The sequence below is a fragment of the Methyloversatilis sp. genome, from assembly GCF_030698125.1.
GTDB lineage: Bacteria > Pseudomonadota > Gammaproteobacteria > Burkholderiales > Rhodocyclaceae > Methyloversatilis.
The window spans coordinates 1-54,818 of record NZ_JAUYNV010000016.1; the positions used below are offsets into that span (position 1 = coordinate 1).

Annotated in this window: 52 protein-coding genes and 1 pseudogene (1 of these 53 running past the window's edge); 27 read left to right on the forward strand and 26 right to left on the reverse strand. The window is 67.1% G+C overall.

The annotated features are described in order from the left end of the window. The 7 genes and pseudogenes from Q8Q80_RS06435 to Q8Q80_RS06465 all read right to left on the reverse strand — a co-directional run. A pseudogene (locus Q8Q80_RS06435) lies at positions 1–392 on the reverse strand (PQQ-dependent dehydrogenase, methanol/ethanol family); the annotation flags it as partial. Between the two features lie 305 nt (positions 393–697). Continuing rightward, positions 698–1,678, reverse strand: coding sequence for a VWA domain-containing protein (locus Q8Q80_RS06440; RefSeq protein WP_305632128.1), 981 nt, complete (start codon positions 1,676–1,678; stop codon positions 698–700). Continuing rightward, positions 1,678–2,217, reverse strand: a complete 540-nt coding sequence (locus Q8Q80_RS06445; RefSeq protein WP_305632129.1) for an MxaK protein — start codon at positions 2,215–2,217, stop codon at positions 1,678–1,680. Before Q8Q80_RS06445 ends, Q8Q80_RS06440 begins: the two co-directional genes overlap by 1 nt. After that, entirely contained in the window at positions 2,214–3,251 is a 1,038-nt protein-coding gene (locus Q8Q80_RS06450) for a vWA domain-containing protein (RefSeq protein WP_305632130.1), read from the reverse strand. Before Q8Q80_RS06450 ends, Q8Q80_RS06445 begins: the two co-directional genes overlap by 4 nt. Beyond that, positions 3,248–4,210 carry a nonribosomal peptide synthetase MxaA gene (locus Q8Q80_RS06455; protein WP_305632131.1) on the reverse strand — a complete coding sequence of 321 codons (963 nt, stop codon included), beginning with the start codon at positions 4,208–4,210 and terminating at the stop codon, positions 3,248–3,250. Before Q8Q80_RS06455 ends, Q8Q80_RS06450 begins: the two co-directional genes overlap by 4 nt. A 1-nt stretch (position 4,211) precedes the next feature. Next, positions 4,212–5,063: a DUF58 domain-containing protein gene (locus tag Q8Q80_RS06460; RefSeq protein WP_305632132.1), complete on the reverse strand. Its 852-nt coding sequence runs from the start codon at positions 5,061–5,063 to the stop codon at positions 4,212–4,214. Positions 5,064–5,088: 25 nt separating this feature from the next. Further along, entirely contained in the window at positions 5,089–6,108 is a 1,020-nt protein-coding gene (locus Q8Q80_RS06465) for a MoxR family ATPase (RefSeq protein WP_305632133.1), read from the reverse strand. Between the two features lie 272 nt (positions 6,109–6,380). On the opposite strand from Q8Q80_RS06465, the gene msrA reads away from it, so the two are divergent. The 4 genes from msrA (at position 6,381) to Q8Q80_RS06485 (ending at position 13,207) form a co-directional block, all read left to right on the forward strand. Further along, positions 6,381–6,935, forward strand: a complete 555-nt coding sequence (msrA, locus tag Q8Q80_RS06470) for a peptide-methionine (S)-S-oxide reductase MsrA (protein ID WP_305632134.1) — start codon at positions 6,381–6,383, stop codon at positions 6,933–6,935. An 84-nt stretch (positions 6,936–7,019) separates the two neighbouring features. After that, complete coding sequence (locus tag Q8Q80_RS06475; RefSeq protein ID WP_305632135.1) at positions 7,020–7,364, forward strand: FKBP-type peptidyl-prolyl cis-trans isomerase; 345 nt, start codon at positions 7,020–7,022, stop codon at positions 7,362–7,364. A 33-nt stretch (positions 7,365–7,397) separates the two neighbouring features. After that, positions 7,398–9,197 carry an autotransporter assembly complex family protein gene (locus tag Q8Q80_RS06480; protein WP_305632136.1) on the forward strand — a complete coding sequence of 600 codons (1,800 nt, stop codon included), beginning with the start codon at positions 7,398–7,400 and terminating at the stop codon, positions 9,195–9,197. Next, complete coding sequence (locus Q8Q80_RS06485; protein WP_305632137.1) at positions 9,197–13,207, forward strand: translocation/assembly module TamB domain-containing protein; 4,011 nt, start codon at positions 9,197–9,199, stop codon at positions 13,205–13,207. Before Q8Q80_RS06480 ends, Q8Q80_RS06485 begins: the two co-directional genes overlap by 1 nt. Before the next feature lie 81 nt (positions 13,208–13,288). On the opposite strand, the gene Q8Q80_RS06490 is transcribed toward Q8Q80_RS06485, so the two are convergent. Further along, on the reverse strand, positions 13,289–13,720 hold the full coding sequence (locus Q8Q80_RS06490) for a hypothetical protein (RefSeq protein WP_305632138.1): 432 nt from the start codon (positions 13,718–13,720) through the stop codon (positions 13,289–13,291). 69 nt (positions 13,721–13,789) lie between these two features. Beyond that, complete coding sequence (locus Q8Q80_RS06495) at positions 13,790–14,989, reverse strand: MFS transporter (protein WP_305632139.1); 1,200 nt, start codon at positions 14,987–14,989, stop codon at positions 13,790–13,792. Between the two features lie 469 nt (positions 14,990–15,458). On the opposite strand from Q8Q80_RS06495, the gene Q8Q80_RS06500 reads away from it, so the two are divergent. The 3 genes from Q8Q80_RS06500 to Q8Q80_RS06510 all read left to right on the forward strand — a co-directional run bounded on the left by Q8Q80_RS06500 (position 15,459) and on the right by Q8Q80_RS06510 (position 17,452). Further along, complete coding sequence (locus tag Q8Q80_RS06500) at positions 15,459–15,788, forward strand: YnfA family protein (RefSeq protein WP_305632140.1); 330 nt, start codon at positions 15,459–15,461, stop codon at positions 15,786–15,788. A 26-nt stretch (positions 15,789–15,814) separates the two neighbouring features. Next, entirely contained in the window at positions 15,815–16,594 is a 780-nt protein-coding gene (locus Q8Q80_RS06505) for an SDR family NAD(P)-dependent oxidoreductase (RefSeq protein ID WP_305632141.1), read from the forward strand. 159 nt (positions 16,595–16,753) lie between these two features. After that, positions 16,754–17,452: a type VI secretion system tube protein Hcp gene (locus tag Q8Q80_RS06510; RefSeq protein ID WP_305632142.1), complete on the forward strand. Its 699-nt coding sequence runs from the start codon at positions 16,754–16,756 to the stop codon at positions 17,450–17,452. Positions 17,453–17,461: 9 nt separating this feature from the next. Here Q8Q80_RS06510 and Q8Q80_RS06515 read toward each other — a convergent pair whose 3' ends face one another. Next, positions 17,462–18,652, reverse strand: coding sequence for an OpgC family protein (locus Q8Q80_RS06515; RefSeq protein WP_305632143.1), 1,191 nt, complete (start codon positions 18,650–18,652; stop codon positions 17,462–17,464). A gap of 334 nt (positions 18,653–18,986) precedes the next feature. Here Q8Q80_RS06515 and Q8Q80_RS06520 point away from each other — a divergent pair, with 334 nt between their 5' ends. From Q8Q80_RS06520 to Q8Q80_RS06530, 3 genes are all read left to right on the forward strand, one after another. Next, on the forward strand, positions 18,987–19,256 hold the full coding sequence (locus Q8Q80_RS06520; protein WP_305632144.1) for a hypothetical protein: 270 nt from the start codon (positions 18,987–18,989) through the stop codon (positions 19,254–19,256). Further along, a complete protein-coding gene (locus tag Q8Q80_RS06525; protein ID WP_305632145.1) occupies positions 19,253–19,663 on the forward strand; it encodes a PIN domain-containing protein in 411 nt (136 codons plus the stop codon). Before Q8Q80_RS06520 ends, Q8Q80_RS06525 begins: the two co-directional genes overlap by 4 nt. A gap of 101 nt (positions 19,664–19,764) precedes the next feature. Further along, positions 19,765–20,154 (forward strand): carboxymuconolactone decarboxylase family protein, encoded by a 390-nt coding sequence (locus Q8Q80_RS06530; RefSeq protein ID WP_305632146.1) that lies wholly within the window; start codon positions 19,765–19,767, stop codon positions 20,152–20,154. A 242-nt stretch (positions 20,155–20,396) separates the two neighbouring features. Here Q8Q80_RS06530 and Q8Q80_RS06535 read toward each other — a convergent pair whose 3' ends face one another. The 6 genes from Q8Q80_RS06535 to Q8Q80_RS06560 are packed head-to-tail and all read right to left on the reverse strand — an operon-like array spanning position 20,397 to position 25,847. Continuing rightward, on the reverse strand, positions 20,397–21,323 hold the full coding sequence (locus tag Q8Q80_RS06535) for an MxaL protein (RefSeq protein WP_305632147.1): 927 nt from the start codon (positions 21,321–21,323) through the stop codon (positions 20,397–20,399). 10 nt (positions 21,324–21,333) lie between these two features. Then, positions 21,334–21,870: an MxaK protein gene (locus Q8Q80_RS06540; protein WP_305632148.1), complete on the reverse strand. Its 537-nt coding sequence runs from the start codon at positions 21,868–21,870 to the stop codon at positions 21,334–21,336. After that, positions 21,867–22,949 (reverse strand): vWA domain-containing protein, encoded by a 1,083-nt coding sequence (locus Q8Q80_RS06545; protein ID WP_305632149.1) that lies wholly within the window; start codon positions 22,947–22,949, stop codon positions 21,867–21,869. Before Q8Q80_RS06545 ends, Q8Q80_RS06540 begins: the two co-directional genes overlap by 4 nt. Next, positions 22,946–23,968 carry a hypothetical protein gene (locus Q8Q80_RS06550; RefSeq protein ID WP_305632150.1) on the reverse strand — a complete coding sequence of 341 codons (1,023 nt, stop codon included), beginning with the start codon at positions 23,966–23,968 and terminating at the stop codon, positions 22,946–22,948. Before Q8Q80_RS06550 ends, Q8Q80_RS06545 begins: the two co-directional genes overlap by 4 nt. Further along, a complete protein-coding gene (locus tag Q8Q80_RS06555; protein WP_305632151.1) occupies positions 23,965–24,828 on the reverse strand; it encodes a DUF58 domain-containing protein in 864 nt (287 codons plus the stop codon). The genes Q8Q80_RS06550 and Q8Q80_RS06555 overlap by 4 nt, the downstream gene beginning before the upstream one ends. Beyond that, on the reverse strand, positions 24,825–25,847 hold the full coding sequence (locus tag Q8Q80_RS06560) for a MoxR family ATPase (RefSeq protein WP_305632152.1): 1,023 nt from the start codon (positions 25,845–25,847) through the stop codon (positions 24,825–24,827). The genes Q8Q80_RS06555 and Q8Q80_RS06560 overlap by 4 nt, the downstream gene beginning before the upstream one ends. Positions 25,848–26,127: 280 nt before the next feature. Here Q8Q80_RS06560 and Q8Q80_RS06565 point away from each other — a divergent pair, with 280 nt between their 5' ends. Both Q8Q80_RS06565 and Q8Q80_RS06570 read left to right on the forward strand, forming a co-directional pair. Continuing rightward, complete coding sequence (locus Q8Q80_RS06565; protein WP_305632153.1) at positions 26,128–27,627, forward strand: sensor histidine kinase; 1,500 nt, start codon at positions 26,128–26,130, stop codon at positions 27,625–27,627. After that, positions 27,624–28,271, forward strand: a complete 648-nt coding sequence (locus tag Q8Q80_RS06570) for a response regulator transcription factor (RefSeq protein ID WP_305632154.1) — start codon at positions 27,624–27,626, stop codon at positions 28,269–28,271. The genes Q8Q80_RS06565 and Q8Q80_RS06570 overlap by 4 nt, the downstream gene beginning before the upstream one ends. 386 nt (positions 28,272–28,657) lie before the next feature. On the opposite strand, the gene uvrA is transcribed toward Q8Q80_RS06570, so the two are convergent. Continuing rightward, a complete protein-coding gene (uvrA, locus tag Q8Q80_RS06575; protein WP_305632267.1) occupies positions 28,658–31,507 on the reverse strand; it encodes an excinuclease ABC subunit UvrA in 2,850 nt (949 codons plus the stop codon). A gap of 369 nt (positions 31,508–31,876) precedes the next feature. Here uvrA and Q8Q80_RS06580 point away from each other — a divergent pair, with 369 nt between their 5' ends. From Q8Q80_RS06580 to ssb, 5 genes are all read left to right on the forward strand, one after another. Beyond that, complete coding sequence (locus Q8Q80_RS06580) at positions 31,877–32,137, forward strand: type II toxin-antitoxin system ParD family antitoxin (RefSeq protein WP_305632268.1); 261 nt, start codon at positions 31,877–31,879, stop codon at positions 32,135–32,137. Continuing rightward, positions 32,138–32,428 (forward strand): type II toxin-antitoxin system RelE/ParE family toxin, encoded by a 291-nt coding sequence (locus tag Q8Q80_RS06585; RefSeq protein WP_305632155.1) that lies wholly within the window; start codon positions 32,138–32,140, stop codon positions 32,426–32,428. It begins immediately after the preceding gene. Further along, positions 32,394–32,717 carry a PEP-CTERM sorting domain-containing protein gene (locus tag Q8Q80_RS19790; RefSeq protein ID WP_371132710.1) on the forward strand — a complete coding sequence of 108 codons (324 nt, stop codon included), beginning with the start codon at positions 32,394–32,396 and terminating at the stop codon, positions 32,715–32,717. The genes Q8Q80_RS06585 and Q8Q80_RS19790 overlap by 35 nt, the downstream gene beginning before the upstream one ends. Positions 32,718–32,945: 228 nt before the next feature. Then, positions 32,946–34,295, forward strand: coding sequence for an MFS transporter (locus tag Q8Q80_RS06590; protein ID WP_371132716.1), 1,350 nt, complete (start codon positions 32,946–32,948; stop codon positions 34,293–34,295). 121 nt (positions 34,296–34,416) lie between these two features. Continuing rightward, positions 34,417–34,935, forward strand: coding sequence for a single-stranded DNA-binding protein (ssb, locus tag Q8Q80_RS06595; RefSeq protein ID WP_305632157.1), 519 nt, complete (start codon positions 34,417–34,419; stop codon positions 34,933–34,935). Positions 34,936–35,125: 190 nt separating this feature from the next. Here ssb and Q8Q80_RS06600 read toward each other — a convergent pair whose 3' ends face one another. From Q8Q80_RS06600 to Q8Q80_RS06610, 3 genes are all read right to left on the reverse strand, one after another. Beyond that, positions 35,126–35,533 carry a type II toxin-antitoxin system VapC family toxin gene (locus tag Q8Q80_RS06600; protein WP_305632158.1) on the reverse strand — a complete coding sequence of 136 codons (408 nt, stop codon included), beginning with the start codon at positions 35,531–35,533 and terminating at the stop codon, positions 35,126–35,128. Positions 35,534–35,556: 23 nt separating this feature from the next. Further along, a complete protein-coding gene (locus Q8Q80_RS06605; protein WP_305632160.1) occupies positions 35,557–35,787 on the reverse strand; it encodes a CopG family transcriptional regulator in 231 nt (76 codons plus the stop codon). A gap of 117 nt (positions 35,788–35,904) precedes the next feature. Continuing rightward, the gene (locus tag Q8Q80_RS06610) at positions 35,905–36,828 is read right to left on the reverse strand and encodes a DMT family transporter (protein ID WP_305632161.1); all 924 of its coding nucleotides are present in this window, start codon (positions 36,826–36,828) and stop codon (positions 35,905–35,907) included. A 145-nt stretch (positions 36,829–36,973) separates the two neighbouring features. Here Q8Q80_RS06610 and Q8Q80_RS06615 point away from each other — a divergent pair, with 145 nt between their 5' ends. Continuing rightward, positions 36,974–37,396, forward strand: coding sequence for a cyclic nucleotide-binding/CBS domain-containing protein (locus Q8Q80_RS06615; protein ID WP_305632162.1), 423 nt, complete (start codon positions 36,974–36,976; stop codon positions 37,394–37,396). Between the two features lie 114 nt (positions 37,397–37,510). Then, complete coding sequence (locus tag Q8Q80_RS06620; RefSeq protein ID WP_305632163.1) at positions 37,511–38,140, forward strand: trimeric intracellular cation channel family protein; 630 nt, start codon at positions 37,511–37,513, stop codon at positions 38,138–38,140. Positions 38,141–38,178: 38 nt separating this feature from the next. On the opposite strand, the gene Q8Q80_RS06625 is transcribed toward Q8Q80_RS06620, so the two are convergent. Then, positions 38,179–38,718 carry a glycine zipper 2TM domain-containing protein gene (locus Q8Q80_RS06625; RefSeq protein ID WP_305632164.1) on the reverse strand — a complete coding sequence of 180 codons (540 nt, stop codon included), beginning with the start codon at positions 38,716–38,718 and terminating at the stop codon, positions 38,179–38,181. Between the two features lie 23 nt (positions 38,719–38,741). Beyond that, on the reverse strand, positions 38,742–38,891 hold the full coding sequence (locus tag Q8Q80_RS06630) for a hypothetical protein (RefSeq protein WP_305632165.1): 150 nt from the start codon (positions 38,889–38,891) through the stop codon (positions 38,742–38,744). A gap of 225 nt (positions 38,892–39,116) precedes the next feature. Here Q8Q80_RS06630 and Q8Q80_RS06635 point away from each other — a divergent pair, with 225 nt between their 5' ends. Further along, a complete protein-coding gene (locus Q8Q80_RS06635; RefSeq protein ID WP_305632166.1) occupies positions 39,117–40,046 on the forward strand; it encodes a DUF808 domain-containing protein in 930 nt (309 codons plus the stop codon). A 34-nt stretch (positions 40,047–40,080) separates the two neighbouring features. On the opposite strand, the gene Q8Q80_RS06640 is transcribed toward Q8Q80_RS06635, so the two are convergent. Continuing rightward, a complete protein-coding gene (locus tag Q8Q80_RS06640) occupies positions 40,081–40,797 on the reverse strand; it encodes a rhodanese domain-containing protein (protein WP_305632167.1) in 717 nt (238 codons plus the stop codon). Between the two features lie 70 nt (positions 40,798–40,867). Here Q8Q80_RS06640 and Q8Q80_RS06645 point away from each other — a divergent pair, with 70 nt between their 5' ends. Further along, entirely contained in the window at positions 40,868–41,566 is a 699-nt protein-coding gene (locus Q8Q80_RS06645; protein WP_305632168.1) for a VIT family protein, read from the forward strand. A gap of 96 nt (positions 41,567–41,662) precedes the next feature. On the opposite strand, the gene Q8Q80_RS06650 is transcribed toward Q8Q80_RS06645, so the two are convergent. The 3 genes from Q8Q80_RS06650 to glnE all read right to left on the reverse strand — a co-directional run bounded on the left by Q8Q80_RS06650 (position 41,663) and on the right by glnE (position 45,875). Continuing rightward, positions 41,663–42,637, reverse strand: a complete 975-nt coding sequence (locus tag Q8Q80_RS06650; protein WP_305632169.1) for a sulfite exporter TauE/SafE family protein — start codon at positions 42,635–42,637, stop codon at positions 41,663–41,665. A gap of 97 nt (positions 42,638–42,734) precedes the next feature. Further along, positions 42,735–43,103 carry a hypothetical protein gene (locus tag Q8Q80_RS06655; RefSeq protein WP_305632170.1) on the reverse strand — a complete coding sequence of 123 codons (369 nt, stop codon included), beginning with the start codon at positions 43,101–43,103 and terminating at the stop codon, positions 42,735–42,737. A gap of 36 nt (positions 43,104–43,139) precedes the next feature. After that, positions 43,140–45,875, reverse strand: coding sequence for a bifunctional [glutamate--ammonia ligase]-adenylyl-L-tyrosine phosphorylase/[glutamate--ammonia-ligase] adenylyltransferase (glnE, locus tag Q8Q80_RS06660; protein ID WP_305632171.1), 2,736 nt, complete (start codon positions 45,873–45,875; stop codon positions 43,140–43,142). A gap of 255 nt (positions 45,876–46,130) precedes the next feature. On the opposite strand from glnE, the gene Q8Q80_RS06665 reads away from it, so the two are divergent. The 6 genes from Q8Q80_RS06665 to aroG form a co-directional block, all read left to right on the forward strand. Further along, on the forward strand, positions 46,131–50,024 hold the full coding sequence (locus Q8Q80_RS06665; protein WP_305632172.1) for a YhdP family protein: 3,894 nt from the start codon (positions 46,131–46,133) through the stop codon (positions 50,022–50,024). Between the two features lie 85 nt (positions 50,025–50,109). Beyond that, on the forward strand, positions 50,110–50,928 hold the full coding sequence (locus tag Q8Q80_RS06670; RefSeq protein WP_305632173.1) for a carbon-nitrogen hydrolase family protein: 819 nt from the start codon (positions 50,110–50,112) through the stop codon (positions 50,926–50,928). A gap of 21 nt (positions 50,929–50,949) precedes the next feature. Beyond that, a complete protein-coding gene (locus Q8Q80_RS06675) occupies positions 50,950–51,720 on the forward strand; it encodes a long-chain N-acyl amino acid synthase (protein ID WP_305632174.1) in 771 nt (256 codons plus the stop codon). Positions 51,721–51,820: 100 nt separating this feature from the next. Beyond that, positions 51,821–53,251 carry a metalloprotease TldD gene (gene tldD, locus Q8Q80_RS06680; RefSeq protein ID WP_305632269.1) on the forward strand — a complete coding sequence of 477 codons (1,431 nt, stop codon included), beginning with the start codon at positions 51,821–51,823 and terminating at the stop codon, positions 53,249–53,251. An 84-nt stretch (positions 53,252–53,335) separates the two neighbouring features. Further along, positions 53,336–53,869, forward strand: coding sequence for a DUF2062 domain-containing protein (locus Q8Q80_RS06685; protein WP_305632175.1), 534 nt, complete (start codon positions 53,336–53,338; stop codon positions 53,867–53,869). A gap of 110 nt (positions 53,870–53,979) precedes the next feature. After that, on the forward strand, positions 53,980–54,818 hold the 5' portion of the coding sequence (gene aroG / locus Q8Q80_RS06690) for a 3-deoxy-7-phosphoheptulonate synthase AroG (RefSeq protein ID WP_305632176.1). It continues 232 nt past the right edge of the window; the window shows 839 of its 1,071 coding nt (coding positions 1–839); the start codon lies at positions 53,980–53,982; the stop codon falls past the right edge of the window.

Here is a 54,818-nt window from a genome sequence, read left to right on the forward strand (position 1 = left end):
CGATTGACGGTGTCGCAGCACATCACCGGGATCACTGACGGATCCTGCTTCGGCTCGTACTTCCACTTGATCTTCTGGGTTTCCAGATCGATCGCGAACACCTTGTTGGGGAACGGCGAATGCACGAACAACGTGTCGCCAATGACCAGCGGACCACCTTCGTGACCGCGCAACACGCCGGTCGAGAAGGTCCAGGCGACCTTCATGTCCTTCACATTCTTCTTGTTGATCTGGTTCAGGGTGCTGTAGCGCTGGTTTTCGAAGTTGCCGGCCTGCATGGCCCAGTTCTTCGGGTCCTTGATCAGCTTGGCGACATCGGCGTTGGCCAGGGCGGTCCCCGGAATTGCGAGTGCAGCCAGCCATAGCGGCACTTGCTTGAACTTGCTGGACATTGGCTTCTCCTTGTTGCTATTTATTTAACCGGGGCGTTTCGAGACCGAAACGCAACCGCCGGCCCGAGAGGTCATAAGTGGCTCGCCTCCATCGGGTTATGGGTTTTATAGCATGGCAAACTGCAACGGCAGGAGATTCTCCCCGGGCTGGGTGAGCCTTCTCCCGTAGATCGGGAAGCCGTCCCTGTCTTGATGGTTGGTTTTCCCTGATTGGTCCGGGCGCACGGCGCAAGCGGCTCGAAACCCGGGCTGCGCGACGCGCTGTTGCACGATGCATCACCGCGCGACAGAGCGGTAATGCATCGTCAAGCCGTGGGGCGGGGAAGGCGCAGATCGGGGCGATAGGCCCAGGCGAGGCACAGCAGACCGAGCAGTGCCGACACCCAACCCAGTTCCGTAGGCACCGATTGCTGACGCGCGAAAGCCGGATCGACCAGCGCATTTGCCAGTTCGTCAGGCGATGCGAGCGCCTCGTAGCGCATGCCGGTCTGGGTCGCCAGATCGCGCAGGTGGGCGCCCTTCAGGTTCGACAGGTGCTCGGTGCCGCTGGCCCGCGTACTCTCGATCGCCTGGCCGGACTCGTCGACCATGGTCTCCTGCGCTGCGCTGCCATTGCGTCCGCGCGAGGCCGTGTTGCTCTGCACCACCTCGTCTGCCTTCCAGTAGCCGAGCAGCCGGCCATCGAGGTCCAGTTTCGGAATCGGGCTCAGCGTGGCGCCGCCGGTGCCGACGATCAGGCCCTTCACCAGCCCCGGCTCGCCGTCGAAGGACGGTCGCATCTTCGGATTCAACGGCGGTGCTTCGTGACCGTCGGTGACGAACACCAGCGACGGCGGCTGTTCCATGTCGCGCAGTGCGCGGATCGACGAAAACAGCCCCTTCGATACCTCGCTGGCACCGGCCCACGACATCTGGCCATCTATATTGGCCAGCGTCGCCAGCAGTTCGTGGTAGTTGCCGCACACTTCGACCGGCGTCATCAGCGCCAGCAGACGGTACTCCGAGAACACGCCCCAGCCGATGCGCGAGCCGCAGGGCAGGGTGCGCAGCGACCGGCCGAGACTGTGCTTGGCATAGTCGAGCCGGCTGACCGGTTTGCCATCGAGTTCGTAATCCCGCGTATTCATGCTCTGCGTGATGTCCAGCACCACCATATGGTGAAAGCTGGGGCCGGGCAGCGGCAGCGGCGGCAGTACGGCGGCCACCGCAAACAGCAGTACCGCCAGACTGAGCGGCAACGCGTGCGCACTGCGCGCGCGGGCCAGCAGCACAGCGGGCGAAACCATCATGGCAGCCCCAGCGTGAAGGCTTTCATGGTCGTCACCGCGCGCTCGCTGTTCTGCGGCAGCGGCGGTGCTTCCGTCAGCACCTCCTCGCGCTCGGGCGCGAGGCGCAGCGTGCGTTCGAGGTTGTACTTCGCGTCCCAGTGGTGCGGATTGCGCTGCAGCAATTCGCGATAGCTGGTCTTGGCCAGTTCGGCCAGCGGCAGCGAACGGCCGATTTCCTCCGGACCGTACTTGAGCGCCTCGCGCAGGTGCAGGTTGCCGAGGTTGTACAGCACGGCTTCCAGCAGCGCACCCTCGGTCGCGCGCGACAGCGCCTTGTAGGCGCGCACGGCACCTTCGTAGTCGTTGCGCGCGGCCAGCGACAGCGCGCGGGCGAATTCGGCTTCCGGCGCGTCCTGCGTGGCCGCGGCATCGACGGCGGTGGAGAGCAGACGGTTGAAGTCGCGCGCCTGCGACAGCCGGTAAGCTTCATAGGCCGAAAACAGCAGGCTCAACACGAGCAGGATGACGAGCAGAGTGCCCGCCTGGCGAAGTTTCATGATGGAAGGTCCTGTGTCCAGGCCGGTTTCGTCAGCAGGCGACTGGCCAGCGCGAGGGCGCCGGCCAGCAGAGCCAGTGCGAAGAACCAGGCCGAGAAGTCGCGGCGCGGAATGCGTTCGGCGTAATCGAGTGGCAGGTTCTGCTGGCGGTCGACCTCGGCCACCGCCTGCTTGACCGCTTCGGGGTCTTCGGCTTCGAAAGCCTGATAGGGCACGCCGGTCGATTTCAGGAAGGCGTGCAGCGCCGCCTCCGGCATGTTGCCGTCGTTCGGGTCGCCATCCAGTCCCTGGCTGAGGGCGGAGCGGATGAAGACCCAGTACACCGCGACCCGGTTCTTGTTCAGCGCGCGGGTGATGCGTTCGCGCATGTCGGGATCGACCTGGGCGGCGCCGTCCGATACCAGCAGCAGGATGCGGCTGCCCGAGTAGGCGCGCCGCTCGAATTGTTCGGCACCTGCCAGCAGGGCGCGACCGATGTCGGTTTCCGACAGGCCGCGGCCGATGCCGCCGGCTTCGATCGCCGCCTGCACCACGTCGCCGTGCTGAGTGAAAGACACCACCGCCATCGGGGTCGAGCTGAACAGCAGCAGCGCGTAGCGGTCTTCCGGTCGCCGTTGCGCGAAATCGCTGAGCAGCCGGCGCGCCACTTTGCCCTTGGATTCGTGCGATGAGTCGATGACCGGCTGCCGGCCCTTGGGCACCAGCGGTTCGTCCATGCTGCGGCTGCGGTCGAGCACGATGGCGATTTCGGCGCCGCGGCCGGTGCGTTGCAGCTCGGTGGCCGGCTGACCGATGCCGGCCACGCCCAGGATGGCGGCCAGCATGGCCAGCGCGGCTGCAATGCGGCCGCCGCGCAGCAGCGCATCGCCCAGTCCGTCGCGTGGCAGCCAGTCGATGCAGGCGTAATCGAGCGTGTGGCGACGACGCGGCCACAGCGGCAGCAGGGCCAGCGGTAGCGCGAGCAGCCACAGCGGCGACGCGAATTCGAGTCCGCCGAACAGGCTGCCGAACAGACCATTCACCGCGTCATTCATGCCAGCGCCTGCCGTTCGAGCCTGGCCACACGTGCGCACAGCGCAGCCGGTTCCTGGCCATCGACCGGGTGGTCGGCAAAGAAGCGCTTCTGCGAGGCCTCGAAGAAGCGTTCGAGCTCGGACTGCTGCGGTGCCAGCCAGGGTGCGCGCGCCAGCAGCGACGCCAGGTTGTGGCCGCGCACCACATGACCGGCCGTTTCGTCGAGCGCGCGGTGCAGGCGTTGCCAGATCGCGGTCGACCCCGGGTCGAGGTGGCGCATGTCACGCGCTGCACGGGTGAACGGCAGGCTGTTGCGCGCGCGCAGCTGGCGCAGCACGTACAGCGCGAGCCAGGCGGCGGCCAGCGCGGCGGCCGCGTACAGCGCAAAGTGAAGCCGCCGCTCCAGAGGCGCCGTGTCGATGCGCGGCGCCTCGGCGTCCGGCCGCATTTCTTCCAGGCCGGCACGCGCCAGCACGATGGTCGGCGTGAGCGGCGCGACGGTCACCGGCAGCACGCCGGTTTCGAGGCGCACGCCGGGAGTTTTCGTTGCGAGGTCGAGCGCCGGCAGGTCGAGCGCCCGCAATTCATCCGGCACATTGATGATCTGGAAGTCGATGACCAGCCAGCGCCGGCCGGCGGCATCGCGTTCGATGCGCACGTCGCGCCGCTGGAACCAGTTGCCGACCCGTTCCAGCTCGGGCAACGCGTCGGGTTCCAGCAGGCGACCTTCGTGTTCGAGCGCGATGCGCTGGGTGATCACGTCGCCGATGACGTGGCCGAAGGGCCGCAGCGGCTGCACCTCGGGGGCGATCGACAGTGCCGCGGCCAGGGGGGCTGCAGGCGGAGCGTCCTGCGTGGTCTCCTGAGCCGGTGCCTGAGCCGGCGCAGCAGCGTCCTGCGCATGGCAGGGGCCGAGCGTGAGCAGGGCAAGCGCGGCGCCAAGGCTGAGCAGGCGCAGTCTCCAGTAGGTGGGTTGCATGTCAGACAGCCTCGAAGAAATAGCGCGACAGCGCGTCCGCATCGAACGCACCCGTCATGTAGAAGGGACGCATGCCGCGGTCGCCGAACAGTTTCTGCAGGTCGGCGCGGCGCTGCGCGAAGGCGTCCTTCCAGCGCCGGCGGATGACCGGTCGCAGCCACAGCCCGCGCCGGCGACCGGTTTCGATGTCGCGCAAGGCAAGCAGCCCTTCGCCGTCCGGCGCCTGCGGTTCCACTTCGTCCCAGATGACCATCGGCACGACGTGTGCGTGCGACAACAGGTCGAGCGCCTTGCCCAGTTCGGGCAATGGCGCGTGGAAGTCGGATGCCACGAACACCAGTGCCTGCCGGCCGGCGATGCGCATGCAGGCTTCGGCCAGCCCGGCGCTCGACGGCTGGTCGGCACGGCTGCGCAGGAGCGCCTCGGCAATCATCAGGCCGGCGCCGCGCGAGCGCATCGGCGCCAGCATCAGGTCGGTGCGTTCGGTGCGGTCGAACGCCAGCAGGCCGACGGCGTCGCCCATGCGGAAACTCGAATCACCGAGCGAGCGGGCGAACTCGGCCAGCCGTTCCAGCTTGGTGGCCGCCGAGCCGAACGCCATCGACGCCGACACGTCGGCCACCAGATAGACCGGAATGCCGGCGCGCTGGCGCGTCACCCGTACCAGCCAGCGCTGTTCAGGGTCGCGCACGCTGGCACGCAGGTCGAGCCGACGCGGGTCCGGCCGGTCGAACAGCGTCTGGTGGGCGATGAATTCCTGCCCGCTGCCCGCCGTCACGCTGCGGTGCGCACCCGGCCGCTGCCCGCCGACGCGTCGCGGCATGCGGTAGTGGAAGTCTTTCGGAGCGTTCATGGTGCCGGTCTTGCCCGCTGCCCGATCAGGGCGTGGCAACCCGTTCCAGCATTTGCGATACCAGCGCATCGGCCAGTTCGGCACGGCGCAGTTCGTAGACCGGCGTGAAGAACACGCGGTGCACCAATGTAGACGGCAGCACGGCGCGCATGTCTTCCGGCGTCAGATAGTCGCGGCCGTCCATCCAGGCCACCACGCGCGCGGCGCGCATCAGCATGCCCATGCCGCGCGGGCTGGCGCCGGCCAGGATCAGGCGCGACATGTCGACGCCGTCGATCTGCAGGCCGTATTTCACCGGGTCGCTGGTGGCGGCCCAGATGTCCATCGCGTAGCGCTGCAGCGCGTCGGTCGCGCTGACCGAACGCTGGATAGCCGCGCCGATGGTGTTCATCTGCATCCAGTCGACAACGCCCGGCGTCACCGTGTCGATCAGCGCATCGGTGTCGTGGAAGCGCGGGTCGAACACCAGCGCGCGGCGCGTGTCGTCGTCCGACGGAGTGAGCATGCGCAGTTCGAACATGAAGCGGTCACGCGCGGCCGACGCCAGCTCGAAGGTTTCTTCCTTCTCCACCCGGTTGCGGTCGGCGAACACCGTCATGTGCGGAAAGCTGTATTCGCGGTTGAACGCCGACAGCGTGCGTTCGGCCATCGCGCGCAGCAGCAGCGACTGAACCTGCGGCCGGGCGCGGTTGATTTCGTTGAAGAAGAAGGTCGTCAGGCGCTCGCCGTGGCGCAGCAGCGGGCCCGGCTCGATGCGCGGCTTGCCTTCGTTGTCGACATAGGTGTGATAGACGAGATCGTTGGGCATCAGGTCGACCGTGCCCTCGACGCGTTCGAAATCACCGCCGATGGCGCGGGCGAACGCACGCAGCACCGTGGTCTTGCCGACGCCGACGTCGCCTTCGAGCAGCACGTGCCCGCGTGCGAACAGCGCAACATTGATCAGACGCAGGGTGTCGTCCTGGCCGACGATGGCGCGACGCACCTCTTCTTCAACGCGCAGCGCAAGGCCGCGCCAGTCCTGCAAGGCTTCCTGGGAGAGCATCAACTTGGGTTCCGGCGACGTTTATGGACGGGTAATTCGCCCCGAACGATACAAGGTTTGCCGGCGCCGCGCATGTTGCAGCGCGCCGGACCCGGTGCTTCGCAAAACGCTGTGAATGGCCCGGATACATGCCGATACCGACCATGGCGCCGCCCGGATGAACCTCGGCCCCCGCCGCGGGTCGATTCATGAACGGGCAAATGCAGCCGCGGGCTGCAAACGTCTTTCCGAGCCGGAATCAAAAGGCGGCCCAATCTATGGAGGACCTGATGATGACTGCCGTACCGACTGAAACCGCCCTCTTGGGCGGCGGCTGTTTCTGGTGCCTGGAGGCGGTGTTCAACCGTGTCGAAGGCGTGATCGAGGTCGAACCGGGGTATGCCGGTGGTCCGGTGCCGAATCCGACCTATGAACAGGTGTGCGGCGGCCTTACCGGCCACGCCGAGGTGCTGCGCATTTCGTTCGACGCGTCGATCATCGGTTTCGCCGAACTGCTCGAGGTGTTTTTCGCGCTGCATGATCCGACCACCGAAAACCGGCAGGGCAATGACGTCGGCAGCCAGTACCGATCGGTGATCTTCTGCCGCGACGGCGTGCAGGCGGCGATCGCCCGCGACGTGATCGCACAGCTGACCGACGCACAGCGCTTTGCCGCGCCCATCGTCACCCGGGTCGAAGGCGACGTCACGTTCTGGCCGGCCGAGCCCTATCATTTCAACTACTATGACCACAATCCGATGCAGCCTTACTGCATGGCGGTGGTGGCGCCGAAGATAGACAAGCTGCGCCGGCTGTTCGCGACACGCGTCAAGACCCGGGTTTGCTGACACCATCGCGCGGACCTGACTGCGCTGACCGGCGCTCCGGCCGGGTAAACTGCAACCCTCCCATTCATCCAACGGAACAATGACATGTCTGCCATCACCACCGAAAGCGGTCTCATCATCGAAGACATCACCCCGGGCAGCGGCGCCGAAGCGGTTGCCGGTCAGCGGGTCAGCGTGCACTACACGGGCTGGCTCACCGACGGCAAGAAGTTCGACTCGAGCAAGGACCGCAATCAGCCCTTCGGCTTCAATCTCGGCGCAGGCCAGGTCATCGGCGGCTGGGATGAAGGCGTGGTGGGCATGAAGGAAGGCGGCGTGCGCAAGCTGACCATATCGCCGCACCTGGGCTACGGCGCGCGCGGTGCCGGCGGTGTCATCCCGCCGAACGCCACCCTGGTTTTCGAGGTCGAGCTGTTGAGCGCAGGCTGATTGCGCCGGCCTCGGCAACTGCGCGGCCAGTCCATGCGCTCGCCGCTTACCTTCCTTTTCTGTCTGTCCATCTGCGTGACGCCGGTCGGCGCTGCCGAGCCGGCGGTTGACGATGGGGCGGAGACCGACGACATGTCGGAAATTGTGCCGGACGACACCCGACCTGCTGCCGAGTTCGGTCGTCTGCCGCTGCGTCCGAACGCGCTGCCGGGCGAGGTGAATGCCATGCTCGAACGTCATGCGCGCTCGCTGGTGCTGCGTGAAGCGCTGATCGACGAACGCGCGCAGCGCCGACTGCTGCGCCGGTTGCGGCGCGAAGTAACCGAACTGCTGTCGACCGAAGGCTATTTCACGCCGACGGTCGAAATCGGCGGCGATCCGCCCGGGCTGGTCATCGAGCCCGGCCCGCGCGCCCTCATCGGTCGCGTCGACATCGAGTTCGAGGGGGCGGTTGCCGATGCCGAACCCGAACGCGCCGAGCGGCGCGACGAATTGCGCCGGGGCTGGCGGCTGGCGGTGGGGCAACCCTTTCGTCAGTCCGCCTGGTCGTCGGCCAAGCAGTACCTGCTCGACGCGCTGACATCGCATGACTATGCCGCCGGCGCGCTCATTGAAAGCCAGGCCGAAGTGGATGCCGCCGCCGCCCGGGTCGACCTGCTGCTGCGGCTCGACAGCGGTCCGGCATTCCGTTTCGGCGACATCGAGGCGACCGGGCTGGCGCTGCACGACCTCGATCTGGTGCGCCGCTACTCGACCGTGCGTGCCGGCGACCCGTATTCGACCGATGCCCTGCTGGCGTTCGAACGCGCGCTTTTGTCGTCACCCTATTTCGGCTCGGCGCAGATCAGCGTTGATCGCGATCCGTCCGCGGCGGCTGCAACACCGGTGCGCGTTGCCGTGGTCGAAGCCAGTTCGCGCCGGCTGTCGTTCGGCGCCGGCCTGAGCAGCAACACCGGCTACCGCGCCGAGGTGGGCTGGTCGGACAACAATCTGTTCAACCGCTCATGGCTGTTCAATACCGCCGTGCGTCTCGAACAGCTGCGCCAGATCGCGTTTGCCGACGTGCTGCTGCCGCCGGCTGCCGGCGGCTACCGTGACAGTTTCGGCGCGCTGGCCGAAAGCGCCGACATCCAGGATCTGGTGACCAAGCGCGTCGGCATCGGCGCGGTGCGCGCGCGCATCCGCGGCAACATCGAAATCCGCCACTCGCTGAGCCTGCAGCGCGAGCAGCGCGAAATCGACGGTCTGGTCACCAGCACGCAGAAGTCACTGGCACTGAACACGTCGTGGACCTGGCGCGAGGTCGATGACCCGTTCGATCCGCGCAGCGGCTGGGTGCTCAACGCCCAGATCGGCGGTGGTGTCGAAGGTCTGCTGTCCGACACCAATTTCCTGCGTACCTATACGAGGGCGCAGTGGTTCATACCGGTCGGCGAGCGCGACCAGATCATCCTGCGCGGCGAAGCCGGTCTGACCGGCGGCAAGGCCGACGCGCTGCCGCAGGACTTCCTGTTCCGCGCCGGCGGTTCGAATTCGGTGCGCGGTTACGACTACCTGCAGCTCGGCGTGCGCGAAGGCAACGCCATCGTCGGCGGCCGGGTGCTCGGCGTGCTCAGCGCGGAGTACGTGCATTGGTGGTCGCATCAGTGGGGCAGCGCGGTGTTTGTCGACGCCGGCGACGCCACCGACAGCCGCAAGGATTTCGACTTCGCCTACGGCGCCGGTGCCGGCGTGCGCTGGCGTTCGCCGGTCGGCCCGATCGCGTTCGACATTGCCTACGGCGAACGCGAACAGACCTGGCGGCCGCACTTTTCGCTTGCCATCGCCTTCTGATGAACGCACCCGATCAATCTCCGCAACCCGAGGTGCCGCGCCGCAGCCTGCGCGCGCGCAGTCGCGTGCGTGGCACCGGCGTCGCACTGACCGATGTTGCGCTGATCGCGCTGCCCTTCCTGCTGGTGTACTGGCTGGTGGCGACCGCCGGTGGCCTGCGCGCGATCGCCGCCGGCGCGCAGTGGGCCGTGCCGGCACTGCAGTCGGTCGAGGTCGAATCCGGCAGCCTGTGGACGGCGCCGCGGCTGGCTCAAATGATCTACGACGACGGCACGCTGCGCGCCGAAGCCTCATCGCTGGCGCTCGACTGGACGCCGGTCGCGGCGCTGCTCGATCGCCGGCTCGACATCGCACGGCTGTCGATGGGCGAACTGCGCGTGGCGACCTCATCGAGTGCGGAGCCGCCGACCACGCCGTCCAGCCTCGCGCTGCCGCTCCCGCTGAAGGCAAGGCTCGACATCGCGCGCATCGTGCTCGCCGAGTACTCGGCGCCCGATGTCGACGGCATCGTGCTCACCGACGTCAAGGCGGCCATCGACTCCGATGGCGTGACGCACCGGCTGGACGAGGTCGCCGTGACCACGCCGTGGGGGGCGCTGTCGGGTGCGCTCTCGCTGGTCGGCGCTGCGCCGTTTGCGCTGTCCGGCGAGGTGGCTTTCACGGCGCAGGATTACTCGGCGACCGCCGTGCTGGGTGGCGCGCTGGTCGACGGCGCCACCGCTGCGCTGCGCGCCCGGGGTTTCGGGCTGTCAGGTCAGGCCGAAGTCAGCGCCCGGCCGTTCCTCGAACAGCCGCTGACCGCGCTCAAATTGCTGCTCGACGAATTCGATCCGCAGCGACTGAACGCCGCAGCCCCGGCCGGTCGCTGGACGGTCGAGGCGGATCTGCAGCCGCGCGACGGTGCGGCTCTCACGCTGACCGGACCGCTGATGGCGCGCAACAGCGAACCGGGTCGCATCGACCGGGACCGGGTGCCGGTGAGTACGCTGTCGGCGCAGGTCGAGGCGAGCCTGACGCGCGTCGATCTGCGCGAACTGCTGATCGAGCTGTCCGGGGGCGGGGACATCCGCGGTGAAGCTGGCTGGCGTGCCGAAGGCGATCTGCCGGTGCACGCGGCGCTGGTGCTGCGCGATGTCGACACCGCCGCGCTGCATGGGCAGGGCGTGGCAACGAAGCTGGGCGGGCGCATCGACATCAGCGCGTCGGGCGAGCGCCAGCAGTTCGACATTGCACTGACCGACCGCGGCGCCAGCCGCATCGCGATAGAGGCGCGCGGCGACGTGGCGCAGCAGCTGCTCACGCTGGAACGCGCCCGGGTGTCGGCGCGCGGAGCCGAATCCACGCTGGCCGGTAGCTTGAAGCTGGACGACACGCTGGCGTTCCGGCTGTCCGGCGAACTGCAGAAGTTCGACCCGTCTGCGTTCGCGCGCGTGCCGGCGGCCCGTCTGTCGGCGAAATTTTCCGCCAACGGACAGATCAAGCCGCAGATCGACGCGCTGGTGGCGCTCGACTTCGCGCCCAGCACGCTGATGGGCGAGGCCCTCGCGGGTACCGTCAAAGGCCGGCTGCAGGGCCGCCGGCTGTCCGGAATCGCCATCGCACTCGACTGGGCGGGCAACCGGCTGGCTGCGCAGGGCGCCTTCGGTGGCCGCACCGGCAAGGCAGACGACGTGCTCGACTGGTCGCTGGACGCGCAGCGTCTGGCGCCGCTGCGTGCATTGACCGGGTTGGAACTGGCCGGTCGCATCTCCGGCAGCGGTCGCCTCGCCGGTACGCTGGACGCGCCTTTCGGCACGCTGACGCTGGCCGCACGCGCACTCAGGCTGGGTGAGCTGGGCAGCGTGGCCAGCGCCGATGTCAGTGCCGAACTCGCGCCCGGTGCCGACGGGCGCATGACCCTGAAGCTGGTGGCGGCCGATCTGCGCAGCCCGTCGGCACCGGCGCCCATCGAGGCGGTGCAACTGGACATCGATGGCACGCGCGCGGCGCATCGACTGTCGGCCAGCGTGAAACTCGCCGATCAGCCGGCGGAACGCGGTGATGCGCCACTGCGCCAGTCGCTCGAGCTCGCGGCACAGGGCGCCCTGTTGTCATCCGGTAACGGCCCGTCCTGGTCCGGGCGGATCAATCAGCTGAAGCTGGTGCTGTCGCCTGAACTGAGCGCCAGCCTGGTTCGCCCGGCGTCACTGTCGGCGTCGAAGCAGCGTGTGGCCCTCGAAGAAGCGACGCTGGCGCTGACCGGTGGCGGTGAGGTGGTGCTGGCGCGCACGCTGTGGACGCCGGAACGCCTCGACGCCAGCGGCCGCATGCGCGGCTTTCCGCTGCGCCTCGTGTGGCGCGACCGTGAAGCCGGCATCGCGGTGCGTGCGCCGTTGACGCTGGGCGCCGACTGGGCGGTCGGTGCCGCGCTGACCGGCAGCGAAGGGTTGAGCGGCCGGATCACGGTGTTTCGCGAAAGCGGTAGCGCCGTCATATCAGGTGAAGGCCGGGTCGAACTTGCGTTCAGCGAGGCGCGCGCGCAGATCGATTTCGCCGGCCAGTCGGCCAATGTCACGGCGCGTGTCGCCGGCCCGGATGTCGGTCTGCTTCAGGCCGCGGTGCGCGTGCCGCTGCGCCACGACGGCAGCGGCAGCCTGTGGCTGCCCGACCTCGATGCACAGACCACCGGCGAAGCGACGCTCGACGTGCCGACGCTGAACTGGATCGGTCGCGCGCTGCGGCTCGACATGACAACCGCCGGCAGCCTGAGGGCCAACGTGCAGATGGCCGGGCGGCTGCGTGCGCCGGAGCTGTCGGGTCGCATCGACGGCGACGGCCTGACCTTCCGGCTGGCCGACGAAGGCCTGCGGCTGGAGCGTGGCAGCCTGCGTGCGCAGTTCGCCGGCGACCGGCTGAATCTCGACAGCCTGAGCTTCGAAAGCGCCAATGTGCGCGCGCCGGCCGATCCACGCCTGAATGCCGCGGCGTTGACGAAGGAGCCGGGCCGGCTCTCTGCGCGCGGCACGGTTGATCTGGCCACGGCGGCGGCCGACATCGCGATCGAGGTGCGCCGTTTCGTGCCGCTGCAGGGCGGTGAGCAGTGGCTCATGCTGTCCGGTGACGGCAGCGTGCGTGGCTCGGCCAAGGCCGGCATTGCGCTGCAACTGTCGCTGACGGCCGATGCCGGGCTGTTCACCGTGCCGGAGGAGTCGCCGCCGACGCTCGGCGACGACGTCGTGATGAAAGGTCGCAACGGCGCCGCCGCAAGCGGGCCGCCGCTGGCGCTCAAGATCGACGTCGATCTGGGTGAGCGGCTCTATTTCAAGGGGCGCGGGCTCGATACGCGGCTGGCCGGCCAGCTGGCGCTGCGCGATCAGGGGCGCGGCATCAGCGCCACCGGCAACATCCGCACGGTGGGTGGCCGCTATCGCGCCTATGGCCAGAATCTCGACATCGAACGCGGCGTCGTCAGTTTCCAGGGCTCGCTGGCCAATCCGGGGCTGAACGTGCGCGCCATCCGCCCGAACCTGCCTGTGCAGGCTGGCGTGGAAGTGAGCGGCACCGTGCAGCGGCCGCGCGTGCGACTGGTATCCGACAGTGCGATGCCGGACTCCGAAAAACTGTCGTGGATCGTGCTTGGCCGCGGCCAGGAAACCGCCCGCGGCTCGGATCTGTCGATGCTGGCAACTGCCGCCAGTGCGCTGCTGGGCGGCGAGGGCGAAGGCATCACCGGATCGCTGGCCCAGGCGCTCGGTCTCGACCAGATTGCCCTGACCCAGAGTTCGATCGCCAGCGGTCCGCGCAGTCAGGTGGTGAGCAGTTCGCAGCGCAGCAGCACGACGGTCGGCGGCCAGGTGGTCAGTATGGGCAAGCGGCTGACGAACAATGCACTGCTGTCGTACGAACAGGGCGTCGCCGGCGCGACCAGCGTCGTCAAGCTGACCTGGACGCTGACCCGCCATCTTGCGCTGATCGGCAGCACCGGTACCGAACAGGCGGTGGATGTGAGGTATGTGTTTTCGTTCAAATAAGGAAAACCGGCGCGGGACTCGCGCCTCAAGTCGGCAAGGCGGGCGCGCCGTCCCTGCAGCCTGAAACGTCTGTCCGGATTCCTATTGGCGTCCGGTGAGCGACCTGTCCAACTTGTCCTCCACCTCACCGATCGCTGCAGCGAGCGAATTCACCGAGTCGAGCGTCGTCTGCTGCATCGCCGCGCGCAGTTCGGCAAATTCCTTCTGCATCGCGGTGTTCAGTTCTGTGAAGCGCGACGCTTCGGCCTGATCCGCCAGCAGCCGCTGTTCGCGCAGCTCCTTGGCATGACGACGTGCTTCAAGCATGGTCGACGTGTGCAGCGTCAGCGTGTAGGCGCCGAGCAGCACCAGCAGCAAGGTCGTGGCGCCGAGCAGGATGATGCCGGCCGGTGCATTGATGGTCGCCACCAGCAGCGACACCTCGACCGGCATGACCAGCACGCTCCAGTTCGCGATCACGAAGGCGGCGAGCAGGCCCATCACGAGTATTCCGAGTGCGCCGAGCAGTTTCATCAGTGTTCTCCCTTTATTGTGATCGCACCATTGTCATGCATGATCGGCCATACCGCCATCGGCATCCGCCTACGCCCGTGCTGCGGCCGGCGGCATGCGCGCCTCGCGGATCGGCAGATTCACCAGTGCCGCGATGGCCGCCAGCAGGGCATCGGCGTACCACATCCACAGATAGTTGCCGGTGTGCTCCAGCGCCAGCCCACCGAGCCATGCGCCGAAGAAGCCGCCGATCTGGTGCGACAGCAGCGTGAGGCCGAACAGCGTTGCAAGATAGCGGGTGCCGAACAGCTTGCCGACCACGCCGGCGGTCGGCGGTACGGTGGCCAGCCAGGTCACGCCCAGACCGATCGCAAACAGGTAGAAGGTCCATTCGGTCTGCGGTGATGCGAGGTAGATCAGGATGAGCACCGCACGCGACGCGTACATCCAGAACAGGATCATCTTGCTGCGCCAGCGGCCGACCGCCCAGCCGGCCAGCAGGCTGCCGGCGATGTTGGCCAGCCCGATCAGCGCCAGCGCACTGCTTGCCACTTCGGCCGGCAGGCCGCACAGCCCGACCTCGCCCGGCAGGTGGGTGATCAGGAAGGCGATGTGAAAACCGCAGGTGAAGAAGCCGGCATGCAGCAGCAGATAGCTGCGGTCACGCAGCGCATCGCGCACCGCATGGCGCAGGCCGCCGCTGCCATCGGGCGTGGCGTGACTGACCACCGGTTCGCGTGCCCGCAGCGCGCGCGCCAGCGGCAGTGCGGCCAGCGCGGCGATGGCCAGCGCATACATCGCACCCATCCAGCCGACGGTGGTGATCAGCTTCTGCGCCAGCGGCGCAAACACGAACTGGCCGAGCGAGCCGCCGGCGTTGATGATGCCGGCCGCCTGACCGCGTTTCGCCGAATCGAGCTTGCGCGAGGCGGCGCCGATCAGCACTGAAAAGCTGCCGGCGCCGGAGCCGGCGGCCGACAGCACGCCAAGCGCCATCATCATGCCGAAGCTGCTGTCCATGAAGGGTGTGAGCGCGCAACCGAGCGCCAGGACGATCAGCCCGGCGGCCAGTACACGACCCGGCCCGTAGCGATCGGCCACTGCGCCGGCCAGCGGCTGTATCGCGCCCCAGACGAACTGGCCGATCGCCAGCGCCAGGCTCAGGCTGACGATGCCCAGACCAGTGGTCGTATTGATCGGCGAAATGAACAGGCCGGACGACTGGCGCACGCCCATCGTGACCATCAGCAGCAGGGCGGCGCACAGCACGGCGGGGAGGGCGGAAGGCATGGCGCTGAGCAGGACTTCGGGTGGCGGGAGGCTAGCACAGGCCGTTGTGCCGTTCGTCCGTGGGAGCAGGAGAGGGACGGGGTGTTGGGCATCGCTGCGCTCACCCCAACCTACGGGGCGTTGGGCATCGCTGCGCTTACCCCGACCTGCGGGGGTGTTGGGCATCGCTGCGCTTACCCCGACCAGCGGGGGTGTTGGGCATCGCTGCGCTTATCCCGACCTGCGGGGGTGTTGGGCATCGCTGCGCTCACCCCGACCTGCGGGGTTGTTGGGCATCGCTGCGCTCACCTCGATCTGCGATGCAGCCTCCCGTAGGTTGGGGTGAGCGAAGCGATGCCCAACAAGACGGCGCATGCTTCCGCGCCACACGCGCCGCGCCGGATCGACGGCTGCCCCTGTTGCGTACGGGGAACCTCGAAGTTCGACGATGCGCCGACCATCGCGTGTCCGGCCGGGTTATCTTCGGCCGATGAACCTGCTTTCCACCACGGCGCTTTTCGTCGCCACCGCGCTGGCGGAGATTGTCGGCTGCTATCTGCCCTGGTTGTGGCTGAAGGACCGCGCGCCGGTCTGGGTGCTGCTGCCGGCGGCGCTGTCGCTGGCCGTCTTCGTCTGGCTGCTGACGCTGCATCCGACTGCCGCCGGACGTGTCTATGCGGCGTACGGCGGCGTGTATGTGTGCGTCGCCGTGCTGTGGCTGTGGCTGGTCGACGGCGAGCGCCCGCATCTGTGGGACATCACCGGCGTCACGGTGGCGCTGGCCGGGATGGCCATCATCATGTTCGCGCCGCGAACCTGACGCCCTTTCACCGAGGAGAATTCCATATGGACCTGCAACTGAAGAACCGTCTCGCGCTGGTGTCCGGCAGCACCGCCGGCATCGGCTACGCCATCGCCGAGGCGCTGCTGCGCGAAGGCGCGCGCGTCATCGTCAATGGCCGCACGCAGGTGGCGGTCGATGCCGCCGTCGCAAAGCTGGGTGTCGGCGCGATCGGCTTTGCCGGTGATCTGGCCAGCGCGGCCGGCGCCGACGCATTGGCACAGGCGCACCCGGACATCGACATCCTCGTGAACAACCTCGGCATTTTCGAGCCGAAAGCCTTCGAAGACATTCCCGATGCCGACTGGAGCCGCTTTTTCGACGTGAACGTGCTGAGCGGCGTGCGGCTGTCGCGTCACGTACTGCCCGGCATGAAGCGGCGCAACTGGGGCCGCATCATTTTCATCTCGAGCGAAAGCGGCATCCAGATTCCGGCCGAAATGATCCACTACGGCATGACCAAGTCGGCACAGATCGCCATTGCCCGCGGTCTGGCCGAGTCGGTGGCCGGCACCGGCATCACCGTCAACAGCGTGCTGCCCGGCCCGACCCGCTCGCGCGGCGTCGAGGACTTCGTGCAGACGCTGGCCGATGAAAGCGGCCAGAGCTTCGAGGACTTCGAAAAGGAATTTTTCGAAAAGGTGCGCCCGACCTCGCTGATCAAGCGCTTCGCCACGCCGGAAGAAGTCGCCGCGATGGTCGTCTATCTGGCGAGCCCGCTGGCGTCGGCGACCACCGGGGCGGCTGTGCGGGTCGATGGCGGCACGGTGAAGGGCGCCTTCTGAACTGCGTCACGACGCGCCTCGAACAGCAGGGGGAACACGGTCTTCAAGGCTGTGCGCGGACAGTTGTCCTTGATAGTGTTCGCGTGCAGCGCTTGCGCCGGCACGGTCGAGCAGGCCCGACCCGGCAGATGGATTCCAGTCATTTTTCGGGAGAAACCGATGAAACGCCGACTTGCCGCCTCATGGATTGCCGCCTCGACTTTGTGCCTGACGGGCGCGCCGGCACTTGCCGCCGATTACTACCTGAAGATTCCGGGTATCGATGGCGGTTCGGTCGCCGAAGATTTCAAGGACCAGATCGAGGTGTCTTCATTCAGCTGGAACGTATTCAATACCGTGCCGACCGGTTCCACCGGCGGTACGGCATCGAAGGCGGTATTCGGCGATCTGCACTGGACGCAGGCGGTGAATCAGAGCATCCCCACTCTGTTTGCCGGGGTGGTCGGCGGCAAGGCCTTCGACGAGGTGGTGCTCAGCTTCGTGAAAGCGGGCGAAGACAAGTCCTATCGCTACTTCACGATGACCTTCGATGACGTCACGCTGACCTCGCTGAGCCTGTCGGGGACATCGGGCGGCGACGAGCCGCAGGCATCGCTGAGCCTGAGTTACACGCGCATCGGGCTCGCCTACATTCCGCAGGACAAGGGCGGAAAGCTGGGCGACCCCATCACGGCAATCTGGGATCTGGCAGGGGTGAAGGGCGACGCACGCGTACTGATGCAGCTTGCGTCACCCGAGGCGCCCATCCTGCTCGACGTGTCGCAGCCGATACCCGAGCCCGAGCAGTCGGCCCTGCTGCTGGCCGGACTCGGCCTGATCGGCTGGGTGGCGCGCCGGCGCAGGCTGCAGTTCGGCTGAGCGCCGCGGCTACAGGATGCCCTTGCCCGGAGGTCCCTGCGGCACCAGCCCGGCCTCCGCGTTCGCCACCGCAGCGCTGTGCGGTTTCTGCGGTCGGCGCAGCATGTCGAGCCAGGCCGCCAGCGCTGTCATCAGTGCGACGCCGGTCATGCCGGCCAGCACCTGCATGCCGGGTGAGTCGCCCGACAGTGCGCCGGCCGCATCGGCCAGCGGAGCCAGCAGCACGCTCAGGCAGAACACCTCCAGCGAGTAGCGGCCCATCAGGCACAAGGCGGCGGCGACACCACGCTGCAGCCATGCACCCGGACGGACCCAGCGCGCGGCGACCCAGGCCAGCGCCAGGAAGTGCAGCACACGCAGCAGGTCGAGGTCGGTCTTGCTGATCGGGTAGATCCACTGCGCCACGGTCAGGGGCATCACCGCATCATGCAGATCAGGTGCGCGCCATGACAGCGACAGCACGAAGGAACCCAGCAGAAAGGCGCACGACAGCGGCAGCAGCAGACGGTCGAAGGCGCGCCGGTCGATCGCGTGCAGGCGGATCAGCGGCCGCGGCCGCGCGCAGCAGGCGCCGAGAAAGAACAGGAACTGCCAGGCCAGCGGATTGAAGAACCACACGCCTTCCGGCGCCGCCGGCAGATTCAGCCCGACGTGCTTTTCAAGCAGCCAGAGCAGCGCCGACGGCACGAGCACCCACCACGGGTGGCGCACCAGCAGCGGCAGCACACCGGCCAGCACCGCCATCAGGATGACGTACAGCGGGAGCGGGTCCATCAGCACCGGCTTGAACTGCAGCAACACGCCGCCCACCAGCGCGGCTTCGGGCTCGTTCAGGAAGTAGGCCAGCCCCATTTCGCTGATGAAGTCACGCGTTTCGACCCGCGCATTGGCGACGAACACGACCGCCAGCAACTGCGCCAGCAGGAAGACATGCGCCACGTAAAGTATCCATGCACGGCGCAGCGCCTTCAGCGCCGCCGGAAAATACCCGTCGCGCACGTACACGCGGCCGTAGGCAAGCATCGCGCCGTAACCGGCGAGGAAGACGAACAGCTCGGCCGCATCGCTCAGGCCGAAGTTGCGCAGCGTCAGGTAGCCCAGCGGGTTGCCGGGTATGTGGTCCCAGAACATGCAGACCAGCGCGATGCCGCGGAAGAAATCGATGCGCAGGTCGCGCGTGTTCGGAAAGTGGCCGGACATCGCGTGCAACTCCAGTCGGAAACAGTCGGGTGCCCGGGCCGACAGCCGCGCGGACGGGACGCCGAAGGATAAAGCAAGCCGCTGACCTGCGGCGTAGTGCTGATGCTGCCGTCGCGCCGGGAAAGGGCGGTGATCGGCGTATGCCGGGCGCGCCATCTGCCTCTTCCGGCCATGACCGCCTGACGACTGCGCACGTCTGGTGATGGTGGGCGAAGCAATGCCCCTCTGATGATTTGAGCTTCGCCCCACCACCACGGCCGGAACCGGAACGGGATCTTGCTATTCAGTACTGGTTTCAGTACTTTCATGCCTTTACGTAACGACAGGTGAGTTCGTGACCAATATCCTGACGGTTGCCGAAATCAAGCGACGTGGCATGGCTGCGATCGAGGAGGGGCTGCAGCGTGGCCCGGTGCAGATTTTCAAGCGCAACAAACCCGCTGCGGTCGTGTTGTCGCAGGCGGATTACCAGCGCCTCATCGGGGCGCAGCACACCGTTACGGGTGGGATGACTGCGCTGCAGTGGCTGCTGGCGCACTCTCCTGCAGCGTCGCGCAACAAGGCAGACATCGACGCCGGACTGGATCGCGAGCGCGCCTGGTGATCGTGTTCTTCGATGCCAGCGCGCTGATCTACCTGGTCGAGGGCGCCGAGCCATTCCGGGGGCGGGTATGCGATGCGATAGGCTCGATCATGCAGCAGCATCCGGATGCTGCGACGGCGCTCAGTCGCCTGAGCTGGCTCGAATGTCGCGTCGGTCCGATGAAGGCGAACGACGCCGCGCGGCTGGCCATGTTCGATGCCTTCTTTGCCCGCCCGGACATCATCTGGGTGGAACTGAGCCGCGATGTGGTTGAACTGGCCGCCGAAATCCGGGTGCGCTATGGCCTGCGCGCGGCCGATGCACTGCAGGCCGCGAGCTGCCTGCAACTCGGGCCCGGGCACGCCATGCTGACCGGTGATGCTGCATTCAGCCGGGTCGCCGGTCTGAACGCCGTCGCACTCGCTTGATGCGACGCCGGGCAAGAGGTGAGGGCGCCGTCCGTGGCACCTGATGCGCCCCGAATCCGTAGAATCCGCCGCTCGACACGAACGGAACCGGAGAACAGATCATGAGTGATGGCGCGAAGCGCGGCGAAGCGGTACGCCGCGAAGTGATGAGCGATGCCTTCGTGGATCGCGCGCTCGGCAATGCAACCGACTTCACGCAGCCGCTGCAGGCCTTCATCAACGAACATGCCTGGGGCGGCGTATGGACGCGCGACGGGCTGGACCGGCGCACGCGCAGCCTGATCACGCTGTCGGCGCTGACGGCGCTGAAATGCCCGAACGAGCTCAAGGGCCACGTGCGCGGCGCGCTGAACAATGGCTGTACGGTGGAGGAAATCCGCGAAACGCTGCTGCACTGCGCGGTGTATGCCGGCGTGCCGGCGTCGGTCGATGCCTTCAGGGCGGCACAGGAAGTGGTCGATGCCTGGCGGGCGGAGCAAACAGCGGGCTGACCGAAAATGCGATGTGGTTGGGGCCACCGTGGTAGCCGTCCGGCCGAACGTGATCCGGATGCCCGAAGAGGGACTGAGTGCGGGGCTCACCACAAGTCCGGTCGCGCCGGAGGCGGCGTCGGCTTCGATGCGATGCCGCTGGTCGCCTGTTCGCCGTCCCGGAATTGCAGGTGTTGGCCTGTCGAGGCGGCGATCTTCCGGCGTGTAAGGTTTGGCGACAGCGCGCGCGGGTCGATCTCGCGTCAGCGCTGGCTGCGTGCTTCCGGGCGGAAGCGGGCGATGAGGATGATCAGGGCGAGCGCCGCCGGCAGCCACGACAGGTCGGTCGGTATCGGGCGCGACACCGCCGCGTCGGCGTTCTTCATGGCACGGGTCAGCGTATCGGCGTCGGCCAGCGTCGCGTAGTCGAAGCCGACCTGCTGCGCGATGGCGCGCAGGTGCGTCTCGCGCAGTGCCGACAGGTGTTCGTTGCCCGGCACGCGCTTGCCGTCGGCGCTGCGCAGCTCGCGCTGGATGACCTCGCCCGCTTTCCAGTAGCCGACCGGGCGCCCGTCGTCGTCGCTCTTCGGAATCGGGCGTGCCGCTTCGCCGCCGGCGCCGATGACCCAGCCGCGGATGTCGCCCGGCTTGATGTCGTCGAAGCCCGGCTTGTCGCCGTCGCGCAGCGGCGGCGCTTCCTGCCCGTCACTGACGAACACGATGCTGGGCGTGTCGCCGATCTCCTTCGCCGCCCGCACCGACCAGAACACGCCCTTCGCCACCTCGCTCGAATTGCCCCAGCGCATGCGGCCGTCGATCTGGTCGAGCGACGCAAGCAGGTCGCCGTAGTGCGCACACACTTCGATCGGCGCCAGCAGCAGCAGCGTGCGGTACTCGGCAAAGCCGGCCCAGCCGACGCGCGAGCCGCACGGCAGCTCGCGCAGTGCGCGCCTGGCCGATTCGCGGGCGTAGGCGAGCCGGCTGACCGGCACGCCGTCCAGTTCGTAGTCCTCCACATTCATGCTCTGCGTCAGGTCGAACACGACGATGGTGTCCCAGCTGTCGCGCGGCAGATTCACCGGCGGCAGCACGGCGGCGAACACCAGCAGCGCCAGCGCCGCCAGCAGCGAGCGCGCGTCGCGCTCGCGCAGGCTGGCCAGCAGATTGCGCAGGAAGGCACGGGTTCTCATGCGCGCGCCTTCACGGCAGGTCCAGCCGCACGCCCTGCAGCGTGGTGACGACGCGCTCCTTCGGCGGTGCCGGGCCGTCGTCGGCCGCCGCAGCCGCCTGCTCGATCTCGGGAGCAAGCCACAGTGCGCGTTCGAGGTTGTAGCGCGCGTCCCAGTCGTCCGGGTGTTCGCGCAGCGCGTCGCGGTAACGCTGCTTGGCCAGTTCGACCAGCGGCAGTGCGTTGGCGACGTCGGCTTCGCCGCGCGCCAGCGCCTCGCGCAGATGCAGATTGCCGAGGTTGTAGCGTGCGCCCTGGCGCAGGTCCGGACGTTCGCCGGCGATCAGTGCCTTCCAGGCGCGGGTCGCGGCTTCGCTGTCGGCGCCGCGGCTCAGCGCCAGCGCCTGCGCGAACTGCGCTTCCGGCAGGTCGGCATCGATGTTGCCTGCGGCGGCGATGGCGGCATTCACGCGTTCGGCCTGCCACAGTTGCGTGGTCTGCCAGCCGGCTGCGACACCGGTCAGCAAGGCGGTGGTGGCGAAGATCAGATGGACGGTGCGTCGTTTCACAGCCAGCTCCGCAGAAGTAGGGATCGATAGACCAGCAGCAGCGCGCAGCACAGCGCCGCCAGCGAAAAGAGGAAACGGCTGTGGTCCTGCCGCGGCACGCGCTCGTCGAAGTCGAGCGGGAAGTTCTGTTGCCGACCCACTTCAGCCACTGCTTTGGCAAGGTCTTCCGGGCTGTCGGCCTGATACAGGCGGTAGGTCACCGGCAGCGACTGGAAGAAGCGGTGCAGCGACACCTCGGCGATCGATTCCTGCGCGTAATAGGCATTGCGGATTTCGATCGCGGCCGGGTCGTCGCCCTCGGCTTGCGGTGGCGGTGCGCTCGCTTCGGCGTCCAGTTCCGGCGCGTTGAGCGTGCGCAGGTACAGCCAGTGCAGCGCGATGCGGTTGGCCTGCAGACCTTCACGGACGCGTTTGCGCGTCGGTTCGTCCAGGTGGGTGCCACCGTCGGTCACCAGCAGGATGATGCGGCTGCCGGTGTAGGCGCGCGTATCGAAGGTACCGATGGCGGCGGTCAGTGCGCGGCCGACATCGGTGTCGGACAGCCCGCGCCCCAGTCCGCCCGCCTTGATGCCGGCCTGCACGACGGCGTCGTGCTGGGTGAAGGGCACCACGTTCATCGGTCCGGCGCTGAAGAACATCAGCGCGAAGCGGTCGTCCGGTCGCTGCTCGACGAATTTCGACAGCAGGTCACGCGCCACCGCTGACTTCGGCTCACCGCGCGATTCGACCTGGTACAGCATGGAATGCGGATCGATGGTGCGCCAGTCGGCGGGTTTCATCTTGGCGTCCATGCTGCGACTGCGGTCCATCAGGATCAGGATTTCCGCGCCGCGCCCGGTGCGTGTCACCGTGGTTTCCGGCGTACCGGGACCGGCCAGTGCGAGCACGATGCCGACCAGCGCGAGCACCGCCAGCGCGCGCCAGGCGAATCCGGCGATGCGACCGACGCGGTCGCGCGGCAGCCAGTCCAGCGTCGGAAACAGCAGCGTGTCGCGCCGCCGGCGCAGCAGAGGCAGTGCCGCAAGCGGCAACAGCAGCAGCGCCCAGGGCTGGGCGAAGTCGATGGCGCCGACGCTCATGCTTCGTGCCGCTTTTCGATGCTGCGCAGCCGGCGGGCGAAGCTGTGCAGCGGCAGGGCGTCATCCGGCTGGCCTTCGCCGAAGAACAGCGTCGCCGACTGTGCATAGAAGCGCTCGATGTCGGCACGCAGCGGTGCGTAGTGCGGTGCGCGCTCGAACAGGCGCGACAGCGAAGCCGGCTGCAGGCTGCGTCCGGCGGTACGGTCGAAGGCGCGGTGCAGCGCCTGCCAGGCGTCCGGTGCGTCGTTGCCACGGCCGCGCAGCGTGTTCAGTTCGCGCAACGCACGGGCGAACGGCTGGTTACGGCCGGCGCGCCAGCTGCGCCAGCCCAGCCAGCCGGCCCAGCCCAGCAGCGTGGCGATGCACAGTGCGCCCCACAGCGCGATCTGCCGCCGGATCGACGCGGTGTCGACGGCGGGCGCCGCGCGGTCGGGCTGCAGCGCGTCCAGCGCGCCCTGAGCGAAGGCGTTGCGCGGCGTCAGCGGTGCTGCGCTGATGGGCCATGCCGGCACGCCGAGCAGGCCGCCGGAGGTCGCGATGTCGAGCGCGGGAAGCGTCAGTGCGGTAAGCGCCTGCGGCGCATTGATCAGTTGATGTTCGATCACCAGCCAGCGTCGCCCGTCGGCATCGCGTTCGACACGGGTCGGTCGACGTTCCAGCCAGACACCGACGCGACCGGGGGCCGGCGGCTTGGCGACGTCGACCGGTGTGCCGTCGATTTCGAGCAGCACGCGCTGGGTCAGCAGATCCCCCAGCGTGTGGCCGTAGGCGCGTGGCTGCTCGACCTGTGCCGGACGCCCCTGCGGAGCAGGAGCGGGCATCGGTGCGACGTCCGGTGCGGCGGCGGGCGGCGTGCCATCCGCCGCTGCTTCGGCCGGTACCGCAACGGTTTCGGAAATGCTGTCGGGCGCTGGGTCCGGGGCGGGTGCAGGCGGTGTCTGCGCGGTCGCGACCGTTGCGTAAAACAGGGCGCAGGCGACGAAGGGCAGGGGGCGGGACGCGCGGTTCGGGAGCGTCATGCGGTGGCCTCGAAGAAGTAATCGGACATCGCCTCGGCGTCGAAGGCGCCGTGGATGAAGAACGGGCGCAGGTCGCGCGCGGAGAAGAAGGCATCCAGCTCGGCGCGCCGCGCGGCCACTGCGTCACGCCACTGCGTGCGCAGTTTCGGGCGCAGGAACAGCGTGCGGCGGATGCCGCTTTCGGCGTCGCGCATCGGTGCGATGGCGTCGTGCGACGGCGGTTCGGTTTCAGCCGGGTCCCACACGATGACCGGCACGACGAAGGCATGCGACAGCAGGTCGAGTGCGGCACCCAGACGGTCGAGCGGCCAGTGGAAATCGCTGACCAGAAATACCAGCGCCTCGCGGCCGGCCATCTGCTGCAAAGCATCCTCAAGACCTTCGATGCCGCCGGGGGCCGGTTCGCACTGACGAAGACTGTCGGCCATCACGCTGCCGAGGCCGCGGCTCAGTGTTGCCGGCACGCACAGGTCGGCGCGTTCGCGGTGGTCGAAGGCCAGCATGCCCAGCGCATCGCCGATGCGTGAGGCGCTGTGTGCCAGCGATTCGACGAAGTCGGCGGCGACGTCGAGCTTGCGCCGGCGGGCGCCGAAGCCCATCGAGGCGGACACGTCCACCAGCACCTGCACGGTGACGCCGACGCGCTGGCGATTGACGCGCACCAGCCAGTCGCCGGTGGTGCTGCGCAGGCTGGCGCGCAGGTCGAGCCGGCGCGGGTCGGGCCGGTCGTACAGGCTCATGTGCGACACGAATTCCTGACCGGCACCCAGGCTGCTGCCCGGGTGCGAACCCGGGCGCGGGCCCGCCGCGCGATGCGGCAGCCGGTAGTGGAATTCATGCATTTCGTCGGCGTCGCTCATCGCGGCGTGGCGACCTTCTCGATGATCTGCGCGACCAGCGCGTCGGCGATCTGCGCCCGGCGCATTTCGTACACGGGTGTGAAGAACACGCGATGGCCCAGCGTCGACGGCAGGATGGCCTGCACGTCGTCCGGCACCAGATGGGTGCGACCGTCCATCCAGGCCACAACGCGCGCGGCGCGCAGCAGGGCGCTCATGCCGCGCGGACTGGCGCCGGCCAGGATGAGCTTCTTCATGTCGACGCCATCGATGCGCACGTCGAAGGCGGCCGGATTCTGGCTCGCGTCCCACAGATCCATCACATAGCGTTCGAGCGCCTCGCTCGCGCTCACGCTTTGCTGGATCGCCGCCGCCATCGAGTTCAGTGACTGCCAGTCCAGAACGCCAGGCGCGACGCGATCGATCAGCGCGTCGACGTCGTGGAAGCCGGTTTCGAACACCAGGGCGCGGCGCACGGCCGGGTCACGCGGCGTTTCCATGCGCAGTTCGAACATGAATCGGTCGCGCGCGGCCGAAGCCAGCTCGAAGGTTTCTTCCTTTTCGACCTTGTTGCGGTCGGCGAACACCGTCATGTGCGGAAAGCTGTATTCGCGGTTGAACGCCGACACCGTGCGCTCGGCCATTGCGCGAAGCAGCAGCGACTGTACCTGCGGGCGGGCGCGGTTGATTTCGTTGAAGAAGAAGGTGGTGAGCCGCTCGCCGTGGCGCAGCAGCGGGCCCGGTTCGATGCGCGGCTTGCCGTCGGCGTCGACGTAGGTGTGATAGACGAGGTCGTTCGGCATCAGGTCGACCGTGCCTTCGACGCGTTCGAAGTCGCCGCCGATGGCGCGCGCAAAGGCACGCAGCACCGTGGTCTTGCCGACGCCGACATCGCCTTCGAGCAGCACGTGGCCGCGCGCGAACAGGGCCACGTTGATCAGCCGCACCACGGTGTCCTGGCCGATCACGGCCTTGCGGACTTCGGTTTCGACGCGCAGTGCGGCGTCGCGCCAGTCCTGCAGGTGTTCTTCTCTGATCATGCTGTCTCCCGGATGCGGAATCGAAAGTGGAGGCGGGGCGCTGCCCATGCACCGACAGCGGCGCAGTCTAGGCAGGAGGTGGCGGGCAAGTTGCCCAGCGTGCAGGCAAGGCGTGAGCGCGGCCACCGTGCATTCGACGGCATGGGCGTACCGATCTGCGATCCGGTGGCCGGTATCGGCACCACCTTCATCAGCGCCTGGCGGGACGAAGCCGGCGCCGACCGAGGGTCGGTGGGCGCGCGGGCAAGATGCCCGCGGTGCGTGCGGCTAAACTCCGGTGATGAAGCGTGGCACCAACCTGAAACTGACGCTGATGCTGCGCATCACGCTGCTCGCCGTGGCGATCGGTGCGCTCGCGTCGGCCGGCCTGATCTGGCGCACGACGACGCGGCTGCAGGCCGAGGCGGTGCGCAACGCCGATCTGGTATCGCGGCTGATCACCGACCAGATGTCGCGCCAGTTGAGCGGGCTCGAACTGAATATCGGCAAGCCCGACCTCGCGCGCTTCGCCGAATTTTCCGAAGTGACGCGACTGTGCGTGCAGTACTTCGACCTCGAAGGTTCGCTGTCCGCCAACAGTTGTCAGCAGCAGGCGCCGCCGGCGCAGGACACTGCGCAGGCACCCGCATGGTTCCGCGAACTGATCCGCTACATGTTGAACCGGCGCATCGATCGCGGTGCCGAAACCGTCGTCGACGGCGGCGAAGCGCCCGGCGTGAAGGTGGGGCGGCGTGTGCTGTGGTACCAGCCCTATGGCGTCGGCCTGGACGTCGGGCGCGCGCCCGGCCTGAAGATGGGCGAAGTGCTCATCCGCGTCGACGCCGATCGGGAAAGTGCCGCCGTGTGGAACGAAATCACGCGTCTGCTGATGTGGGCGGTGCTGGCATTGCTGGCGTTCAATGTGCTGATCTACTTCAGCATCGGCCGCGCGCTGCGCCCGGCGGCGGCGGTGCTGGACGGTCTGGGCAAGCTCGAGCGCGGCGATCTGGACGCGCGGCTGCCGGCCTTCGAACTGATCGAATTCGACCGCATCGGTTCGGTGTTCAACGCGATGGCCGGCAATCTGAAACAGAAGACGCAGGAACAGCAACGGCTGGCGCAGATGCTGCTCACCGTGCAGGAAGGCGAGCGCCGGCGACTGGCGCGCGAACTGCACGACGAATTCGGACAGAGCCTGGCGTCGATCAGCGCCGAGGCCGCCTGCGTCGTGGACGAAGCCGCGCGGCCGCAACCCGAGCCGACCGCGCTGCGCGCCAGCGGACAGACCGTATTGCGCACGGTCAGCGGCATGATGGAATCGCTGCACGGCATCCTGCGCGACCTGCGGCCGGTCGGACTCGACGAGTACGGGCTGATCGCCGGCCTCGACAAGCTGGTGCGCATGTGGGACGCCCAGGCGCGCGGCCGCTGCAGTTACCGGCTCGATGTGAGCGGCGATTTCGCCGACGTGCCGGATGACATCGCGATCAATCTGTATCGCATCGTGCAGGAATGTCTGACCAATGCGGCCAAGCATTCGGACGCGACTGCGGTCGACGTACAACTGGAACGACGCGCGGCGAGCGACGACATCCGCCTGCGCGTGAGCGACGACGGCGTCGTGCGCGGTCCTGACCTGCCGGCGCCGCAAGGAAAATCCGGCGGCTTCGGCCTGATCGGCGTGAAGGAAAGGGTGATCGCGCTCGGTGGTCGCGTGCAGTGGTCGGCGCGCGAACCGCAGGGGCTGGCGGTCGACATCGTCGTGCCCTGGCAACTGACCGATGGGGGAATCGCGGCATGACGGACACACCGGTCAGCGTGCTCCTGGTCGACGATCACGCGGTGGTGCGCGAAGGCTACCGGCGACTGATCGAGCGGCATCCTCCGCTGACCATCGCGGCCGAGGCCGGCTCGGGCGAAGAGGCTTACAGGCTCTATGTCGAACTGGCGCCGGACGTGGTGGTGATGGACATCACGCTGCCGGGCGCCAGCGGCATCCAGACGCTGCAGCACATCCTGCGGCGCGACCGCGATGCGCGCGTGCTCATCTTCACGATGCACCGCGATGCCACCTTCGTCGAAAAGGCGCTCGAATCGGGTGCGCTCGGCTACGTCACCAAAAGCTCGCCGCCCGACCTGCTGGTCGAGGCCATCTGCGCGGTGTACCACCGCCGGCAGACGCTGAGCCCCGACGTGCAGACGGAACTGGCGGCGCTGCGCCGCGCCGGCAGTGGCGCGAAGAACCCGCTGGCCGCGCTGAGCGCCCGCGAATTCGAAATCCTGCGCATGCTGGTCGCCGCGAAATCACGCGAGGACATCGCCGACACGCTGCACATCAGCGTGAAGACGGTGTTCAACATCCATTACCAGATCAAGTCCAAGCTCGGCGTGTCGACCGACATCGAGCTGATGCACGCGGCGCGCCAGCTCAAGCTGATCGACTGAGCAAGGCCGGACCGGACTTGTTGGCTCGCGTCGCGATCACGGTCGAAGCTCGATCGTTGGGCATCGCTGCGCTCACCCCCACCTACGCCTCATCCGGCCCCATAGTTCGGGGTGTGCGCAGCGACGCCCAACAAGTTGCGTTCACCCGCCCGACGCATCGTCCAGTCCCGTAGGTTGTGGTGAGCGCAGCGATGCCCGACAAGTGGCATCCATCCAGCCCGACGCACCGTCTCGAGCTGTAGGTTGGGGTGAGCGCAGCGATGCCCAACAAGATCACGTCCGCCCCGCGCGACGCATCGTCCAGCCCCGTAGGTTGGGGTGAGAGCAGCGATGCCCAACATGCCGCGCTCACCCGCGCAATGAATCGCCTGACGTCACCCGGCCGCTCAGCCGGCGGCCGGACGCGGTTGGCGCGGCGCGGCCTTGTCGAGCAGCGGCGCCAGATAGCGTCCGGTGTGCGACGCCGGCTCGGCGGCGACCTGTTCGGGCGTGCCGGTGGCGACGATGCGCCCGCCGCCGGCACCGCCTTCCGGGCCGAGGTCGATGATCCAGTCGGCGGTCTTGATCACGTCCAGATTGTGCTCGATGACGACGATGGTATTGCCGGCGTCACGCAGCCGTCCGAGCACGCCGAGCAGCATGTCCACGTCGTGGAAGTGCAGGCCGGTGGTCGGCTCGTCGAGGATGTACAGCGTGCGGCCGGTGTCGCGCTTCGACAGTTCCAGCGCCAGTTTCACGCGCTGCGCCTCGCCACCGGACAGCGTGGTCGCACTCTGGCCGAGGCCGATGTAGCCCAGCCCGACCTCGCACAGCGTTTCCAGCTTGCGCGCCACCGTCGGCACGGCGTCGAAGAAATCGCGCGCTTCGGTCACCTTCATCGACAGCACATCGTGAATGGTCTTGCCCTTGTAGCGGATGTCCAGCGTTTCGCGGTTGTAGCGGCGCCCGTTGCACACGTCGCACGGCACGAACACGTCGGGCAGGAAGTGCATTTCGACGCGCACCAGACCGTCGCCCTGGCAGGCTTCGCAGCGGCCGCCCTTCACGTTGAACGAGAAGCGGCCCGGGCCGTAGCCGCGCGAGCGCGCTTCCGGCACGCCGGCGAACAGTTCGCGGATCGGCGTCAGCAGGCCGGTATAGGTGGCCGGGTTGGAGCGCGGCGTGCGGCCGATCGGCGACTGGTCGACATTGATCACCTTGTCGAACAGGTCCAGCCCCTCGATCGCATCGTGCGCGGCCGGCAGTGCGGCCGAGCCATACAGATGGTGGGCGGCTGCGGCGTACAGCGTGTCGTTGATCAATGTGGACTTGCCCGAACCGGACACGCCGGTGACGCAGGTCAGCAGCCCGACCGGGATCGCCGCGTCGGTGCCGCGCAGGTTGTTGCCGCGTGCGCCGCGGATGTGCAGCCAGTCGTCCTTCGCCGCCGTGCGGGTTTGCGGCACCGCGATCTGCTTGCGGCCCGACAGGTAGGCACCGGTCAGGCTGGCTTCGCAGGCTTCGATGTCGGCCGGCGTGCCCTGTGCGATCACCTCGCCACCGTGCTGGCCGGCGCCGGGGCCCATGTCGACCACGTGGTCGGCCATTTCGATCGCTTCCTGATCGTGTTCGACCACGACCACCGTGTTGCCGAGATCGCGCAGCCGCGACAGCGTGCCGAGCAGGCGCGCGTTGTCGCGCTGGTGCAGGCCGATCGACGGCTCGTCGAGCACGTACATGACACCGGTCAGGCCGGAACCGATCTGGCTGGCCAGCCGGATGCGCTGCGCCTCGCCGCCGGACAGCGATTCGGCCGAGCGGTCGAGGCTCAGGTAGTCCAGTCCGACGTCGATCAGGAAGCCGAGCCGTGCGGCCACCTCGCGCATGATGCGGGCGGCGATCGCGGCGCGCGCGCCATCCAGTTCCATGTCATCGAAAATGGCCTTGCAGGCGCGCAGCGGCAGCCCGGCCAGTTCCGGCAGCGTGTGATCGGCCACCTTCACGTGGCGCGCATCGGAGCGGAGCCGCGTGCCCTTGCAGTCCGGGCATACCCTGGTGTTGCGGTACTTGCCCAGCTCTTCGCGCACGGCGACCGAATCGGTTTCGCGGTAGCGGCGTTCCAGGTTCGGCACCACGCCTTCGAACACGTGCTCGCGTATCGTCGCGCGGCCTGACTCCGACAGGTAACGAAAGGGGATGCGTTCCTTCCCCGAACCGTCGAGCACCACCGCCTGCAGCTTCGCCTCGAGTTCGTCGAACGGGGTGTCGATGTCGAATTTGTAGAAACCGGCCAGACTGGACAGCAACTGGAAGTAGAACTGGTTGCGCCGGTCCCAGCCGCGGATGGCGCCGGAGGCGAGCGACAGGTGCGGGTGGGCGACGATGCGCGCCGGGTCGAAGAAGGTGACCATGCCCAGGCCGTCGCAACTGGTGCAGGCGCCGGCCGGGTTGTTGAACGAGAAAAAGCGCGGCTCGAGTTCCGACACGCTGTGGCCGCACACCGGGCACGCGAAGCGGGCCGAAAACAGCTGTTCGGCGTCGCTGTCCATGTCCAGCGCGATGGCGCGGCCTTCCGCTTGCTGCAGCGCAGTTTCGATCGATTCGGCAAGGCGCTGGCGCATGTCGGGGCGTACCTTCAGGCGGTCGACGACGACATCTATCGTGTGCTTGATGTTCTTGTCGAGCCTGGGCAGCGCGTCGATGTCCATCATCTTGCCGTCGAGCCGCACGCGCACGAAGCCGCGCGAACGCAGTTCGGAAATCAGCTCGACCTGTTCGCCCTTGCGCTCGCTCACCACCGGCGCAAGGATGGCCACCTTGCTCTCTTCCGGCATCGCGAGTACCGCATCGACCATCTGCGACACGCTCTGCGCGGCCAGCGGCGCGCCATGCTCGGGGCAGTGCGGCGTGCCGACGCGCGCGAACAAGAGGCGCAGGTAGTCGTGGATTTCGGTCACCGTGCCGACGGTGGAACGCGGATTGTGGCTGGTCGCCTTCTGTTCGATCGAAATCGCCGGCGACAGCCCCTCGATCAGGTCGACATCCGGCTTTTCCATCAGCTGCAGGAATTGCCGCGCGTAGGCCGACAGCGACTCGACGTAGCGGCGCTGCCCCTCGGCATACAGCGTGTCGAACGCCAGCGAGCTCTTGCCGGAGCCCGACAGCCCGGTGATCACCGTCAGGCGGTCGCGCGGGATATCTATATTGATGTTCTTCAGATTGTGGGTGCGCGCCCCACGAATGCGTATCCAGTCCATCAGCCCGCCCGGTTTCATGCAACCGGCTATGAAAACCTATTTTCCGGGGAAAGGCGAGCACGCCGGGTGGTGGCGCGGGGAATTCGCGGGGATGACAAAACAACGGAGACTGGCGCTCGTCGATCCCAAAGCGCGGAATGCGGTGCGACCGCAGCGTCTTGAACCGGTCTGCGGGAGTCGAAGGCGCGGTTCGGGGCTCTTGTCCCGCCCGCAGCGAAACCGAACCGGCCGGCGCAGCCTTCGTGTGAGCGGCAAATGCCGTGAACGCTGCGCGTCAAACAGGCGCTGTCGGCACTCATCGTGCCATGTCAAACTTTGACATGCCTTGATAAGATGGCTGCTCTTGACCACGAGGCATGAATCATGGGTATGAATGTAAACCTCACCCCTCAACTCGAAGAGATGGTGCGGGCAAAGGTGAGCTCTGGCATGTACACGTCAGCTAGCGAAGTCGTCCGGGAAGCCCTCCGTCTGATGGAGGACCAGGACCGTCTGCGACAGGCGAAGCTGGCAGAACTGCGTCGCGAGGTCCGCGAAGGCCTGGACAGCGGGCCGAGTGAACCCTGGGACGCAGCGATACTGAAAAAGAAGGCGCGTGGTCGCCAGGCAGCGAAGTCGAGCGCCACGTAGGTGGCACGCGTCACGCTTCGTCCGATGGCGGAAGCCGATCTTCTCGAAATATGGACCTACATCGCCGAGCACAGCGTTGCCGAGGCCGATCGCTGGACCGATCGGCTGGACGACAGCCTGAGGCTGTGGGCGACGCAACCTCGCATGGAGCGTGCTCGCGACGAGTTGTCACCCGGAATCCGAAGCCTTGCGTTCGACCGGTACGTCGTTTTCTTCGAACCGTCACCCGATGGAATCGATGTTGTCCGAGTCCTGCATGGATCGAGAGACATCGACGAACAGTTCCGATAAACGTCTGGATCGTCCCCCCGGTGAAGGTGACTGGCGTCGAAAGCCGCGCGGCCCTTGTTGGCCGGCACGGCTTTACCTGCCGCTCGCATTCTGTCGGAAAAATTTACACTTTGCCTGTCTGCAGCAAAGTGGCCAATACTTCGGCCCAAAGACTGACGCGTTTCACGCTTGGGCCGTCCGCCCCGGTGATGTCGCGGCCGTTCCGGAACCCGGCGCCGCGGCGTTGTTCTGCGCCGGCCTGGCTGGTCTCGCACTGGCTCGTCGGCGCAACCGTTCGAACGCCTCGTAAGCTTTCTCTTTTATTACAGAGTGCAGGGCCGAGCTCAAGCACTCTGTAACCCCCGGTCGAAAAACCTGACGCCTGATCAGGTTGCGCTGTGCGCGACCTGGCATGCCGCCCGCCCGCGCCGCGGCCGCGCAGAAAAGCGTCCGGTCGGACGCAGCAGACCCTGCCGGCTTGCTAGAATCCCGGCTGACCGTTTTCCTGCCTCACATGACTCCCCCGACAAAAGACCGCATGACCCGCACGGAGCTGCGCGCGGGGGCTGCGCTGGCCTTCATCATTTCCCTGCGCATGCTGGGGCTGTTCCTCGTGCTGCCCGTGTTCGCGGTGTTCGCGCGCACGCTGCCGGGCGGCGACAACATCTTCTGGGTCGGTCTGGCGTTCGGCATGTTCGGCCTGTCGCAGGGCGTGATGCAGATTCCGCTCGGCGCCGCCTCGGACCGCTTCGGCCGCAAGCGCATCATCGTGATCGGCCTGCTGCTGTACGCCGCCGGCAGCGCGATGGCCGCCTGGGCGCCCGACATCAACTGGATGATCGCCGCCCGCATCCTGCAGGGCAGCGGTGCCATTTCGGCCGCGGCGACCGCGCTGGTGGCCGATCTGGTGCGCGACGAGCATCGCACCAAGATCATGGCGGTCATCGGCACGTCGATCGGCCTGGTGTTTGCGGGCTCGCTGGTGCTGGCGCCTGCGCTGTACGGCTGGATCGGCATGGAAGGCATCTTCCTGCTGATCGGCGGCCTGGCGCTCGCCGGCATACCGCTGCTGCTGTTCATCGTGCCGGACCCGGAACACGCGCCGGTCGCCAAGCCTGCGCCGTTCGCGCGCGTGTTCGGTGACCGCCAGCTGATGCGCCTCAATTTCGGCATGTTCGTCGTGCACATGGTGCAGATGGCCATGTTCCTGATGGTGCCGCTCGCCCTCGTGCAGGTGATGGACCTGCCGGTCGCCGAGCACTGGACGATCTACTTCCCGATCGTGATCGCCAGCTTCATCTGCATGATTCCGGCCATCATCTGGGCCGAACGCAAGTCGCGCGTGAAGACCGTTTTCCTTGCGTCCATCGTCACGCTGATCGCCTCGCAGGTGATGTTCCTGCTGCATCTCGACCTCGCATGGGTGCTGATCGGCGGCCTGTTCGTGTTTTTCGTGGCGTTCAACCTGCTCGAAGCCACGCTGCCGTCGCTGGTGTCGCGCATCGCGCCGCCGGACGCCAAGGGCGCGGCGCTGGGCGTGTTCAATACCGCGCAGTCCTTCGGTGCAGCGACCGGCAGCGCGGTCGGCGGTGCAATCGCGCTGCGCTTCGGCGAAGATGGCGTCTATCTGTTCTGCACCGTGCTGGCGGTCGTGTGGCTGCTGTGGGCGCGCAGCATGAAGCCGCCGCCGGTGGTCGCGCTGCGCGAGTATGTGATCGGCGACCATGTCGATCTGGACCGCCTGCGTGACCAGATCAACGACCTGCCCGGCCTGCGCGAAGCGCGCATCGAGGCCGAGCGTCGCATGGCTTTCCTGAAGGTGAATCTGGAACTGTGGGACGAAGACGTCGTGCGCAGGCTGCTCGACCAGCCGGTCGCCGGCACCTGAAATTATGCAAAGGGCGTAATCTGCCCGACGTGTAGCAAGATGCGGCGCGCAGCGCCGTTTTGATCATGCAGTCCGTGGGCCTCGTCGGGGCCCACGTTCAAGACACTCCGGGGGAGAAATCATGGCTTCTGTCAACAAGGTCATTCTGGTCGGCAATCTCGGGAAAGACCCGGAAACCCGCTACGCGCCGAATGGCGACGCGATCTGCAACATCACCGTCGCGACGACTGACAGCTGGAAGGACAAGGCGACCGGCGAAAAGAAGGAAATGACCGAGTGGCACCGCGTTGCCTTCTTCGGCCGGCTGGCCGAAATCGCCGGCCAGTATCTGCGCAAGGGTTCGTCGGTGTACGTCGAAGGCAGCCTGCGCACCCGCAAGTGGCAGGACAAGGACGGCAACGACCGCTACACGACCGAAATCCGCGCCGACCAGATGCAGATGCTGGGCAGCCGCCAGGGCATGGGCGGCGGCGGTGCCGGCAACGAAGGCTACAGCGGCGGTGCCGGCGGGGGCGACGATTTCGATCAGTCGCCGCGCCAGGCGCCCGCGGCGCGCGCGCCGCAGAAGCCCGCTCCGCAGTCCGCCCCGGCCAGCAGTTCGGGCGGCTTTGGCGGCATGGACGACGACATCCCGTTCTGATCCGGCGCGTCTGACGCCCGCGACGGCGCGCCTCAGGGCGCGCCGTTTGTCTTCCCGCGGCACGATGTGGCGGGTTCAGCCGGCTGGTGAACGACTGGCTGGCGGAAAATCTGCTGCATCGTCGAAACGATTGTCCAACAGGCCGTTGGACAATGCCTGCCCGGGTACGCAGGAGGCATGTTCAGGGCGCTCAATCGGCTTCGTGCCAGTCCAGCCACTGCAAACCCCGTACGCGGGAGAATTCGCGCACATTGCGCGTGACCAGCGTGGCCTGATGACGCAATACCGTAGCTGCGATCAGCGTATCGTGCGGGCCGATGGGCGTGCCCGTTGCCTCGAGTTCGGTGCGCAGACGGGCTGCCTGGGCGGCGCACTCGCTATCGAAGGGCAACACCTGCATCGGTCGCAGCAAGGCGGCCAATGCCGCCAGACGGGGAACGGCCGCCAGCGGCGGCAATCGCAAAAGACCGTAGCGAAGCTCGTATTCCACGATGGCCGGGACGGCAACATCAGCTGGCGACAGCGCTTGCAGACGCAGCACGACCTGAGGATCGCCGCGAAAGTAGTAACTGATGGTGTTGCTGTCGAGAATCAACATGGCAGGCGATCCAGTTCCCGCACTCAAAAACCCAGGCGCGGCGAGTCAGCCGGCTGGGCGACCGTGCTTTCCTCGTGCAACGGAAAATCGGGAAAACGCCCGGCTGAATCCAGACAATCCTGCGGCCACTCCTGGGCTGCGTACTTGCGGATGATGTCGGCCACCCAACGGCTTTTTGATACACCGTTGGCCTGCGCTGCCTGTTCCACCAACGCCTGCGTGGCATCGTCCAGATACAGCGTGATTTGCGACATGGCGGCGACTCCTGACGATTGAACAAGGCAAGTATATTTTAAAGTATATGTTGCCTCATGGGCGCGTCAAGCTCACGCGCGCTTCAGGTACGACGCGTCAAACGCCTGCGCGTCTGCCTAAGTTTTCAACGCACCGTTCGTCTTTCCGCGCCCGGGTCTGACCGCCACGAAGGCGCCGGCCGACACGAACAGCAGGCCGGCGATCAGCCAGCCGGACAGCGCCTCGCCGAGCAGCGGCGCGGCCATCACGCCGGCCAGCACCGGCACCAGTGCCACCAGTGCGCCGGTGCGTTGTGCCCCCAGTACCGCCACCGCTTTCAGGAACAGCACCATGGCGACGATCGTGACGGCCACGCCCTGGTAAAGGCCCTGCAACGCGAGCATCGACGGCGGTACGGCGTCGAGCGCTTTCGGCAGCCACAGCAGGTAGACCGGCAGGAACACGAGGGCCGACGCGAGTGCGACGAAGCGGGTCAGCGTCCACGGGTCGTAGGCCCATTTCCTGGCCAGCACCGAGTAGATCGCCCAGGCGAGCGAACTGCCGAGCAGCAGTGCGTCGCCGATCAGCAGTTCGGGCGTCCAGTTGCCGTGGCCGACCAGTTCGTGTCGCGTCACGCAGGCGATGCCCACAGCGATGAACACCAGCCCGGCGACGCTGGCGCCGCCTGGCCGCGCGCCGCTGATTGCCCAGGCGACGGCGGCGATCAGGAAGGGCTGCATGCCGGGCAGCAGGATGGCGCCGTGGGCGGCCGGGGCGAACTTGAATGCAGCGAATGCGAGCACGCCGTACAGCAGGCCACCCATCATGGCCAGCGCCCACAGCCTGCCGTCGCGCCAGGCGCCGCGCGGCAGGCTGCCGGCGAATGGCAGCAGGAGCAATGCGGCCGTGCCCAGACGCAGCGCCAGCGTGTCGTAGGGCGTCAGCGCACTTTTTCCGCCCATGCGTGACACGAGGATGAAGCCGGTCCAGATGGCGACGGTGCCGGCGGCGGCGAGATAGCCGCCCAGGCGGGATGACGGGGAGGCTTCGGTGGCACTCATGATGTGAACGAGCTGACGGGCGGGCGAGAGCTTAGCCGACCCGGCGCCCGGCAGGGCCGGAAGCTGATCAGGCTCAAGAAATGGAACGTAGTCCGGACTATTGTTCGGTTACGGAGCATGGGCTCCGACTGAAGCGGGAGCAGACATGAAAAAACGTTGCATCGGACTTGTCATCAAGGACCAGGATCCGCTGTTGCTGACCACTGGTGAGACGGTTGGCGACGCCTGCCGCCGCATGTGGGAGCGCCGCGTCGGCGCCGTGCTGGTCGTCGATGACCAGGGGGCGCTGGCCGGTATTTTCACTGGCCGGGATGCTGTGCGCATTCTGGCCGAGGCCCACGATGGTCCGAAAACCCGCCTGGCGGTCGCAATGACGCCGGATCCGCGCACCATCGGTCCGGCCGAAACCTCGCTCGACGCGTTGCGCGCGATGAGTGACGGCGGCTACCGTCACCTGCCGGTGGTCGAGGACGGGCGCATTCTCGGCGTGGTGTCGCGCGGCGACTTCAATGGCGTGGAGTTCGAACGTCTGGGCGACGAAACCAGCCTGTGGGAACGTATCTGCTGACTGAAGGCGGCGCGGGCGATCCGGGGACTTCCCGCCCCGCCCGCGCCTTGGGCGTAGCGAAGGCGGCGCGCGCGCGGCCCGCAATTCAATGTCGACAGACCCTAGAATCGCGCGATGCCCAGATTCCAGCTCCTGATCGCCGCGATCGAATTCGCGGCCACCCTTGCGTTTGCGCTGTCCGGTTTCATCGAGGCGGCGCGCCGTCGCATGGACGTGGTCGGGGTGTTCGCAGTTGCCTTCATCACCGCGTTCGGCGGCGGTACGGTGCGCGACGTGCTGCTCGATCGCCGGCCCTTCTTCTGGGTCGAACACCAGGCCCATGTGTGGCTGATCTTCCTGCTGTCGCTGGCGGCCGTGCCCTGGCTGCGCGCGCGCCACCACCATTTCACCGAACGCGCCATCCTGATTCCGGACGCGCTCGGCTTGGGGCTGTTCACGGTGACCGGCGTCGGCCTGGCTTACGAGGCAGGCATGCCGGTGTTCGTGTCGGCGATGATGGGCGTCATCACCGGCGTCTTCGGCGGCGTCATGCGGGACGTGATCTGCAACGAAGTGCCTTACGTGTTCCGCGACCATCGTCCGTATGCGCTGTGCGCCTTCGTCGGCGCCTGGGCGTATCTCGGCATGAATGCGCTCGCCGTCACGCCGCTGGTGTCGCTCGGTGTCGCGGTGGTGCTGATCGCCGGTCTGCGACTGCTGGCGGTGCTGACCGGCTGGTCGGTCCCGGGCTGGCGCGAGGACTGATCACCGGGGCGCCTGCGGACTGACGTCAACTGCGGACGTCAGTTGCGCTGCAGGCTGCCGTCGACCACGCGCACCCGGTCTCCGGCGCGCACGGCGGTATCGGCGCCTTCGGTGAAGCTGCGCTGCTCGCCGGTATCCATGCGCACGCTGATGCGGTAGCCGGATACATGTTCGTTGCGGTTCTTTTCGATCGTGTGGCCGGCGACCGCACCACCGACTGCGCCGACGGCCGTGGCGACCTTGCGGCCGCTGCCGCTGCCGATCTGGTTGCCGAGCAGGCCACCCACCACTCCGCCAACGGCTGCACCCACACCGCTGGCTTCACCTTCAGCCACGATGGGCTCCACTGCGATCACTTCACCCAGATCCGCGCGTACGGCCGGTGCCGGCGTTGCAGCGACCGTTCGGGGCTCAGCCGATTTCCGGATGACCGTGGCCGCTCGTTCCTGCTTCTCCGGCTCCGCGGCGCCGGATTGCGGGCCGATCGGGAAGGTGGATTGCGGATCGCACGCGGCGAGCATGACGCAACAACTGATCAGGCCGGCGCTGCCGACGATTTTTCGGGCGGTCTGTTTCATGATGGTCGGCCTCGTGGTCAGGTTCAGTGATTCAGGATCCGGGTCAGTGACAGCAGGCTTTCGCTGGCCGCTGCGGCGGCCTGTTCGACGGGACCCTCGTCCGGGCCGGTGACGATCAGCGCGACGGTGGCGATCACCATCAGTGCGCACATCAGAAGTTGTGCTGCGGACATCGATGTCTCCGGTCGGTATTCAATCGCGTGGGGAAGTGGATGGCATGAAGCCGTGACCAGAGCTTAAGAGTGGCGCTGCGGGCAACCCGTCAGCATCGGGCGCACCCGCTGTCGGCCCCGTCCTACAAGAATGTGCAGCGCATATGGAACGGGTCTTCGGGTAGGATGCGGCGCGTCGCATGCCGCACGGATCCGCGCGGCAAACCTTCACAACGGAATATCGATATGGCTGGCGCCAGCCTTCTTGCACTGATCGACGACATCGCCAGCGTGCTTGACGACGTATCGGTACTGACCAAAGTTGCCGCGAAAAAGACCGCCGGCGTGCTGGGTGACGATCTGGCGCTGAACGCGCAGCAGGTCGCCGGCGTCAAGGCCGACCGCGAGCTGCCGGTGGTGTGGGCGGTGGCGCTGGGTTCGATGCGCAACAAGCTCATTCTCGTGCCGGCGGCGCTGGCCATCAGTGCTTTCGTGCCGGCGGCGGTCACGCCGCTGCTGATGGTGGGCGGGCTGTTCCTCTGTTACGAAGGCTTCGAGAAACTTGCCCATGGATTCCTGCACAGCCCGGACGAGGATGTGGCGACGCGCAAGGAACACCTGGCGGCGCTGGCTGGTGCCGAAGTCGATCTGGTGGCGCTGGAAAAGGACAAGATCAAGGGCGCGATACGGACCGACTTCATCCTGTCGGCAGAAATCATCGCCATCACGCTGGGCACCGTTGCCGATGCGCCATTCGGCACCCAGGTCGCCGTGGTGGCCGGCATCGCCGCCATCATGACCGTCGGCGTGTACGGTCTGGTGGCAGGTATCGTGAAGCTGGATGACGGCGGGCTTTACCTCAGCCGTTCGGGCTCGGCGCCGCTGCGCGCCTTCGGCCGCGGCATCGTCGCCGCTGCGCCCTGGCTGATGAAATTCCTGTCGGTGGCCGGCACGGCCGCGATGTTCCTGGTCGGCGGCGGCATCCTGACGCACGGCATTGCGCCGCTGCACGACGCAATCGGACACCTGACCGAAACGGTGGCGCAGTCTGCGGGCACGGTGGCCGGCGTTCTGCTGCCCTTCATTGCCGACGCGCTGACCGGCATCGTCGCCGGCGCGCTTACGCTGGCCGTCGTGCTGGGCGTGAAGAAGCTGCGCGGCGCCAGGGGCGCATAACAACGGTCTGTTCTCGCGGACAGCGCCCGCGCGCTCAGCCAGCCGGACTGAGGTCGGGCTTCAGTGCGCCGCGGTCGTCGAACACGACGCAGTTGCCGTGCCAGTGGGCGCCGCCCACCTCTTCGAAGTAGCGCAGGATGCCGCCCTCGAGCTGATATACCTGCGTGAAGCCGGCCTTCTTCATCAGCGGCGCGGCCTTTTCGCAGCGGATGCCGCCGGTGCAGAAGGTGACGATGGGCGTGTCCTTCAGGTTGGCATACTGCTCGAGCGCCGCCGGGAACTGGCCGAAGCTGTCGACACCCGGGTCGAGTGCCTGGTCGAAACTGCCCTGTTCCACTTCCCAGCGGTTGCGCGTGTCGATGATGACGAAACGGCGGCCTTCGTCGTACCAGCGCTTCAGTTCCGCCGGCGGCAGGTAGGGCGCCGGCGTCTCGGCCGGATCGAAATCCGGCGCGCCGACGGTGACGATCTCCTTCTTCAGGCGCACGCGCAGGCGTTTGAAAGGCACCGCGTCCGAATAGCTCCATTTCGCGTCAAGCCCGGCAAGACGCGGATCTTCCGCCAGTTCGGCAAGGAAGGCGCGCAGGTTGTCGGCCGCGCCGGCCAGAAACAGGTTGATGCCTTCAGTCGCCAGCAGCACCGTGCCCAGCAGGCCGCGAGAGTGCGCGGCTTCGTGGATGCGCGCTCGCAGCGCATCGCGCTCGTCCAGTCGTATGAAGCGATAGGCGGCAATGTTGGCGAAACGGGACATGAGTGACTCAATCAGGACGGTCAGAAAGTATACCGTGTGGTCTGGACACACTATTGAAGGCTGAACCTTGATGACTCGTGCTCCGCGCAAGGAAATGCATCGCAGCCACCGCAGCGGCTGGCTGCGTGCCGCCGTCCTGGGCGCCAACGACGGTGTGGTGTCGACCGCCAGCCTGATCGCTGGCGTAGCCGCCGCGAATGCGACGCCGCAGGTCGTGCTGCTGACCGGCGTGGCCGGACTGGTGGCCGGAGCCATGTCGATGGCGGCCGGCGAATACGTGTCGGTCCATTCGCAGGCGGACACGGAACGGGCGGACATCGAGCAGGAGCGGCGCGAGCAGGAGAATGATCCGGTGCATGAAATGAGCGAACTCGCCGCTATCTACGTCGGGCGAGGGCTCGATCCGTCGACCGCCGACGAAGTGGCGCGCCAGCTGATGGAACGTGACGCGCTGCAAGCGCATGCGCGTGACGAACTGGGGATTCCGGTCGATGGTCAGGCGCGTCCGCTGCAGGCCGCGCTGACATCGGCGCTGGCCTTTGCGGCGGGCGCCGGCATTCCCCTGCTCGCCGTCGTGCTGGCGACGGAAGACGCCATGACGACGGCCGTGACCGTCGCGTCGCTGGTTTCGCTGATGGGGCTGGGCGCCGTGGCGGCGCGGGTCGGCGGTGCGTCACCGTTGCGTGGCGCGCTGCGCGTCACTTTCTGGGGCGCGGCAGCCATGGGGCTGACTGCGCTGGTCGGATCCTGGTTCGGTGTTGCCGTCTGAGCCGGGTCCGAGTCGTCGAGGCGACCACGATTCAAGTCTCGGTCTGACGCCTCGTTTCAACCCTCGCCACTTGACGCTTTCGTCGCGCAACCCCGCTCATCCGAGCGCCTTCACCAGGTTGTAGGCACTGAGCGCGCTGATCAGCAGGCCGACCAGCACGAGCAGCGCGCGCGCCGGCAGGGCGCGGCACAGGAAGGCGGCCAGCGGCGCGGCGAACATGCCGCCCGCCACCAGCCCGGCGACGGTGGCCCACGGTGCGGCGTCGATGAACAGCACGAAGGCGCCGGCGCTGGCGATGGCGATGAAGAACTCGGCGAAATTCACCGAACCGATGGTGCGTCGCGGGTCCTGGCCGGCACCGACCAGACTGGTGGTGACCACCGGGCCCCAGCCGCCGCCGCCGGCTGCATCGACAAAACCGCCGAACAGGGCCAGTTTGGCGACGTGCTTCGGTTCCTGCGCCGGCTTGCGACGGTGGCGCCAGGCCTTGGTCAGCACATAGACACCCATCAGCAGCAGGTAACCGGAAATCCAGGGCTTGAGCGCCGCGCCATCGAGCTGGGTGACGAAAAGCGCGCCCAGCACCCCACCGATCACGCCGGGCACCAGCAGACGCAGCATCAGCTTGCGATCGACATTTCCCAGCCGCAGGTGCGACAGGCCGGACAGTCCGGTGGTGAAGATTTCAGCGATGTGCACGCTTGCGCTGGCCACCGCGGGGGACGCCCCGGTGCCGAGCAGGAAGGTGGTGGCGGAAATGCCGTAAGCCATGCCGAGTGCACCGTCGATGCTCTGCGCGATGAAACCGACGGCGGCAGCCGTGAGGAATTCCTCCGATGTGACGACCTCGATGACGATGGCCAGCGCCGCGGCCGGATCGCTCACCGGAAGACCGCGCACCAGCAGGACCGTGGCGAGGCCGAACAGCGTGAAGCCGATCAGCCAGGTGGCGACGGTGACCAGCGGATGCGCCTGGGCGCGGTCGATGACCTGTTCGACCGGCGGCAGGCCGAGGGCTTCGTGGGCTTGCCCGACGGCGGTCGGTCGGGTGTCGATGTGGCGGATTTTCACTGCGCTGCACTCCTAGAGGAGGGCGCAGTCTAGCCAGCAATGCTTATCTCAAAAAGTGATATTTGATTCTAACGATAGGTCGGAAAAGCATTTGCCATCAGTAGAACGGCCGGCGCCAATAGCCCCATGGATAACCCGGGTAGCCGGGGTAGCCGAACATCCACATGCGTTCGCGTTCGCGCATGGCCTCGCGCGCCCGGGTGGCTTCGAGCAGTGTGACCTGCATGTGGTCGATCACCTCGTCGGACACACCCAGTTCGCGCAGATTGGCCAGTTCCGATGCCTTCAGCGCATACAGGCCGCCGCTTTCGTCGATGCGCTGGATGATTTCGGCCGGCGTCAGCCCGTCCTTCGACATCTGCACGATTTCATCGGTGGTCGGTGCTGGCGGGCGCGGCGGGTAGGTCGCGCAGCCACCCAGCATCACGGCAAGCAGGGCGACAAGTATCCAGCGGCTATTCGGCATTTCGGGTGCTCCGGCATCGTTTCATGATCGTTTGAGTCAGGGCGGGGTGGTCAAGTTCGCGGCACCCGGAAACAGCCGCGTCCAGACCGCAGTGATGGCAGCTCGCTCGACGACCACCTGCGCCGGGTCGACGCGCGCCTTCGGCGCGTCGTTCAGGCGCAGGCCATGCTGCAGATGCCGCAGGCGGCGATAGGCGTTGCCGGCGGCGACCGCGTCCAGCGCCGGCAGCAGGCCGACCTGCGAGGCAATGCGCAGCAGCGCGATGTTGCCGAGGTTTCCGGTCAGTTCGGGGTAACGCGATGCGTAGGCCAGCACCAGGTACTGCACCGCGAATTCGAGGTCGATCAGGCCGCCCGGATCGTGCTTGATGTCGAACAGGTCGGATTTGTTGGCATGGCCTTCGCGCATCTTGCGCCGCATGTCGAGCACCTCGCGCCGCAGCGTCGAGAGGTCGCGGTCGCGCGTCAGCACCTCGTTGCGGATGGCTTCGAACTGCTCGCCGACCTGTGCATCGCCGGCCGAAAAGCGGGCGCGGGTGAGCGCCTGGTGCTCCCACACCCAGGCGGATTTTTGCTGATAGTCGCGGAAGGCTTCGACCGAACTGACCAGCAGGCCGGATTCGCCATTCGGTCGCAGGCGGGTGTCGGTTTCGAACAGCGTGCCGGCGCTGGTGTGGCTGGACAGCCAGGTCAGCAGGCGCTGCGCCAGCCGGGCGTAGATTTCGGGCGCCGATTCGTGGTCGTCGTCGAACAGGAAGATCACGTCCAGATCGGACGCGTAACCCAGCTCCTTGCCGCCCAGCTTGCCGTAGCTGATGACCGCGAAGCGCGGTGTGTCGCGATGGCGCCGCGCCAGCTTGCGCCAGCACAGGTCGAGCGTGACGCGCAGCATCACGTCGGCCAGCGCCGACAGGTGGTCGGACAGCCGCTCGACCGACAGTTCGCCCGCCAGATCGCGCGCCAGCAGCCGGAATACCTGCGCATGGTGGGCGTCGCGCATGGTGTCCATCTGGCGTTCGGTGTCGTCGCCCAGATCGTCGAGCTGCACGCGCAACGCCGCTTCGAAGGCCGGCCACTCCGGTTCGGCGGTCAGCAGCCGGGCGTCCAGCAATTCGTCGAGCAGGATGGGGTGGCGCACCAGATAGCCGGCGGCCCAGCTCGACGCACCGATCAGCCGTGCCACCTGGCCGAGTGCCTGCGGAAATTCTGCCAGCAGCGCCAGGTAGGCGGCGCGCCGGCTGATTGCTTCCAGAAGATCAAGCCCGCGCAGCGCGGTCGCCGTCGGGTGAGGTGTTTCGCGACACACTTCGAGCAGTTTGGGTACCAGCGCGTCGACCCGGCTGCGCGACGTGTCGGGCAGTTGCCGGTAGCGGCTGCCTGACTTGAACGCAGCAAGCCTGTTCGACAGGTCTTCCGGCTCGCTGAAGCCCATGGCGGCGAGTGCGCTGCGGCAGTCGTCGCCCTGGTCGGCGTCCTGCCACAGCGCGCGCGGCGCGGAGGTGTCCGATTCCTGCGCGCCGAACACGGCGTCGAAGTGACGGCTGACCCGGCCGCGGTGCGCATCGAGTTCGGTCAGCAGGCCCGCGTAGTCGTCGAACCCCATCGCGCTGGCGATCAGCGACTGGTCGGCGGGGTCGGCCGGCAGCTTGTGCGTCTGCGCGTCGTCGAGGTACTGCAGCCGGTGTTCCAGCCGGCGCAGGAACACGTAGGCGGCGTGCAGTTCGTCCACCGCCTCTTCGGTCATCACGCCGCGCATCGCCAGCCGGTCCAGCACCTTCTGGGTTGGCCGGATCTGCAGCGCGCTCTCGCGGCCGCCGCGGATCAGCTGGAACACCTGGGCGATGAATTCGATCTCGCGGATGCCGCCCGGGCCGAGCTTCACGTTGTCTGCCATGTCGCGCCGCGCCACTTCGCGGCGGATCTGCGCGTGCAGGTCGCGCATCGCGTTGATGGCGCCGAAATCGAGGTATTTGCGGAACACGAACGGCTTGCGCAGCGACTCGAGCTCGTCGTGCCGGCTGCCGGTCAGCGCGCGCGCCTTGATCCAGGCATAGCGTTCCCACTCGCGGCCCTGGGTGAAGAAGTAGTTTTCGAGCATGTCGAAACTGACCGCCAGCGGGCCGCTGTCGCCATTCGGGCGCAGCCGCATGTCGACCCGGAACACGAAGCCGTCGGCGGTCACTTCGGACAGCAGTTCGATCACCTTGCGGCTCAGCCGCGTGAAGAAATCGAAATTGTCGATGTGCTTGCCGAGCCCGTTGGGCGTGTCGGCATCGGTTTCACCGCTTTCCGGATAGACGAAGATGAAATCGACGTCGGAACTGACGTTCAGCTCGCGCCCGCCCAGTTTGCCCATGCCGATGCAGATGAAGGGCTGCACGGCGCCGGCGCTGCCGTCTTCCGTTTCGCCGCGCGGCTCGCCGAAACGCGCAACGAGCGGGATGCGCGCCTGATCGGCCGCCACGCGCACCGTCAGTTCGGCCAGCAGCGTCATGCCCTCGGTGACTTCGTCCAGGTCGGCCAGGCCAGCCAGATCGCGCACGATGAGATGGGCCATCGTGCGGGCACGCAGGAGGCGCAGCGCGCGCTTGATGCCGGCTTCGTCGCCCGTCTCGAATGGCGTCTGCGCCAGCCAGTCTTCGAGAACAGCCGCACTGGCATGCGCCTGCAGGGTGTCGGTCAGCGCGTTGATCAGCGCCGGTCGGGCATCGAGCAGACGGTCGAGGTAGCGGCTGTGCCGTCGGGCGTGGGCAATGGCGGTGGGTGCGTCCATGTGTCGTCTCTGCGGTCGGTCGTGACAAGGCGGGGTCGGCGCACGCGCCGGGCCCGGTGCATCGGCCCGCCCGGCGCCTTGCGCGCCTGTTGTAAGGACTCCCTACAAAACGCGCCGGGTGCGACGTTGCGGGTAAACTCCCGCATCGTCCCACAAACGCAGTCATCCTCCTGTTGACTGCAGGCCCTGATCTTGTCCGAATCCTCCTCCGCCGATGTCACCCACCGGTCCGCAGACCCACACCCGGCGCGGCCCTTGTGGCGGCGACTGCCCGGCCGCGCGTTCGACGCGCTGCTGGTCGCCTGGATCGTTGTGGCGCTGGTTGTGCTCGGCGCGCGCCACCTGCTGCTGCCGCAGGTGGATGCCTACCGCACGCAGATCGAAGGCGCGGTGGGTGAGGCGCTGGCGCGCGAGGTGCGCATCGACAGCATCCGCGCCGACTGGAGCGGCCTGCACCCGCATCTGGCGCTGCGCGGCGTCACCCTGCTCGACGAAGCCGGTCAGCCGGCGCTGCGGCTGGAACAGGTCGATGCCGCGCTCGGGTTTTCGTCGCTGGTGCGCGGGCGCATGCATCTGCACCGGCTCGACATCAACGGCCCTGCGCTGCAGATCCGCCGCGATACGGCCGGCGTACTCCACGTCGCCGGGCTCGCGCTGCGGCAGGACGGCACGCGCGGCGGTTTCATGCCCTGGCTGCTCGCGCAGGGGCAGATCAACATCCGCGATGCGCAGCTCGAGTGGCATGACGAAACGCGCGCCGGTGCGCCGCCGCTGAAGCTGACCCAGGTCAATCTGCGACTGGACAACTCGGGCGACCGGCACCGCTTCGGCCTGCTCGCCACGCCGCCGGCGGACCTGGCCCGGCAGCTGGAGCTGCGCGGCGACGTGGAACTGCCCGACATCGATCAGCCAGCCGGCGCGTCCGGTGAGCTTTACGTGTCGCTGGACAACGCCGACCTCGCCATCTGGCAGAACTGGGTCGATTACCCGGTCGATCTGCCCCAGGGACGCGGTGCCGTGCGTGCCTGGGCGAATTTCGACGGCGCCACGCTGAATGCGGTGACCGGAGAACTGGCGCTGTCGGACGTGAAACTGCGCCTGCTGCCCGATCTGCCGCAGCTCGATCTGGTCACCCTGTCCGGGCGCGTCAGTGCCGAGCATCTGAGCCGCACGCGGGTGACCGCCAATGCGCGCCAGTTGCAGCTGCTGACCCGCGACGGCGTGCGCGTGCGGCCGACCAGCATCGACCTGAAATGGCAGGCCGCCGTCGACGGACGAGCCGGGCAGGGCGAAGTGTCGGCCAGCGTGCTCGATCTTGCCGCGCTGACCCGGCTGTCCGACTTCATGCCGCTGCCGGACCCGCTGCGCGAGCGGCTGCGCGATCATGCGCCGCACGGCCGGCTGACCGACCTCGACGCCGGCTGGACCGGTGAGCTGTCGGCGCCGCTCGCCTTCCGCGTCAGTGCCGGGCTCGATCGCATAGGCTTCAATGCGCGCGGCGACGTTCCGGGTGTGGCCGGGCTGAGCGGCAAGCTCGAAGGCAGCGATGCGCGCGGCAGCGTGGTGATCGACGCGCCGGGATTGACCTTCGACCTGCCGACGGTGTTCGCCGAGCCGCAGATCACGTTCGCCCGCTTCAAACTGCGTGCCGGCTGGTCGCGCAGCGACGGCGAAACCACTGTCGCGCTCGATTCCGTGGTGTTCCAGAACGCCGATACCGAAGGCGAATTGACCGGCCGCTACCGCACGCTGGCCAATACCGCCGGCGAACTCGATCTGGACGGCCGACTGCAGCGCAGCGACGCGCGCGCCATCTGGCGCTACCTGCCGCTGACCATCGGCGCGGACACGCGCGACTGGCTGCGCGATGCCCTGGTGGCGGGCGGTTCGCCCGACGCGACGCTGAAGCTGCGCGGCAAGCTCGACGATTTCCCGTTCGATCGCGGGCAACCGGGCGTCTTCCTGGTCAAGGTGAAGGCCGAAGATGTGACCGTCGCCTTCGGCGGCACCTGGCCGGCCATCACCGGCCTCGACGCCGACGTGCTGTTCGAAGGCAAGCGCATGCTCATCACCTCGCGCGACGGCCGCATCCTGAACACGAAGCTGGGCACCACGACTGCCGAAATCCCCGACCTCGAAGCGGCCGAGGAACTGTTGCTGGTGCGCGGTTCGGCCAGCGGCGTCACGTCCGAGTTCCTGCGCTATATCGACATCAGCCCGGTGGCCGGGCGCATTGACGGATTTACCCGCGGCATCCGCGCCGAGGGTAATGGCCGTCTCAATGTGTCGCTGGCCATCCCGCTGCGCCACTCGCAGGACGCGAAGATCGAAGGCGATTTCACCTTCTCCGGCAACCGGCTGCTGATTGATGACGACGTGCCGCCGCTGACCGATGCGGCCGGCAAGATCGCATTCACCGAAAGCGCGCTCACCGTGCGCGGCGCACAGGCGACGGCCCTCGGCTTTCCGATGACGCTCGACGTCGCTTCGGCGGGCGGCGGCGTGGTGAACGTGACCGCCAGCGGACGTGCATCGATGGACGCGCTGCGCACCCAGCTGGGTCAGCCGTGGCTGGCGGCGCTTGCCGGCACGGCAGTCTGGCAGGCCCGCCTGGGCGTGCGCCGCAACGGCATGGACATGACGCTGGAAGCCGATCTGGCCCAGCTGGCCTCGACGCTCCCGGCCCCGCTCGGCAAGGCGGCCGGCGAGCCCATGGCGCTCCGGATCGAACGCACCGGCACACTCGACGCGCGTGAATCGGCCCGGCGCGGCCTGCCGGCCATCGGCCCGGACCGCGAACTGCTGCACATCACGCTCGGCGATCTGGCGAGCGCCGACATCGTGCGCCGTGCGACGCCGACCGGCTGGGTCATCGAGCGAGGCGCGATCGGGCTGCCACAACAGCCGGCGATGCCCGAGCGCGGGCTTGCGCTGTCCGTGCGTGCCGACACGCTCGACCTCGACGCCTTGCGCCGTGCTTTTGCACCGCGGCCCGCGCCCGAGGGTGCGGCGGGTGCGGCGGGCAGCAGCGACGACGACCTGCCGCTCGCCCGCGTACAGCTCGATGCGAAGCATGTGCGTCTGATGGAGCACTGGCTTGATGCGGTCAAGGCCGATGCGCAGCGTCAGGGCGACGCCTGGGACATCGATCTGGCGAGCACGCAGGCGCGCGGCCGCATCAACTGGTCCGGTCAGGGCAAAGGCCGCCTCCAGGCGCGTTTCGACCAGTTGTTGATCAATACGGCGGGCGAGCCGGGCGTGCAGGCGTTGCCCGATGCAGAGGCGGACGCGGCCGACGTACTCGAAGATCTGCCTGCGCTGGACATCGAAGCCGCGCGCTTCGTGCTCGACGGCAAGGCGCTTGGCAAACTGGCGCTGCAGGCCAGCAACGAGCGGCGCGCCTGGCTGATCGACCGCCTGGTCCTGGAATTGCCGGAAGGCCGTTTCGATGCCAGCGGTGCCTGGGGCAAGCCGCTCGGCGCGCCGGGTGGCGTGCGCGAGACGCGGCTCGATTTTTCGATCAGGGCAGACGAGGCGGGCAAGCTGCTCGATCGGCTCGGTCACGCCGACGCATTGCGCCGGGGTACGGCCGACATGAAAGGCAGCCTGCGATGGAACGGCAACCCGTTGTCGATCGACTATCGGTCACTGTCCGGTGCGTTCAGGCTGACCGTCAGCAAGGGGCAGTTCAGCAAGATCAACCCCGGTGCCGGGCGTCTGCTCGGCATCCTCAGCCTGCAGGCGCTGCCGCGCCGCATCACACTGGATTTCCGGGACGTGTTCAGCGAAGGGTTTGCGTTCGACCTGATCGAAGGCAATGTCGCGGTCGAGCGTGGCATCATGAAAACCGACGACTTCGAACTGGCCGGCCCGGCCGCACGCGTGCGGATCAGCGGCAGTGCGGACATCGCGGCCGAAACGCAAAATCTGGTCGTGCGCGTGCAGCCGGCGCTCAGCGACAGTGTGTCGGTCGGCGTGTTGATCGCCAATCCCGCGGTCGGATTGGCCACCTATCTTGCGCAGAAGGTGCTGCGCGATCCGCTCGGCCAGATTTTCGCCTTCCAGTACGGCGTGACCGGTTCCTGGGACGATCCGGTGGTGGCCAAACTTGCGGTGCCACCACCGTCCGGCAAGCAGGCGGAAAATTGATGCCCCGGGTGCGCGGTCAGGTTTTCGGATGCGCCGGCTGCCGCACCGTTGCGCACCGGCGCATCATCAAACTGAAAGGCTCGCCATGAATACTTCCTCCATGACCCGCGTTGCTGCCGTGCAGATGGTGTCCGGCCCGAATGTTGTCGACAACCTCGACGAAGCCGGGCACTGGATTGCCGAAGCCGCCCGTCAGGGTGCGAAGCTGGTGGCGCTGCCCGAGTATTTCTCGCTGATTTCGGGCGATGAAGCAGACAAGGTGGCGATTCGCGAAACAGAGGGTGATGGCCCGATCCAGCGCTTCATGGCAGAGGCCGCGCAGCGGCACGGCGTCTGGCTGGTCGGCGGTTCGGTGCCGCTGGTCGCCGAGCGGCCCGACAAGGTGCGCAACACCTGTCTTGCCTACGGACCGGATGGCCGCCAGGTGGCGCGCTACGACAAGATCCACCTGTTTGCCTTCACGCGCGGTGCGGAAAACTACGACGAAGCGCGCACGATAGAGGCAGGCAGCACGCCGGTTGCCTTCGAGGCGCCGTTCGGGCGGGTCGGGCTGTCGATCTGCTACGACCTGCGTTTTCCGGAGTTTTTCCGCGCGCTGGGCAACATGAAGCTGCTGGTGCTGGGGGCGGCCTTCACGGAAACGACCGGTCGCGCGCACTGGGAACTGCTGCTGCGCGCGCGCGCGGTCGAAAATCAGTGCTACGTGCTGGCGTCGGCGCAGGGTGGCGTGCACCCGTCGGGGCGGCGTACCTTCGGCGATTCGATGCTGATCGACCCGTGGGGTCAGGTGCTGAATCGTCTGGCGCGTGGCCCGGGCGTGGTACTAGGTGATCTGAACGAGGACTATCTCGTTGAAATCCGTCAAAATCTTCCTGCTCTGGGGCACCGACGCCTTTCATGCTGAACATTTGTTGCTGAGGTCATCATGGCTGATCAACCTACCCGCCCACATTCGCAGTTTCCGCACACACTGGCAGAAGTCACGGTCATGGACGTCGACCGGCTGCGTTCCATGTGCATCGAGCAGGAAGACATTGCCGGCACGCGCGAAATGGCGCAGCAGAAGGACAAGTTCCGGGTGCGCCTGCTGAGCAGCGACAACGAGAAGCGCGAAGGCACCAGCCTGCTGATCGAGAAAATGTATTCGTGGCGTGGCTACCACACGAAGAAGCAGATCGACGAGGTGCCGAACCGGATCACCCTTGTGGCCGAGTTCGATGGCCACATCTATGGAACGATTACGGTCAATCTTGATTCCGACACAGGTCTGTCGGCCGACGAAACCTACCCCGACGTGATGGCAGGGCTGCGCGGCGACGGCCGCCGGGTGTGCGAATTCGGCAAGTTTGCGGTGGAACAGTCGGTCAAGTCGAAGCGCCTGATGGGCACATTGTTCCACCTGATGTGCATCTACGCGTTCCGGCTGCAACGCTGCGACGACGTACTGATCGAGGTGAACCCGCGCCACCGCGTGTTCTACGAGAAATATCTGTCCTTTGTGCCGGCCGCAGAGGAACGCATGTGCAGCCGAGTCGGCGCGCCCGCCGTTCTGCTCAGGCTGACGCAGGAAATGTATCGCAGCCGGGTCGATGAACTGGGTGGGCGCTGGCGTGATCTGAAGGAAGAGAAGTCGATGTACAAGTATTTTTTCCCGCGACAGGAAGAAGATGCCATCGCGGACAGGCTCGGACGCTAGGTGCAACGAAACCGGCCCAAATTGACAGAGGATGCACTGACCCATGACAGGTTCCACCCGCACGACCGGCATCCAGGCAGCCGTACCCGGCCTCGACATGATGGACATCGCGCGGTCAACGCTGCTTGCGCCATTCGATCTGGCGCGCCATGACCTCGACCGGGTGTTCGGCCTGCTCGCCTCGCACCGCATCGACTACGCCGACCTGTATTTCCAGCATCAGTGCAGCGAGGCCTGGAGCCTGGAAGAGGGCATCGTCAAATCGGGCAGCTTCAATATCGAGCAGGGTGTGGGCGTGCGCGCGATCCAGGGCGAAAAGACCGCATTCGCGTATTCGGACGAAATCAGCGCACCGGCGCTGGAAGCCGCAGCACGCGCAACGCGTGCGATCGCTTCGCAGGGCCAGAGCCTGAGCGCGCGCACGCTGACCAGCAAGGCGAAGCTGCCGCGGGCGCTGTATTCGGCCGCCAACCCGCATGCCTCCCTCAGCGACACCGCAAAGGTGCAACTGCTCGAGCGGCTCGAAAGCTATGCCCGCGCGGAAGATGGCCGCGTCACGCAGGTGATGGCGCACATCGCGGGCACGCACGAAACCGTGCTGGTGATGCGCAATGACGGCCATATGGCCGCTGACGTGCGGCCGCTGGTGCGCGTGTCGGTCACCGTCATCATGCAGGACGGTACGCGTCGCGAGCAGGGCTCGAGCGGCGGCGGTGGTCGCTTCGACTACGGCTACTTCACCGATGCCGTGCTGCGCGATTACGCAGCACGGGCGGTCCATCAGGCGCGGGTGAATCTCGACGCGCGTCCGGCGCCGGCCGGCACGATGAGCGTGGTGCTCGGCCCGGGCTGGCCGGGCATCCTGCTGCACGAGGCGATCGGCCATGGTCTGGAGGGCGATTTCAACCGCAAGGGCAGTTCGGCGTTCGCCGGTCGCATGGGCCAGCAGGTGGCGTCGCGCGGTGTGACCGTGGTCGACGACGGAACACTGCCGGATCGCCGTGGCTCGCTGACGATCGACGACGAAGGCAATCCGACCCGCTGCACGACGCTGATCGAGGACGGCATTCTGGTCGGCTACATGCAGGACAGCCTGAATGCGCGCCTGATGGGTGTCGCACCCACCGGCAACGGCCGGCGCGAAAGCTTCGCCCATCTGCCGATGCCGCGCATGACCAACACCTACATGCTCAACGGTGACCGCGAGCCGGAAGAAATCATCCGCTCGGTAAAAAAAGGCCTCTATGCCGTCAATTTCGGCGGCGGCCAGGTCGATATCACCAGCGGCAAGTTCGTGTTTTCGGGGGCGGAGGTGTACATGATCGAGAACGGAAAGGTGACCTACCCGATCAAGGGAGCAACGCTGATCGGCAACGGCCCGGATGCGCTGACCCGCGTTTCGATGATCGGCAACGACATGGCACTGGACAGCGGCGTCGGTACCTGCGGCAAGGAAGGCCAGAGCGTTCCGGTCGGTGTCGGCCAGCCAACGCTGCGCATCGACGGACTGACCGTGGGCGGCACGGCCTGAACGACATTTCGATCACTGACTGATTGCCGCCGCGTCCACTGGATCACGGCGCCTACCCCAATGCCCCCCTTTCTTTCCCGCTGGATGCCCACCCGCGAACAACTGCTCGCGATACGCTGGCTGGCACCATTTGCCCGCTATCTGTCCGACGACCGCCTGTGGCACGCCGACCGGCAAAGTGTCGCCAAGGCCGTATCGATCGGCCTGTTCTTCGGGTTGATGATTCCGTTCGCACAGTTCCTGTTTGCGATCGTGGCGGCGTTCGCGATGCGGGCAAACCTCGCTGTCAGTGCCGGCTGTACGCTGATCACCAATCCTTTCACTTTCCCGCCGATCTACTGGGCAGCCTTTGAACTGGGCAGTTTCGTGCTAGACCGGCCGGGTTCCGACCGCGAGGTTCAGAACATCGAACAGTCGGCCGAAAAAATCGGTGAACTGGCGACCGGCTGGCTGGAAGGGTTCTGGATCTGGCTCGGTGCGGCCGGCATGCCGCTGGTCACCGGGCTGTTCATCATGGCGTGCACCGGAGCGATCGTCGGCTATCTGGCGGTCCATCTGCTGTGGCGCGATTCGAAGCACGGATCGACGCACGATTCGAAGCACGACGGTCTGCACTGACCCTGCGCAGCGCCGTCATCGAACGAAAACGCGCGCCGGGTTAGAATCTCGAACTTTTTACCCGCTTCCGTATCCGCGCGGCAGCCGAACTGAAGGCCATGAACGCTCACATGCAAATGATCACCGACGACGTCCGCATCAAGGACATCCGCGAACTCATCCCGCCGATGAAGCTGCTCGACGACCTGCCGGCCAGCGATGTCGCGGCGCAAAGCACGTTCGGCGCGCGTCAGGCCATCCACCGCATCCTGCGCGGTGCCGATGACCGGCTGCTGGTCGTCATCGGACCCTGTTCGATCCATGACTACAAGGCGGGCATGGAATACGCGAAGCTGCTGATGGCACAGCGCGAGCGTCTGTCGGCCGACCTCGAAATCGTCATGCGCGTCTATTTCGAAAAGCCGCGCACCACGGTGGGCTGGAAGGGTCTGATCAACGATCCGTATCTCGACAACAGCTTCCAGATCAACGACGGGCTGCGCCTGGCGCGTCGCATCCTGCTCGAAGTGAATGAGCTGGGTCTGCCGGCCGGTACCGAATTCCTCGACACCATCACGCCGCAATACACAGCCGACCTGGTCGCCTGGGGCGCAATCGGCGCGCGCACCACCGAAAGCCAGGTGCACCGCGAACTGGCGTCGGGCCTGTCCTGCCCGGTCGGCTTCAAGAATGGCACCGACGGCAATGTGCGCATTGCGTCCGACGCGATCAAGTCGGCGCAGGCACCGCACGTGTTCCTGTCGGTCACCAAGGCCGGCCATTCGGCCATCGTCACGACCGGTGGCAACGAAGACTGTCACGTCATCCTGCGCGGCGGCAAGGAACCGAATTACGACGCCGAGGCGGTCGACAAGGTGTGCCGCGAACTGGCCGCCGCCGGTGTGCCGGCCAAGGTGATGATCGACTTCTCGCACGCCAACAGCCGCAAGCAGTGCGCGCTGCAGATGGA

What these genes read in the sequence shown, in the direction of transcription:
- Q8Q80_RS06440 (WP_305632128.1), bottom strand. Translation starts at nt 1,678, where the DNA reads ATGGTTTCGCCCGCTGTGCTGCTGGCCCGCGCGCGCAGTGCGCACGCG.
- Q8Q80_RS06445 (WP_305632129.1), bottom strand. Translation starts at nt 2,217, where the DNA reads ATGAAACTTCGCCAGGCGGGCACTCTGCTCGTCATCCTGCTCGTGTTG.
- Q8Q80_RS06450 (WP_305632130.1), bottom strand. Translation starts at nt 3,251, where the DNA reads ATGAATGACGCGGTGAATGGTCTGTTCGGCAGCCTGTTCGGCGGACTC.
- Q8Q80_RS06455 (WP_305632131.1), bottom strand. Translation starts at nt 4,210, where the DNA reads ATGCAACCCACCTACTGGAGACTGCGCCTGCTCAGCCTTGGCGCCGCG.
- Q8Q80_RS06460 (WP_305632132.1), bottom strand. Translation starts at nt 5,063, where the DNA reads ATGAACGCTCCGAAAGACTTCCACTACCGCATGCCGCGACGCGTCGGC.
- Q8Q80_RS06465 (WP_305632133.1), bottom strand. Translation starts at nt 6,108, where the DNA reads ATGCTCTCCCAGGAAGCCTTGCAGGACTGGCGCGGCCTTGCGCTGCGC.
- msrA (WP_305632134.1), top strand. Translation starts at nt 6,381, where the DNA reads ATGACTGCCGTACCGACTGAAACCGCCCTCTTGGGCGGCGGCTGTTTC.
- Q8Q80_RS06475 (WP_305632135.1), top strand. Translation starts at nt 7,020, where the DNA reads ATGTCTGCCATCACCACCGAAAGCGGTCTCATCATCGAAGACATCACC.
- Q8Q80_RS06480 (WP_305632136.1), top strand. Translation starts at nt 7,398, where the DNA reads ATGCGCTCGCCGCTTACCTTCCTTTTCTGTCTGTCCATCTGCGTGACG.
- Q8Q80_RS06485 (WP_305632137.1), top strand. Translation starts at nt 9,197, where the DNA reads ATGAACGCACCCGATCAATCTCCGCAACCCGAGGTGCCGCGCCGCAGC.
- Q8Q80_RS06490 (WP_305632138.1), bottom strand. Translation starts at nt 13,720, where the DNA reads ATGAAACTGCTCGGCGCACTCGGAATACTCGTGATGGGCCTGCTCGCC.
- Q8Q80_RS06495 (WP_305632139.1), bottom strand. Translation starts at nt 14,989, where the DNA reads ATGCCTTCCGCCCTCCCCGCCGTGCTGTGCGCCGCCCTGCTGCTGATG.
- Q8Q80_RS06500 (WP_305632140.1), top strand. Translation starts at nt 15,459, where the DNA reads ATGAACCTGCTTTCCACCACGGCGCTTTTCGTCGCCACCGCGCTGGCG.
- Q8Q80_RS06505 (WP_305632141.1), top strand. Translation starts at nt 15,815, where the DNA reads ATGGACCTGCAACTGAAGAACCGTCTCGCGCTGGTGTCCGGCAGCACC.
- Q8Q80_RS06510 (WP_305632142.1), top strand. Translation starts at nt 16,754, where the DNA reads ATGAAACGCCGACTTGCCGCCTCATGGATTGCCGCCTCGACTTTGTGC.
- Q8Q80_RS06515 (WP_305632143.1), bottom strand. Translation starts at nt 18,652, where the DNA reads ATGTCCGGCCACTTTCCGAACACGCGCGACCTGCGCATCGATTTCTTC.
- Q8Q80_RS06530 (WP_305632146.1), top strand. Translation starts at nt 19,765, where the DNA reads ATGAGTGATGGCGCGAAGCGCGGCGAAGCGGTACGCCGCGAAGTGATG.
- Q8Q80_RS06535 (WP_305632147.1), bottom strand. Translation starts at nt 21,323, where the DNA reads ATGAGAACCCGTGCCTTCCTGCGCAATCTGCTGGCCAGCCTGCGCGAG.
- Q8Q80_RS06545 (WP_305632149.1), bottom strand. Translation starts at nt 22,949, where the DNA reads ATGAGCGTCGGCGCCATCGACTTCGCCCAGCCCTGGGCGCTGCTGCTG.
- Q8Q80_RS06550 (WP_305632150.1), bottom strand. Translation starts at nt 23,968, where the DNA reads ATGACGCTCCCGAACCGCGCGTCCCGCCCCCTGCCCTTCGTCGCCTGC.
- Q8Q80_RS06555 (WP_305632151.1), bottom strand. Translation starts at nt 24,828, where the DNA reads ATGAGCGACGCCGACGAAATGCATGAATTCCACTACCGGCTGCCGCAT.
- Q8Q80_RS06560 (WP_305632152.1), bottom strand. Translation starts at nt 25,847, where the DNA reads ATGATCAGAGAAGAACACCTGCAGGACTGGCGCGACGCCGCACTGCGC.
- Q8Q80_RS06565 (WP_305632153.1), top strand. Translation starts at nt 26,128, where the DNA reads ATGAAGCGTGGCACCAACCTGAAACTGACGCTGATGCTGCGCATCACG.
- Q8Q80_RS06570 (WP_305632154.1), top strand. Translation starts at nt 27,624, where the DNA reads ATGACGGACACACCGGTCAGCGTGCTCCTGGTCGACGATCACGCGGTG.
- uvrA (WP_305632267.1), bottom strand. Translation starts at nt 31,507, where the DNA reads ATGGACTGGATACGCATTCGTGGGGCGCGCACCCACAATCTGAAGAAC.
- Q8Q80_RS06580 (WP_305632268.1), top strand. Translation starts at nt 31,877, where the DNA reads ATGAATGTAAACCTCACCCCTCAACTCGAAGAGATGGTGCGGGCAAAG.
- Q8Q80_RS19790 (WP_371132710.1), top strand. Translation starts at nt 32,394, where the DNA reads ATGGATCGAGAGACATCGACGAACAGTTCCGATAAACGTCTGGATCGT.
- Q8Q80_RS06590 (WP_371132716.1), top strand. Translation starts at nt 32,946, where the DNA reads ATGACCCGCACGGAGCTGCGCGCGGGGGCTGCGCTGGCCTTCATCATT.
- ssb (WP_305632157.1), top strand. Translation starts at nt 34,417, where the DNA reads ATGGCTTCTGTCAACAAGGTCATTCTGGTCGGCAATCTCGGGAAAGAC.
- Q8Q80_RS06600 (WP_305632158.1), bottom strand. Translation starts at nt 35,533, where the DNA reads ATGTTGATTCTCGACAGCAACACCATCAGTTACTACTTTCGCGGCGAT.
- Q8Q80_RS06605 (WP_305632160.1), bottom strand. Translation starts at nt 35,787, where the DNA reads ATGTCGCAAATCACGCTGTATCTGGACGATGCCACGCAGGCGTTGGTG.
- Q8Q80_RS06610 (WP_305632161.1), bottom strand. Translation starts at nt 36,828, where the DNA reads ATGAGTGCCACCGAAGCCTCCCCGTCATCCCGCCTGGGCGGCTATCTC.
- Q8Q80_RS06615 (WP_305632162.1), top strand. Translation starts at nt 36,974, where the DNA reads ATGAAAAAACGTTGCATCGGACTTGTCATCAAGGACCAGGATCCGCTG.
- Q8Q80_RS06620 (WP_305632163.1), top strand. Translation starts at nt 37,511, where the DNA reads ATGCCCAGATTCCAGCTCCTGATCGCCGCGATCGAATTCGCGGCCACC.
- Q8Q80_RS06625 (WP_305632164.1), bottom strand. Translation starts at nt 38,718, where the DNA reads ATGAAACAGACCGCCCGAAAAATCGTCGGCAGCGCCGGCCTGATCAGT.
- Q8Q80_RS06630 (WP_305632165.1), bottom strand. Translation starts at nt 38,891, where the DNA reads ATGTCCGCAGCACAACTTCTGATGTGCGCACTGATGGTGATCGCCACC.
- Q8Q80_RS06635 (WP_305632166.1), top strand. Translation starts at nt 39,117, where the DNA reads ATGGCTGGCGCCAGCCTTCTTGCACTGATCGACGACATCGCCAGCGTG.
- Q8Q80_RS06640 (WP_305632167.1), bottom strand. Translation starts at nt 40,797, where the DNA reads ATGTCCCGTTTCGCCAACATTGCCGCCTATCGCTTCATACGACTGGAC.
- Q8Q80_RS06645 (WP_305632168.1), top strand. Translation starts at nt 40,868, where the DNA reads ATGACTCGTGCTCCGCGCAAGGAAATGCATCGCAGCCACCGCAGCGGC.
- Q8Q80_RS06655 (WP_305632170.1), bottom strand. Translation starts at nt 43,103, where the DNA reads ATGCCGAATAGCCGCTGGATACTTGTCGCCCTGCTTGCCGTGATGCTG.
- glnE (WP_305632171.1), bottom strand. Translation starts at nt 45,875, where the DNA reads ATGGACGCACCCACCGCCATTGCCCACGCCCGACGGCACAGCCGCTAC.
- Q8Q80_RS06670 (WP_305632173.1), top strand. Translation starts at nt 50,110, where the DNA reads ATGAATACTTCCTCCATGACCCGCGTTGCTGCCGTGCAGATGGTGTCC.
- Q8Q80_RS06675 (WP_305632174.1), top strand. Translation starts at nt 50,950, where the DNA reads ATGGCTGATCAACCTACCCGCCCACATTCGCAGTTTCCGCACACACTG.
- tldD (WP_305632269.1), top strand. Translation starts at nt 51,821, where the DNA reads ATGGACATCGCGCGGTCAACGCTGCTTGCGCCATTCGATCTGGCGCGC.
- Q8Q80_RS06685 (WP_305632175.1), top strand. Translation starts at nt 53,336, where the DNA reads ATGCCCACCCGCGAACAACTGCTCGCGATACGCTGGCTGGCACCATTT.